Source organism: Roseovarius roseus (genome assembly GCF_043355935.2).
Taxonomy (GTDB): domain Bacteria; phylum Pseudomonadota; class Alphaproteobacteria; order Rhodobacterales; family Rhodobacteraceae; genus Roseovarius; species Roseovarius roseus.
The window spans coordinates 275041-331601 of the sequence record NZ_JBHFPE020000003.1; the positions used below are offsets into that span (position 1 = coordinate 275041).

53 protein-coding genes and 1 pseudogene (2 of these 54 only partly in view) are annotated in these 56561 nt (G+C 62.2%); 14 read left to right on the forward strand and 40 right to left on the reverse strand.

Annotation, left to right across the window (positions count from 1 at the left end; genetic code table 11):
* The 4 genes in view from leuC to ACEWPL_RS07670 are tightly spaced (at most 56 nt apart) and all read right to left on the reverse strand, a layout consistent with a single transcriptional unit that may run on beyond the window.
* Nucleotides 1-844: the 5' portion of a 3-isopropylmalate dehydratase large subunit gene (gene leuC, locus ACEWPL_RS07655; protein WP_393933107.1), read on the reverse strand. Its footprint begins 560 nt before the window's first position; only the first 844 of its 1404 coding nucleotides appear in the window; its start codon is at nucleotides 842-844; the stop codon falls past the left edge of the window.
* Nucleotides 845-900: 56 nt separating this feature from the next.
* The gene (locus ACEWPL_RS07660) at nucleotides 901-1146 is read right to left on the reverse strand and encodes a hypothetical protein (protein ID WP_393933109.1); all 246 of its coding nucleotides are present in this window, start codon (nucleotides 1144-1146) and stop codon (nucleotides 901-903) included.
* Nucleotides 1147-1156: 10 nt separating this feature from the next.
* Nucleotides 1157-1858 carry a response regulator gene (locus ACEWPL_RS07665; RefSeq protein ID WP_393933111.1) on the reverse strand — a complete coding sequence of 234 codons (702 nt, stop codon included), beginning with the start codon at nucleotides 1856-1858 and terminating at the stop codon, nucleotides 1157-1159.
* On the reverse strand, nucleotides 1855-2352 hold the full coding sequence (locus ACEWPL_RS07670; protein ID WP_393933113.1) for a MarR family winged helix-turn-helix transcriptional regulator: 498 nt from the start codon (nucleotides 2350-2352) through the stop codon (nucleotides 1855-1857). The genes ACEWPL_RS07665 and ACEWPL_RS07670 overlap by 4 nt, the downstream gene beginning before the upstream one ends.
* Nucleotides 2353-2510: 158 nt before the next feature.
* On the opposite strand from ACEWPL_RS07670, the gene ACEWPL_RS07675 reads away from it, so the two are divergent.
* Nucleotides 2511-3377 (forward strand): branched-chain amino acid aminotransferase, encoded by an 867-nt coding sequence (locus ACEWPL_RS07675; RefSeq protein ID WP_393933115.1) that lies wholly within the window; start codon nucleotides 2511-2513, stop codon nucleotides 3375-3377.
* A gap of 52 nt (nucleotides 3378-3429) precedes the next feature.
* On the opposite strand, the pseudogene ACEWPL_RS07680 reads toward ACEWPL_RS07675, so the two are convergent.
* From ACEWPL_RS07680 to ACEWPL_RS07710, 7 genes and pseudogenes are all read right to left on the reverse strand, one after another.
* Nucleotides 3430-4308, reverse strand: a pseudogene (locus tag ACEWPL_RS07680) (ABC transporter permease); the annotation flags it as partial.
* 12 nt (nucleotides 4309-4320) lie between these two features.
* Complete coding sequence (locus tag ACEWPL_RS07685; protein WP_393933117.1) at nucleotides 4321-6060, reverse strand: ABC transporter permease; 1740 nt, start codon at nucleotides 6058-6060, stop codon at nucleotides 4321-4323.
* Nucleotide 6061: 1 nt separating this feature from the next.
* Entirely contained in the window at nucleotides 6062-6349 is a 288-nt protein-coding gene (locus tag ACEWPL_RS07690; protein ID WP_393933119.1) for a DUF1330 domain-containing protein, read from the reverse strand.
* Nucleotides 6350-6445: 96 nt separating this feature from the next.
* On the reverse strand, nucleotides 6446-7543 hold the full coding sequence (locus tag ACEWPL_RS07695) for an extracellular solute-binding protein (RefSeq protein ID WP_393933121.1): 1098 nt from the start codon (nucleotides 7541-7543) through the stop codon (nucleotides 6446-6448).
* A gap of 109 nt (nucleotides 7544-7652) precedes the next feature.
* On the reverse strand, nucleotides 7653-8753 hold the full coding sequence (locus ACEWPL_RS07700) for an ABC transporter ATP-binding protein (protein ID WP_393933123.1): 1101 nt from the start codon (nucleotides 8751-8753) through the stop codon (nucleotides 7653-7655).
* 228 nt (nucleotides 8754-8981) lie between these two features.
* Entirely contained in the window at nucleotides 8982-10352 is a 1371-nt protein-coding gene (locus ACEWPL_RS07705; protein ID WP_393933125.1) for an aspartate aminotransferase family protein, read from the reverse strand.
* Nucleotides 10353-10473: 121 nt separating this feature from the next.
* A complete protein-coding gene (locus tag ACEWPL_RS07710) occupies nucleotides 10474-10947 on the reverse strand; it encodes an Lrp/AsnC family transcriptional regulator (protein WP_393933361.1) in 474 nt (157 codons plus the stop codon).
* Between the two features lie 136 nt (nucleotides 10948-11083).
* On the opposite strand from ACEWPL_RS07710, the gene ACEWPL_RS07715 reads away from it, so the two are divergent.
* A complete protein-coding gene (locus ACEWPL_RS07715; RefSeq protein ID WP_393933127.1) occupies nucleotides 11084-12268 on the forward strand; it encodes a M24 family metallopeptidase in 1185 nt (394 codons plus the stop codon).
* 3 nt (nucleotides 12269-12271) lie between these two features.
* Here ACEWPL_RS07715 and ACEWPL_RS07720 read toward each other — a convergent pair whose 3' ends face one another.
* The 4 genes from ACEWPL_RS07720 to ACEWPL_RS07735 all read right to left on the reverse strand — a co-directional run bounded on the left by ACEWPL_RS07720 (nucleotide 12272) and on the right by ACEWPL_RS07735 (nucleotide 16617).
* A complete protein-coding gene (locus ACEWPL_RS07720) occupies nucleotides 12272-13618 on the reverse strand; it encodes a TrkH family potassium uptake protein (RefSeq protein WP_393933129.1) in 1347 nt (448 codons plus the stop codon).
* Nucleotides 13618-14295 carry a potassium channel family protein gene (locus ACEWPL_RS07725; protein WP_393933131.1) on the reverse strand — a complete coding sequence of 226 codons (678 nt, stop codon included), beginning with the start codon at nucleotides 14293-14295 and terminating at the stop codon, nucleotides 13618-13620. The genes ACEWPL_RS07720 and ACEWPL_RS07725 overlap by 1 nt, the downstream gene beginning before the upstream one ends.
* Before the next feature lie 133 nt (nucleotides 14296-14428).
* On the reverse strand, nucleotides 14429-15823 hold the full coding sequence (locus tag ACEWPL_RS07730) for an aspartate aminotransferase family protein (RefSeq protein WP_393933133.1): 1395 nt from the start codon (nucleotides 15821-15823) through the stop codon (nucleotides 14429-14431).
* Between the two features lie 92 nt (nucleotides 15824-15915).
* Nucleotides 15916-16617: a GntR family transcriptional regulator gene (locus tag ACEWPL_RS07735; protein WP_393933135.1), complete on the reverse strand. Its 702-nt coding sequence runs from the start codon at nucleotides 16615-16617 to the stop codon at nucleotides 15916-15918.
* 145 nt (nucleotides 16618-16762) lie between these two features.
* Here ACEWPL_RS07735 and ACEWPL_RS07740 point away from each other — a divergent pair, with 145 nt between their 5' ends.
* From ACEWPL_RS07740 to ACEWPL_RS07760, 5 genes are all read left to right on the forward strand, one after another.
* Nucleotides 16763-17848, forward strand: a complete 1086-nt coding sequence (locus ACEWPL_RS07740; protein ID WP_393933137.1) for a polyamine ABC transporter substrate-binding protein — start codon at nucleotides 16763-16765, stop codon at nucleotides 17846-17848.
* Nucleotides 17849-17914: 66 nt separating this feature from the next.
* The gene (locus tag ACEWPL_RS07745; RefSeq protein ID WP_393933139.1) at nucleotides 17915-19036 is read left to right on the forward strand and encodes an ABC transporter ATP-binding protein; all 1122 of its coding nucleotides are present in this window, start codon (nucleotides 17915-17917) and stop codon (nucleotides 19034-19036) included.
* Between the two features lie 3 nt (nucleotides 19037-19039).
* Nucleotides 19040-19930, forward strand: coding sequence for an ABC transporter permease subunit (locus tag ACEWPL_RS07750; RefSeq protein ID WP_393933141.1), 891 nt, complete (start codon nucleotides 19040-19042; stop codon nucleotides 19928-19930).
* Nucleotides 19927-20739, forward strand: coding sequence for an ABC transporter permease (locus ACEWPL_RS07755; RefSeq protein WP_393933143.1), 813 nt, complete (start codon nucleotides 19927-19929; stop codon nucleotides 20737-20739). The genes ACEWPL_RS07750 and ACEWPL_RS07755 overlap by 4 nt, the downstream gene beginning before the upstream one ends.
* A complete protein-coding gene (locus ACEWPL_RS07760) occupies nucleotides 20736-22061 on the forward strand; it encodes an NAD(P)/FAD-dependent oxidoreductase (RefSeq protein WP_393933145.1) in 1326 nt (441 codons plus the stop codon). Before ACEWPL_RS07755 ends, ACEWPL_RS07760 begins: the two co-directional genes overlap by 4 nt.
* Nucleotides 22062-22065: 4 nt before the next feature.
* Here the strand turns inward: ACEWPL_RS07760 and ACEWPL_RS07765 are convergent, their stop codons facing one another.
* The 16 genes from ACEWPL_RS07765 to ACEWPL_RS07840 all read right to left on the reverse strand — a co-directional run bounded on the left by ACEWPL_RS07765 (nucleotide 22066) and on the right by ACEWPL_RS07840 (nucleotide 38058).
* On the reverse strand, nucleotides 22066-23445 hold the full coding sequence (locus ACEWPL_RS07765; protein WP_393933147.1) for an NAD-dependent succinate-semialdehyde dehydrogenase: 1380 nt from the start codon (nucleotides 23443-23445) through the stop codon (nucleotides 22066-22068).
* Between the two features lie 60 nt (nucleotides 23446-23505).
* A complete protein-coding gene (locus ACEWPL_RS07770) occupies nucleotides 23506-24429 on the reverse strand; it encodes a DMT family transporter (protein WP_393933149.1) in 924 nt (307 codons plus the stop codon).
* 82 nt (nucleotides 24430-24511) lie between these two features.
* Entirely contained in the window at nucleotides 24512-25009 is a 498-nt protein-coding gene (gene msrA, locus ACEWPL_RS07775) for a peptide-methionine (S)-S-oxide reductase MsrA (RefSeq protein WP_393933151.1), read from the reverse strand.
* On the reverse strand, nucleotides 25006-25455 hold the full coding sequence (gene msrB, locus ACEWPL_RS07780) for a peptide-methionine (R)-S-oxide reductase MsrB (protein WP_393933153.1): 450 nt from the start codon (nucleotides 25453-25455) through the stop codon (nucleotides 25006-25008). Before msrB ends, msrA begins: the two co-directional genes overlap by 4 nt.
* A 175-nt stretch (nucleotides 25456-25630) precedes the next feature.
* Entirely contained in the window at nucleotides 25631-26440 is an 810-nt protein-coding gene (locus tag ACEWPL_RS07785) for an isocitrate lyase/PEP mutase family protein (RefSeq protein ID WP_393933155.1), read from the reverse strand.
* A complete protein-coding gene (gene tdh / locus ACEWPL_RS07790) occupies nucleotides 26437-27468 on the reverse strand; it encodes an L-threonine 3-dehydrogenase (RefSeq protein WP_393933363.1) in 1032 nt (343 codons plus the stop codon). The genes ACEWPL_RS07785 and tdh overlap by 4 nt, the downstream gene beginning before the upstream one ends.
* 12 nt (nucleotides 27469-27480) lie before the next feature.
* Nucleotides 27481-28674: a glycine C-acetyltransferase gene (locus ACEWPL_RS07795; RefSeq protein WP_393933157.1), complete on the reverse strand. Its 1194-nt coding sequence runs from the start codon at nucleotides 28672-28674 to the stop codon at nucleotides 27481-27483.
* Between the two features lie 72 nt (nucleotides 28675-28746).
* Complete coding sequence (locus tag ACEWPL_RS07800) at nucleotides 28747-30750, reverse strand: hydantoinase/oxoprolinase N-terminal domain-containing protein (RefSeq protein WP_393933159.1); 2004 nt, start codon at nucleotides 30748-30750, stop codon at nucleotides 28747-28749.
* Nucleotides 30751-30799: 49 nt separating this feature from the next.
* On the reverse strand, nucleotides 30800-31855 hold the full coding sequence (gene queG / locus ACEWPL_RS07805; protein ID WP_393933161.1) for a tRNA epoxyqueuosine(34) reductase QueG: 1056 nt from the start codon (nucleotides 31853-31855) through the stop codon (nucleotides 30800-30802).
* Nucleotides 31856-31893: 38 nt separating this feature from the next.
* Nucleotides 31894-32559, reverse strand: a complete 666-nt coding sequence (fzlA, locus tag ACEWPL_RS07810) for an FtsZ-binding protein FzlA (protein ID WP_393933162.1) — start codon at nucleotides 32557-32559, stop codon at nucleotides 31894-31896.
* Nucleotides 32560-32617: 58 nt separating this feature from the next.
* Complete coding sequence (mtgA, locus tag ACEWPL_RS07815) at nucleotides 32618-33328, reverse strand: monofunctional biosynthetic peptidoglycan transglycosylase (RefSeq protein WP_393933163.1); 711 nt, start codon at nucleotides 33326-33328, stop codon at nucleotides 32618-32620.
* 122 nt (nucleotides 33329-33450) lie between these two features.
* On the reverse strand, nucleotides 33451-34500 hold the full coding sequence (locus ACEWPL_RS07820) for a saccharopine dehydrogenase (RefSeq protein ID WP_393933165.1): 1050 nt from the start codon (nucleotides 34498-34500) through the stop codon (nucleotides 33451-33453).
* Nucleotides 34501-34512: 12 nt separating this feature from the next.
* Nucleotides 34513-35127 carry a glutathione S-transferase family protein gene (locus ACEWPL_RS07825; RefSeq protein ID WP_393933167.1) on the reverse strand — a complete coding sequence of 205 codons (615 nt, stop codon included), beginning with the start codon at nucleotides 35125-35127 and terminating at the stop codon, nucleotides 34513-34515.
* Between the two features lie 18 nt (nucleotides 35128-35145).
* Nucleotides 35146-35796, reverse strand: coding sequence for a histidine phosphatase family protein (locus ACEWPL_RS07830; RefSeq protein WP_393933169.1), 651 nt, complete (start codon nucleotides 35794-35796; stop codon nucleotides 35146-35148).
* A gap of 16 nt (nucleotides 35797-35812) precedes the next feature.
* Nucleotides 35813-37105, reverse strand: coding sequence for a nicotinate phosphoribosyltransferase (gene pncB, locus ACEWPL_RS07835; RefSeq protein ID WP_393933171.1), 1293 nt, complete (start codon nucleotides 37103-37105; stop codon nucleotides 35813-35815).
* 95 nt (nucleotides 37106-37200) lie between these two features.
* Nucleotides 37201-38058 (reverse strand): SDR family oxidoreductase, encoded by an 858-nt coding sequence (locus ACEWPL_RS07840; protein WP_393933173.1) that lies wholly within the window; start codon nucleotides 38056-38058, stop codon nucleotides 37201-37203.
* Nucleotides 38059-38167: 109 nt separating this feature from the next.
* Here ACEWPL_RS07840 and ACEWPL_RS07845 point away from each other — a divergent pair, with 109 nt between their 5' ends.
* From ACEWPL_RS07845 to ACEWPL_RS07855, 3 genes are all read left to right on the forward strand, one after another.
* Nucleotides 38168-39646, forward strand: a complete 1479-nt coding sequence (locus ACEWPL_RS07845) for an AMP nucleosidase (protein ID WP_393933175.1) — start codon at nucleotides 38168-38170, stop codon at nucleotides 39644-39646.
* A 120-nt stretch (nucleotides 39647-39766) separates the two neighbouring features.
* Nucleotides 39767-40054, forward strand: coding sequence for an HU family DNA-binding protein (locus ACEWPL_RS07850; protein ID WP_393933177.1), 288 nt, complete (start codon nucleotides 39767-39769; stop codon nucleotides 40052-40054).
* 87 nt (nucleotides 40055-40141) lie between these two features.
* The gene (locus ACEWPL_RS07855) at nucleotides 40142-41011 is read left to right on the forward strand and encodes a DMT family transporter (protein WP_393933179.1); all 870 of its coding nucleotides are present in this window, start codon (nucleotides 40142-40144) and stop codon (nucleotides 41009-41011) included.
* A 59-nt stretch (nucleotides 41012-41070) separates the two neighbouring features.
* Here ACEWPL_RS07855 and ACEWPL_RS07860 read toward each other — a convergent pair whose 3' ends face one another.
* The gene (locus ACEWPL_RS07860; RefSeq protein ID WP_393933181.1) at nucleotides 41071-43326 is read right to left on the reverse strand and encodes an NADP-dependent malic enzyme; all 2256 of its coding nucleotides are present in this window, start codon (nucleotides 43324-43326) and stop codon (nucleotides 41071-41073) included.
* Nucleotides 43327-43482: 156 nt separating this feature from the next.
* Between ACEWPL_RS07860 and mutS the strand changes: the two genes are divergently transcribed.
* A complete protein-coding gene (mutS, locus tag ACEWPL_RS07865; protein ID WP_393933365.1) occupies nucleotides 43483-46110 on the forward strand; it encodes a DNA mismatch repair protein MutS in 2628 nt (875 codons plus the stop codon).
* 57 nt (nucleotides 46111-46167) lie between these two features.
* Here the strand turns inward: mutS and ACEWPL_RS07870 are convergent, their stop codons facing one another.
* Nucleotides 46168-46728 carry a nucleotide exchange factor GrpE gene (locus ACEWPL_RS07870; RefSeq protein ID WP_393933183.1) on the reverse strand — a complete coding sequence of 187 codons (561 nt, stop codon included), beginning with the start codon at nucleotides 46726-46728 and terminating at the stop codon, nucleotides 46168-46170.
* A 12-nt stretch (nucleotides 46729-46740) separates the two neighbouring features.
* Entirely contained in the window at nucleotides 46741-47805 is a 1065-nt protein-coding gene (gene hrcA / locus ACEWPL_RS07875) for a heat-inducible transcriptional repressor HrcA (protein WP_393933185.1), read from the reverse strand.
* Nucleotides 47806-47923: 118 nt separating this feature from the next.
* On the opposite strand from hrcA, the gene rph reads away from it, so the two are divergent.
* Genes rph through hemW form a run of 3 tightly spaced genes read left to right on the forward strand, consistent with a single transcriptional unit; the run spans nucleotide 47924 to nucleotide 50391 of the window.
* On the forward strand, nucleotides 47924-48640 hold the full coding sequence (gene rph / locus ACEWPL_RS07880; RefSeq protein ID WP_393933187.1) for a ribonuclease PH: 717 nt from the start codon (nucleotides 47924-47926) through the stop codon (nucleotides 48638-48640).
* Nucleotides 48633-49241 (forward strand): non-canonical purine NTP pyrophosphatase, encoded by a 609-nt coding sequence (locus tag ACEWPL_RS07885; protein ID WP_393933189.1) that lies wholly within the window; start codon nucleotides 48633-48635, stop codon nucleotides 49239-49241. The genes rph and ACEWPL_RS07885 overlap by 8 nt, the downstream gene beginning before the upstream one ends.
* On the forward strand, nucleotides 49234-50391 hold the full coding sequence (hemW, locus tag ACEWPL_RS07890) for a radical SAM family heme chaperone HemW (RefSeq protein ID WP_393933191.1): 1158 nt from the start codon (nucleotides 49234-49236) through the stop codon (nucleotides 50389-50391). Before ACEWPL_RS07885 ends, hemW begins: the two co-directional genes overlap by 8 nt.
* Nucleotides 50392-50394: 3 nt before the next feature.
* Here hemW and ACEWPL_RS07895 read toward each other — a convergent pair whose 3' ends face one another.
* The 6 genes in view from ACEWPL_RS07895 to rho are tightly spaced (at most 34 nt apart) and all read right to left on the reverse strand, a layout consistent with a single transcriptional unit that may run on beyond the window.
* Nucleotides 50395-51297 (reverse strand): ParB/RepB/Spo0J family partition protein, encoded by a 903-nt coding sequence (locus ACEWPL_RS07895; protein WP_393933193.1) that lies wholly within the window; start codon nucleotides 51295-51297, stop codon nucleotides 50395-50397.
* Between the two features lie 14 nt (nucleotides 51298-51311).
* On the reverse strand, nucleotides 51312-52121 hold the full coding sequence (locus ACEWPL_RS07900; RefSeq protein WP_393933195.1) for a ParA family protein: 810 nt from the start codon (nucleotides 52119-52121) through the stop codon (nucleotides 51312-51314).
* A complete protein-coding gene (gene rsmG, locus ACEWPL_RS07905; RefSeq protein WP_393933197.1) occupies nucleotides 52114-52722 on the reverse strand; it encodes a 16S rRNA (guanine(527)-N(7))-methyltransferase RsmG in 609 nt (202 codons plus the stop codon). The genes ACEWPL_RS07900 and rsmG overlap by 8 nt, the downstream gene beginning before the upstream one ends.
* A complete protein-coding gene (gene mnmG / locus ACEWPL_RS07910) occupies nucleotides 52719-54587 on the reverse strand; it encodes a tRNA uridine-5-carboxymethylaminomethyl(34) synthesis enzyme MnmG (protein ID WP_393933199.1) in 1869 nt (622 codons plus the stop codon). The genes rsmG and mnmG overlap by 4 nt, the downstream gene beginning before the upstream one ends.
* Nucleotides 54588-54599: 12 nt before the next feature.
* Nucleotides 54600-55886 (reverse strand): tRNA uridine-5-carboxymethylaminomethyl(34) synthesis GTPase MnmE, encoded by a 1287-nt coding sequence (gene mnmE, locus ACEWPL_RS07915; RefSeq protein ID WP_393933201.1) that lies wholly within the window; start codon nucleotides 55884-55886, stop codon nucleotides 54600-54602.
* A gap of 34 nt (nucleotides 55887-55920) precedes the next feature.
* Nucleotides 55921-56561: the 3' portion of a transcription termination factor Rho gene (rho, locus tag ACEWPL_RS07920; RefSeq protein WP_393933203.1), read on the reverse strand. 631 nt of this gene lie beyond the right edge of the window; the window shows 641 of its 1272 coding nt (coding positions 632-1272); its start codon lies off the right edge, out of view — the gene reads right to left on this strand; the stop codon is at nucleotides 55921-55923.

Below are 56561 nucleotides of genomic sequence, written 5' to 3' on the forward strand. Positions count from 1 at the left end.
TGAGCGTCACGACCTTGTCCCAATGCGCGTCGTCATCGGAATAAAGCGTCTTCCACCAAGCCAGCGCGGCCTCCCACTCGGCGCCCTTGGGCGCATGGGGGCGGCCCATGCAATACTGATACGTCTTTTCGTCCGGCGCGATCAGACCGGCGCGCGCGCCGCCCTCGATGGCCATGTTGCAGACGGTCATGCGGCCTTCCATCGACAGATCACGGATCGCCTCGCCGCAATACTCGATCACATAGCCGGTGCCGCCTGCCGTGCCCGTCTCGCCGATCACGCTGAGGGTGATGTCCTTGGCCGTAACGCCCGGACTCAGCTTGCCGGTGATCTCGACCTTCATGTTCTTGGCCCGGCGCTGGATCAGCGTCTGCGTGGCCAGAACATGCTCGACCTCGGACGTTCCGATGCCATGTGCCAGCGCGCCGAAGGCGCCATGCGTCGCAGTGTGGCTGTCGCCGCAGACGACGGTCATGCCGGGCAGCGTCCAGCCCTGCTCGGGGCCGACGATATGCACGATGCCTTGGCGCACATCAGAGACGGGATAGTAATGAATACCAAAATCGGCGGCGTTCTTGTCCAGCGCCTCGACCTGGATCTTGCTCTCGGGATTTTCGATCCCCTTGGCTCGATCGAGTGTCGTCGGCACATTGTGATCCGGCACGGCGATCGTCTTGTCCGGCGCACGCACGGTGCGGTTCGTCATGCGCAGACCTTCGAAGGCTTGCGGGCTTGTCACCTCGTGAACGAGGTGGCGGTCGATATAGATCAGCGATGTGCCATCCTCGGCCTCGTGCACGAGGTGCGCATCCCAGATCTTGTCATAGAGCGTCTTGGGGGACATGGGTCCTCTCCCGTAATATATCAGATTGTATCAGGTCGTGAGCAGGCAACAGCCCGTCATAGGTGCGCGAGCACGGACAAGGACGCGCCAAAGAACCGCCAGGGCAGGCGCGAGCGATCGTCCATGTCGATAATCTTTTTCATGGCCTCGGGAATACTACCTGCGCCCTCATCCCGCAAGTGCGCCGATGGCGCGAAGGTGATGCCGGGCACCAAAAGAGATTTTGGGTCTTCGGCGAGGATATTTTGAGCAAGAAGAATAAGAGGAGCGGCGCCCAGGTTTTTGTTGGGAAAAATACCCAAATCCGCAGACTCAGTCAGGCGCCAGCATATAGCCTTCGCCGCGCACCGTCTGCAGGTAGCGGGGCTGTTTCGGATCTGCTTCAATCTTGCGCCGCAGCCGGGTGATCTGGACATCGATGGCGCGCTCTTGCGCTTGTCCTCGATCGCGGCCCAGATCCTCGACCAGCTTGGCACGGGTCACGGGCTGTCGCAGGCTTTGGGAAAAGATGCGCATGAGTTGGGATTCCGTCGCCGTCAGGCGGATCAGATCTCCACTTTTGGTCAGTTCCGCGCGCTCAATGTCATAGCGAACGGGGCCCAGTGTCAGGATCTTTGGCTGGGTGCCGTCGGCCTCCGGTTCGGGCATGCGGCGCAAGATGGCATTGATGCGCAGGAGCAGTTCCTTGGGCTCGAACGGCTTGGCGAGGTAGTCATCGGCGCCGGCCTCGAGCCCGCTGATCCGGTCATTCGTCTCGCCGCGCGCGGTCAGGAGAAGGATGGGCGTTGACAGCGTCTCGCGCAGGGCGCGGGTCAGTGCCACGCCGTCTTCGCCCGGCATCATCACGTCCATCACGATCAGGTCGAACTCCAGCCCGCTGAGAACCCGGCGGGCATGGGCCGCGTCGCGTGCGACCGAGACGAGGAAGCCGTGCCGTGCGAGGAACTTGCGCAGAAGGCCGCGAATACGCTCGTCATCGTCGACGATCAGCAGATGGGGGGCAGGATCGCTCATGATTGCGCCTCTCTGAGGGTTTGGTAGCGGCGGCGCATGTCAGGGTCCATCATCGCCTCCAGCACCTGCCTGAATCCTGCCACTGCGCCCGGCCCCGCCGCGCGGTAGGCGGCGCGCATCCGGGCACGTTGCGCATCGCTCAGCTGGCGCTCCAGCGCGGCGCCCTCGGGGGTAAGGTGCAGGTTGCGCTCGCGCTTGTCCACCTTGCCGACGCGGCTCGCGACCAGCCCGTCATCGACCAACGTGCGCAGGACGCGGTTCAGCGACTGCTTGGTCACGCCAAGGATGTTCAGGAGGTTCGTCACTGTCGTGCCCGGTTTGCGCGCGATGAAGTGGATGGCGCGGTGGTGCGCGCGGCCATAGGCCATGGTGCCGAGGATCCTGTCGGGATCGGCCGTGAAGCCCTGGTAGGCAAAGAACATTGCCTCGATGCCCTGTTGCAACTGCTCGTCCGTGAGAAAGAGCAGCGCCTCGCCGCCTTGCGCCTCTGCCAATGGTCCACCCTCCCTTTGGGTCCGCGATTAACTTACGTCAGCTTTGTTGACTTTCCAAGTTTCAACTGGTAGCGAATCGCAGTTTCTGCGCAATTTTACGTCCGCTCCGGTCATATATCGCGCAACAAATGGAAAAGTAACACCTTGGAGGGCATGTGATGACTGGCTATGACGACCGCGACGGCACGATCTGGATGGATGGCAAAATGGTCGAGTGGCGCGATGCCAAAGTCCATATCCTGACCCATGCGCTGCACTATGCCAGCTCGGTCTTCGAGGGGGAGCGCGCGTATAACGGCAAGATCTTCAAGAGCCGCCAGCATTCTGAGCGGCTGCATTTCTCGGCCGGCGAGCTGGATTTCGAGATCCCCTATTCCGTGGACGAGATCGAAGCGGCCAAGGCGCAGGTTCTGAAGGAAGCTGGGCTGACGGATGCCTATGTGCGCGCTATCGCATGGCGCGGCGCGGGCCCGGACATGGGCGTCGCCAGCGCGCGCAACCCCGTGCATCTGGCCATCGCGGCCTGGGAATGGGGTGCCTATTACGGCGACGCCAAAATGAAGGGTGCGAAGCTGGACATCTCAAAATGGAAGCGCCCCAGCCCCGAGACGATCCCGGTCCACGCCAAGGCCGCGGGCCTTTACATGATCTGCACCATGTCCAAGCACACGGCAGAGGCCAAGGGATGCTCGGACGCGCTCTTCATGGATTATCGCGGCTATGTGGCCGAGGCGACGGGCGCGAATATCTTCTTCGTCAAGGATGGCGAAGTGCACACGCCGCTGGCCGACTGCTTTCTCAACGGGCTGACGCGCCAGACGGTGATCGGCCTGCTCAAGGAAAAGGGCATCGCGGTGCATGAGCGCCATATCATGCCGGACGAAATGGAGGGCTTCGAGCAGTGCTGGCTGACTGGGACTGCCGCCGAGGTGACGCCGGTGGGGCAGATCGGCGACTACCATTTCGAAGTGGGCGCCCTGACGCGGGATATCGCGGAGACCTATGAGAAATTCGTGCGGAGCTAAGTTTCGCCACCGCGAATGATAAAGGGCGCCTCGGTGAGGCGCCCTTTTCCAGTTATCCGGGCGACATGCCGCGCAATCGTTCGGACCGTCGCCTGAGCAGCTCGACCGTCGTCAGAAGCGCGATGGAGATACAGACGAGGATCGTCGCCACCGCAAGGATGGTGGGCGAAATCTGCTCGCGCAGGCCGGTGAACATTTGCCACGGCAGGGTTTTCTGCGAGGCAGAGCCGACGAAAAGCACGACCACCACCTCGTCGAATGACGTAATGAAGGCAAAAAGGCCGCCCGAGATGACGCCCGGCAGGATCAGCGGCATCTGCACGCGGAAGAAGGTTGTCACCGGGTTCGCGCCCATATTGGCAGCGGCTCGGGTCAGCGAGCGGTCAAAGCCGACCAGCGTTGCCGTCACCGTGATGATGACAAAGGGGATGCCCAGCACAGCATGGGCGAGGATCACCTTGATGTAGCCAACGAGGTTCTTGTCGAGACCGATCGAGTTCTCCATGAAATTGCCGATCTTCGAATAGAAGAAGAACATGCCGGTCGCCGAGATGATGAGCGGCACGATCATCGGCGAGATCAGGATGGCCATGATCGCCCGGCGGAAGGGCACGTGGGATTGGCTGAGGCCGATGGCCGCCAGCGTGCCGAGGCTGACCGAGATGATCGTGGCGATGGGCGCGATGATCAGCGAATTCTTGAAGCTGCGCTGCCACTCGTTGTTGGTAAAGAAATCTCGGTAATGCTTGAGCGAATATCCCTCGGGATCGAAGCTGAGCATTTCGGGCGTGAAGGTGAAGAAGTTCTCGGCGTTGAACGACAGCGGGATGACCACCAGGATCGGCGTGATCAGAAAGATGAAGATCAGCGCACAAATCACCCGGAAAGCGTAGTACCAGACGCGTTGGCCGAACGTGGCGTAGATAGGAAGGCTCATATCGCGTTACCCCAGTTTCACGTTATCGATGCCGACGATCTTGTCATAGCACCAGTATAGCAGCAGTACGACGGCCAGCAGGATGGTGCCCAGCGCGGCCGCGAGGCCCCAGTTGAGGCTGGACGAAATATGGTAGGCGATCCGGTTGGAGATGAAGACACCCTTGGTGCCGCCGACGATCTCGGGTGTGATGTAATAGCCGATCGACAGGATGAAAACGAGGATCGAGCCCGCGCCGATGCCCGGAATGGATTGCGGGAAATAGACCCGCCAGAAGGCGGTCCAGTTGGTCGCACCCAGTGATTTTGCGGCGCGCAGGTAGCTGGGATTGATCGTCTGCATGACCGAATACATCGGCAGGATCATGAACGGCAGCAGGATATGCGTCATCGCGATGATCGTGCCGAACTGGTTGTTGATCATGATCAGCCGGTTCTCATCCGCGACAAGGCCGGCCCAGACCAGCACGTCGTTGATGACGCCCTGTTGCTGAAGCATCACTTTCCAGGCGGAGGTACGCACCAGAAGCGACGTCCAGAAGGGCAGAAGCACAAGGATCATCAGCACGTTCGCCTGCCGCATCGGCAGGTTGGCCAGCAACCAGGCCACTGGATAGCCCAGAAGGATGCAAGCGCCCATGATGGTCAGCGACATGAAGAGCGTGCGGATAAAGAGCTGTATCAGGACGCGCGTGTTCTCAGGCTGAACCGCGATGCCCTCGGGCGTTTTCTGCATGTCGATGGCATTGAGGAAATAGCCCGCGGTATAGGGCGCGCTATGCGTCTGGATCACGCGCCATGTTTCCAGGAGCACCCAATCCTCGTCGATATCCTCGAAAATGGCGCGGTAATCGGGCGCGGGCAGGCCAGCATTGGCCAGCGCGCTCAACGCCTCTTTTTGAGGGCCTTTGTAAGCAGAGGCGGCCAGACGCTCTGGAAATTCGGGGGCGGTGACATCGTCCAGCAGGGCAAGGTACACTGTCTCGACCGGCGCGGTGGACGCGACCTCCTTGTTCTCGACCATGCCGGTGATCACGGCGAAGGCGGTATAGGCGCGCGTAGCAGTGGGCAGCAGGTTCGAGACCGCGGCAGACGGGGCAAAATCGATCTCACCCGTAGGCTTTTCGTCGGCCATAAGGCGGATCCGCTTTCTCTGCGAAGCCAGCAGGTCGTCATCAACCGAGGCCCCCTCGGCGGCGTTGAAGAGGCCATAATACGTCTCTCGCTCGCCCCACCGAGGGTCGACGCCCTCCAGCAGGTCAAGCGCATCGTCGCCCGGATCATCCATCTTGCGGCCCGCCTGGCGGAAGAGCGAGGACATCCCGCTCGCCTCGTAATTCAGGCGCGAGCCGAGGCGGGTGTGACGCTTCATCTCATCCGCAAGGAAGAGGTCGTAATACATCGCGCGGAACACAGGCTCACCGGGCAGCGCGTCCCCGGTGCCATCCCATTCGTTCAGCTCTTCGACCGTGTAGGGCAGCGTATTCTCGACGATCTGGTTCTCGACCGAGCGGAACAGCATGTCGCCGATGGGAAAGATGAAGGAGATCAGGACAAAGATCAGCAGGGGCGCGATCAGGGCCAGTGCCCGCATCTTCTGCACCCGCAGCGCCCGCGACAGGCTCCGCTTGAGCGGGGTGCCGTCGGCAGCAAGGACCGGGCCGCTCTTTTCACTGTCGGCGATGCGCAGGCCGTCATCCGGGGTCGGGCCACGTTTTGCCGTGGTGGCATCTGTTACGTCGCTCATTTCAGGCCCCTTCGACCAAAACAATCACGCTGTCGGCGGTGCGCCTGCGAATGTCGGCCACCGCCTGGTAGGCGGGGTCTTCATAGGCGTTCCGGGCGGCGGCGTAGCTGGGAAATTCGATGACCACATGGCGCTGATACGTCTCGCCCTCTGGCACTTCGGACTGGCCGCCACGAACCAGGAAACGTCCGCCGTGCCGCTCGAGGATTGGCGTGTCCCGCTCGACGTATTCGCGATACGCCTGCGGATCGTTCACCGTGATATGTCCGATCAGATAGCCCTTGGGCATTCTTGTGTGGTCCCTGTCTGGTGCGTGCGGCCCGTTCAATGCGGGCCGCACTTTATGAGGTGGTGAGAGGCTGGCAAACCAGCCTCGCCCCTTGGCTTATTGTGCCAGCCACGCCTGGAATTTGGCGTCGATGTCGTCGCGGTAGTCGGCCCAGAACTCGTAGTTGTAGAGGAAAGTGTTCTTGGCGTTCTCGGGATCGGTCGGCATATGGGGTGCCATCTCAATGCCCAGCTCGGCATGCTTGCCGACCAGCGGGGCCGACGACTTGCGTGCCGGGCCGTAGCTGATATAGGCGGCCTGATCGGCCAGACGCTGCGTGTCGGTCGCGAACTTGAGGTAATCAAGCGCCGCCGCCTGACGCTCTTCGCTGAGGCCGGTGGGGATGATGAAGCCATCGATGTCGAACACCTGGGCGTCCCACAGCATGGCGACCGGCTGGTCCTGCTCTTCGATCAGGCTGAAAAGACGGCCATTGTAGGTCGAGCCCATGACAACCTCGCCATCGGCGAGAAGCTGGGGCGTATCCGCACCGGCCGACCACCAGACCACGCTGTCACGGATCGTGTCCAGCTTGTCCAGCGCCTGCTGCTGACCTTCATCGGTCTCCAGCACGTCATAGACGTCTTCCTTGGCAACGCCGTCGCAAAGGAGGGCCCATTCCATGTTGTTGATCGGGCGCTTTTCCAGCGAACGCTTGCCGGGATAGGCTTCGAGGTCGAAGACGTCGCAGACATCATCCGGGGGCGTATCGCCGACCAGATCGGTGCGGTAGCCGAAGGTGGTCGAATAGACGATCGTCGGGACATAGCAGTCCGACACTAGCAGATCGCCAAAATCGTCTTCTGCGGTAGAGCCGTCATCGCCGGGGGCCAGCATCTCGTTAAAGTCGATCTCCATCGCCAGGCCTTCGTCGCACAGGCGGATGGCATCCGCCGCGACGACGTCGACCACATCCCAGGTGATGTTGTCGGCTTCGTTCATCGCACGCAGCTTGGCCACGGCCTCGTTCGAGCTGTCATCGTTGATGATCTGGACGCCGGTCTTCTCGGTATAGGGCTCGTGATAGGCCTTGACCTGCGAGTTGGTGTAAGCGCCGCCCCAGCTGACGATCGTCAGCTCTTTGACTTCGGCGGTTGCCATGCCTGCGACGGCTGTCAGCGCGGTCGAGGCCAGAAGTGTTTTCGTCAGTTTCATTGTTGTTTCTCCCTAGTGAGGCCCGCTTTGCTTTCGCTGAGGGGGTGGCGCGGGCCTGACCACCGATCCCCCTGATCATCGGGCCGCTATGGCCGCGATATTCGTGAAATCATGCATCCAGCGCGCGGCAATCTTGCGGCAGCCAGCCGATCTCCAGCTGTTCGCCCGGCTGCAGGCGCTTCTGATCCGGGGCGTTGCGGGTCTTGACGATGAAATCGTCGCTGCCCGCAACCCGCAGGCGCGTGCGGAAAATGTCGCCCATATAGACGAATTCCAACACTTCTGCTTTCAGCGTGTGGACACCCTTTTGCAGGCGCTTTTTGTCGAATTCCACCCGCTCGGGGCGGATCGAGACCTGCGTGCGCTCACCAACCTTGGTCACGTTGACCGGGTGGCAATCGATCAGCTCGCCATCATCCAACTCGACCAGCGCGGTGTCGCCCTTGATCTCCTTGACGACGCCCTGCAGCGTGTTGTTCTCACCGATGAACTGCGCGACAAAGCTGTTCTCGGGCTGCTCATACAGCACATCGGGCGCGGCAATCTGCTGAATGCGGCCATCATCGAACACGGCAACGCGGTCCGACATCGTCAGCGCCTCGGTCTGGTCATGGGTGACGTAGACCGTGGTGATCCCGAGGTTGTGCGCCAGATCGGTGATCTCGAACTGCATCTTTTCGCGCAACTGCTTGTCCAAAGCGCCGAGGGGCTCGTCCATCAGGACCAGCTCGGGCTCGAACACCAGTGCGCGGGCCAGCGCGACGCGCTGCTGCTGACCGCCCGAAAGCTGGGCGGGACGGCGGCCGCCGAATTTGCCCATCTCGACCATGTCGAGGGCGCGCTTCACCTTCTTCTCGCGCTCATCCTTGCCGATCTTGCGCACTTCTAGCGGGAAGGACAGGTTCTCGGCAATCGTCATATGCGGAAAAAGGGCGTAGTTCTGAAACACCATGCCGATACCGCGCTTATGCGGCGGGATGTTGTTGATCGAGGTACCGGCAAGGCGAATATCGCCGTGGGTCGCCGTTTCGAACCCAGCCAGCATCATCAGGCAGGTCGTCTTTCCCGAGCCCGAGGGCCCCAGCATCGTCAGAAATTCGCCTTTGGGTATCGACAGGTTCAGGTCCTTGACGACCAGCGTTTCCCCATCATAGCTCTTTTGCACGCGTTCAAATTCAACGAACGCGTCGCTGGTCTGCGACTCGGCCAAGTGAGTCTCCCCATTGTTTATCGTTATTCGCGATCACTGCCGCGTTGAAGGCAGACTAAACCGCCAATCGTCCACCATTGCAACCGTGATGCGTCACTTTTTCCGCGATTTGCGGCACGCGTCCTGTCATGGTCAGAAATTGGGCAACCCGCAACGCGCTGCTCAGAAAAAAGGGGCGCCGCCATCCGGTGCGCCCCTTAGCCCATTCTGATCCAGCTATGCGCAGCGTCAGCCCAGCACTTCCTTCACGGACTGCGCCGTCTTGCTGACCACCTCATCCGCCTCGGCGCGGCTGAGGCAGAAAGGCGGTGCAAAGCCCAGGATATCGCCCTGTGGCATGGCGCGTCCAATGACACCGCGCGAGGCCAGTGCGCCCGTGACAGTCGCGCCCACCTTCTCACTGGCGTCAAAGAATGTGCGCGTGCCGCGATCCTTGACGAACTCGACCGCGCACATCATGCCTTCGCCGCGAATATCGCCCACATGGGGATGCTCGCCCAGCGCGTCCTTCATCGCGGCATTCAGATAGGCGCCCGTCTCGCGGTTGTTCTCGATGAGGCCAAGCTCATCCAGCAGCTTGAGGTTGGCCACGCCAGCCGCCGCCCCGATGGGGTGGGCCGAATAGGTCCAGCCATGACCGATTGGGCCGTTCTCGTCCGTCCCCTGCTCCAGCACTTTCCACATGCGGTCCGACACGATGCTGCCCGAAAGGGGCGCATAGGCACTGGTCAGGCCCTTGGCGATGGTCATCAGATCGGGCTTCATGCCGTAGTGGTCCGACCCCATCATGCTCCCCGTGCGGCCAAAGCCGGTGACGACCTCGTCGGCGATCAGCAGGATATCGTGCTTGTCCAGAACGGTCTGGATCGCCTCCCAGTAGCCTGCGGGCGGCGGCACAAGTCCACCGGTGCCCAGAACAGGCTCACCGATGAAGCCGGCGATGGTGTCGGCGCCATGCTGGGCGATCAGCTCTTCCAGCTTGTCGACGCAATGCTGCACGAACTGCGCCTCGGTCTGGTTCTGATCCTCGCGGCGGAAGTAATAGGGCGCTTCGGTATGGATCACCTGCTCCAGCGGCAGATCGAACTTCTTGTGAAACAGCTCCAGCCCCGTCAGCGAGCCTGTCATAAGCCCCGAGCCGTGATAGCCGCGCCAGCGCGAGATGATCTTCTTCTTCTGCGGGCGACCGAGGATATTGTTGTAATACCACAGCAGCTTGATGTTGGTCTCGTTCGCGTCACTGCCCGAGAGGCCAAAATAGACCTTGGACATGTGATCCGGCGACCGGTCCAGCACCATCTTGGCCAAAGTGATGCTGGCCTCGGTGCCGTGGCCGACATAGGCATGGTAATAGGCCAGTTCATGCGCCTGTTTCGCAATCGCCTCGGCAATCTCGGTGCGGCCATAGCCGACGTTCACACAATAAAGGCCAGCAAAGGCATCAAGGTGCTTGTTCCCCTCGCGGTCCTCGATATGGCAGCCCTTAGCGCCGGTGATGATGCGGCTCTGCATCTCGCCGCGCGCGAATTGCGCCAGATGCGTCGAGGGGTGAAAGAAATTCTCGCGGTCCCATTCGGCCAGCTGATCGTTTCTGAGCATTCGGGGTCTCCTGATGAAATGAACGCGCGGACTCGCATCCGCGTCTTGCGGCGCAAAATGCCTGAAAGGATGCAGGTTGTGTAACCGAAATCCTCGGCTCCCACAGAAGATTCTTCTGCTGTTAACTCAGCAACGCTCCAAATGGCGGCACCGGACTATCCTTGACCGTCTTGGTGACGACATAGGTGAAATACCGCGCCAGCCCGATCCCGGCCTCCAGCATATCGTCCAGAAGCGCCTGATATCCTTCGATATCGCGGGCCACGATATGCAGCAGATAATCATACCCGCCGCCCAGCGCCCAGCAGCCCGTCACTTGTTCATATCCCGCCATCGCCGCCTCGAAGCGGCGGAAATCGGCGGCGGTGTGGCCTGTCAGTTCGGCCGTGACAAAGACCGAGACATGCGGGCCCAGCTTCTTGAGGGCGATGCGCGCATGGATTCCCTCGATCACGCCGGCCTCCTGCAGTTTGCGCACCCGCTCCCAACACGGACTGGCCGAGAGGCCGACAGCGGCGGCCAGATCGGCGTTGGTCATGCGGCCATTGCCCGCCAATGCGCGCAGGATGTCCAGATCGCGGGCGTCGAGGCGGATCATGAGGGGGCTCGCAGAGGAAAGGTCATGGGTCAGCTTTGGGCGCAGCAGACGGCGCCGTCAACGCACCCCTTGCGCAATCGCGCAAAAGCGCATGAGATGCGCGGCGCAAGCGATCACATGAAAGGCCCGGCACATGATCGAAAAGGACATCCCCTTCAGCACCGCGGAATATCAGCGGCGACTGACCAAGACACGCCATGCGATGGAGGCGGCGAATATCGACGTGATGTTCTGCACCGATCCATCCAACCAGAACTGGCTGACCGCCTATGACGGCTGGTCCTTCTACGTGCATCAGGGCGTTCTGGTCTTTCCCGATGCCGATCCCGCGTGGTGGGGCCGCAGCATGGATGCCAATGGCGGCGTGCGCACCGTCTGGATGGAGGACGCCCGCGTCTGGGGCTACGACGACAAGTACATCCAGTCGACCGAACGGCATCCGATGGAGGATCTGGCGCACCGCCTCAAGGATCTGGGCCTCGGCAGCGCCCGCATCGGCGTCGAGATGGACAACTACTATTTCTCTGCCAAGGCCTATGAGGTGCTGAAGGCCGAGCTGCCCGACGTCACCTTCGTCGACGCGACCGCGCTGGTGAACTGGCAGCGGGCGGTGAAGTCGGAGGAAGAGATCGCCGTCATGCGCAAGGCGGCGGGCATCACCGACAAGATCATTAATGGGCTGCGCGAGCGGGTCGAGCCGGGCATCCCCAAGAACGAGATCGTGGCCGAGATCCTGCGCGACGCCGTGCGCGGCATTCCCGGCGCATGGGGCGATTACCCGGCGATCATGCCGCTGTTGCCTTCGGGCAGCGAGGCGGGCGCGCCGCATCTGACATGGAATGGCCGCCCCTTCACCTCGGGCGAGGCGACCTTCTTTGAGGTCTCGGGCGTTTACCGCCGCTATCACGCGCCCTGCTGCCGCACGATGGTTCTGGGCAAGCCCACGGATGAGATGCGCCATGCCGAGGGCGCGCTGGTCGAAGGCCTGGGCGCTGGCATTGAGGCGGCGCGCGCAGGTGCTCGCGCCTGCGACATCGCCAATGCGCTCAACGGCGCGCTGGAAAAGGCCGGGATCGAGCGCGGCGCGCGCTGCGGTTATCCCATCGGTCTCAGCTATCCGCCCGACTGGGGCGAGCGCACGGTCAGCCTGCGGGCCAGCGATCAGACGGTGCTGGAGCCAGGGATGACCTTCCATTTCATGCCGGGTCTCTGGATGGACACATGGGGGATGGAAATCACCGAGACGATCCTCATCACCGAGGATGGCTCCGCAGAGCCGCTCTGCAATCAGCCGCGTGAGCTGTTCGTCAAGGATTAGGCTCTAACCCAGATAAATCTGACCCTTGGGATAGCGCACGCGCGGCACGCTGCGCGTCGCCAGAAAGAACCCGAGGGTCAGAGGGCCGACGCGCCCGAGGAACATGATCAGCATGATGGCGACACGGCCCATCGTGTCCAGCTCGCCCGTCGCGCCGCGGGACATGCCGACCGTACCGAAGGCCGATGTCACCTCGAACGCCATATCCAGAAAATCGCCGTCATGCGAAATCGACGTGACGAAAATGCCGGTCAGCACAAGGATCAGGCTGACCGTGGTCAGCGCCAGCACCTTCAGCACCTCCTGCGGCCCAAGGCTGCGCCCGAAAACATGCAGCTCTGTCTGGCGGCGAAAGAACGCGATCGTGGCGATGACCAGCACGATCAGCGTCGTCACCTTGATCCCTCCCGCCGTCGAGGTGCTGCCGCCGCCGATCAGCATCAGGGCCATTGTCATCAAGGTGGTGCTGTCATGCATCGCCGCCGTATCGACCGAGTTGAACCCCGCGGTGCGCGTCGTCACCGCCTGAAACCAGCTGGCCCAGACGCGCGAGGCGGTATCCGGCAGGCCGCCCAGCGTGCCGGGATTGGTCCATTCCAGCGCCGCGAACATCGGCCAGGAAAACCCGATCAGCGCCAGCGTGCCGACAATCATCAGCTTGCTGTGCAGCGTCAGACGGCGCCACTTGCGCACCTCGTAAAGATCGGCCAGCACGATGAAGCCCAGCCCTCCCAGAATGAAGAGCGCGGGGATGACGATGTTGATCACCGGATTACCGACCCAGCCCATCAGGCTGTCGGGATAGAGCGCGAACCCCGCATTGTTGAAGGCTGAAACCGAATGGAACAGGGCGTGGCCGATCCCCTTGGCCCAGCCGAATTCAGGCACGAACACAAGGCCGAGCAGCGCCGCGCCAATCAACTCGCACAGCAGCGAGACGATGATGATCACGCGGGCGATATCGGTCAGGTTATGGAGCGCCTTCTGATTGACCTCCTCGCGCAGGATCACGCGGTACGGCAGGCCAATGGGAATACCCAGAAGGCTGAGCAGCATGACCGCGAACACCATCAGGCCAAGACCGCCCAGCTGGATCAGAAGCGCAATCACCACATGCCCGAAGGGGGTAAAGGCGCTGCCCGTATCGACCACGATCAGACCCGTGACCGTCACCGCCGAGGTCGAGGTGAAAAGCGCATCCCATGCGGAGACGGCGCCGTAGTTGGCAATGGGCAGCCACAGGATGACCGCCCCCAGAACGATGAAGACCAGATAGATCAGCGCCAGCGTCGCCGGCGGCGCCAGCCGCCAGCCGGACCCCGATATGGCGCGCATGGGGTGGCGTGGCATCAGAGGCTGGCCGCGAACGCGCGCAGGTTCGACCGCTGCCCCAAAAGCAGTAGAAGATCGTCTTTCTGCAACGTGCAGTCATCGCCATCACAGCCCAGCCATTCCGTGCCGCGCATCGCGCCGACGCATCGCAGGCTGTATTCACTGGCATATGGGATGTCGGTCAGCCGCTTGCCCTCAAGCGATTCGGGAATGCGGAAATTCACCACGTTGAACCCGTTGCCGAGGCTGACATAGTCCCGCACCATCGGGTTGTGCAGCACTTGCGCGATATGCTGGCCCACCTCCACCTCGGGATGGATGATGCGATCGACTTTCATCTTGCTGAGGATGCGGTGATGCGTCTTGCTCATCGCCTTTGCCCAGACCGTCTCGACGCCGATGGTCTTTAGGTTGATGGCGGCAAGGATGCTGGATTCCAGATCATCCCCGATGGCGACCACAGCGACATCGCAATCGCCCACGCCCGCCTCGCGCAGGGCGGATTCGTCGCGGGCATCCACGATCAGCGCCTGACTCAGAACCTCGGCCTGTCCATTCACCGCGCGTTCGTCATGATCCAGGCCGATCACATAATTGCCAAACCGCATCAATTCGCTCGCGACCGTGGCGCCGAAATTGCCAAGGCCGACCACTGCGAAGGCTGCCTGCCGGTCCGTCTTCTTGCGTCTGTTCATGCCGTTCCCGCCCCTGAGCAACAGAATAAAACGTAGCTGGCAATGCCTGCGCTCCGCAACCGTGCCGTGCCCTCGACCAAAAACGGGCGCGGCCCATCGGCCACGCCCACTTTATTTCAGTCTCTGAACAGGCTCATGCGGCCTTCATCTTGCCTTCGGCCTTCAGCTGCTTGTGCGCGAGGTCCAGCGCGATCCACGCCCGCTCGACCAGCGTGTCGATCTCGGCGTCAGTGATGACCAAGGGAGGCGAGATGATCATGCGGTCGCCCACATGCCGCATCACCAGACCGTTCTGGAAGCAATGCTCGCGCGTGATCAGGCCCGCATCGCCCTCGTTCCCGGCGAATTTGGCGCGGCGCTCGGCATCGGGGGTCAGCACGATGGAGCCCATCATGCCGATGCTGGACGCCTCGCCCACCAGCGGATGATCGGCCAGAGTGCCCCATTTCTTGGCCAGATAGTCGGCGGAATGGTCGGCCACGCGGTCGACGATGCCTTCCTCTTCGAGAATGCGCAGGTTTTCCAGCGCGACGGCGCAGGTCATCGGATGGCCCGAATAAGTGTAGCCATGCGCGAATTCGCAGTTGTTGATGACCTCGGCCACCTCGTCGCAGACGATCGAGCCGCCGATGGGCGCATAGCCGCTGCTGAGGCCCTTGGCGACGGTCATGATATGCGGGCGGATGCCCAGCGTCTCGCTGCCGAACCACGCGCCGGTGCGACCAAAGCCACAAATTACCTCGTCGGCAATCAGCAGGATCTCGTGCTCGTCGCAGATGCGCTGGATTTCGGGCCAGTAGGTGCTGGGCGGGATGATGACACCGCCGGCGCCCTGGATCGGCTCGGCGATGAAGGCCGCGACGCGGTCCTCGCCCAGTTCCTCGATCTTTTTCTCCAGCTGGCGCGCGCGCTCCAGCCCGAACTCCTCGGGGGACATGTCGCCGCCCTCGGCCCACCAATGCGGCTGGTCGATATGGCAGATGTCGGGGATCGGCAGACCGCCTTGCTCGTGCATGAAGGACATGCCGCCCAGACTGCCGCTGCCCATGCTTGATCCGTGATAGGCGTTCTTGCGGCTGATGATGACCTTCTTCTCGGGCTTGCCCTTTTGCGCCCAGTAGGTGCGCACCATGCGGATATTCGTGTCATTCGCCTCGGAACCCGAGCCAGCGTAGAACACGTGATTCAGATCGCCCGGCGCCAGCTGGGCCAGCTTGTTTGCCAGCGCAATGGCCGGGACATGCGATGTCTGGAAGAACGTGTTGTAGTAAGGCAGCTCGCGCATCTGGCGGGCGGCGGCGTCGGCCATCTCGTCCCGGCCATAGCCGATGTTCACGCACCAAAGGCCCGCCATCGCGTCCAGATAATCATTGCCATCCGTATCGGTCAGCGTCACGCCATTGGCCCGTGCGATAATGCGTGCGCCCTTTTCCTTCAGCTCGCCCGCATGGGTGAAAGGATGCATGTGATGAGCGGCGTCCAGCGCCTGAAGTTCCGACGTGGGCGGGTGGTTGGCGATCATGTTCATGTGCTGGCCTTTCACAGTTTGAAAAGGGGTGGAGACGGGCGCTTGGCGCTATGACGTCCAAAATATGATCAAATTATCCTTTGTCAATCGAATCACTTAACACCTGCGCCTTCCCGCCGGGCGGCCTCGTCCAGCGATGCGCGCAGCTGATCCATGCCCTGACGCACATCCGCCTCGATCGCGCGCGCGGCCGCCTGCGCGTCATTCGCGGTCATCGCGGTCAGCAGATCCTTGTGATTGTCGGGCAGGTTCTGTGTGCCCAACCGCCCGCACAGCACCCGCATGGCCGGCCCGAAACGCAGCCACAGCCCCTCGGCCAGATCGGCCAGGATGGGCGAGTCGGCCAGATTGTAGAGATAGAGATGGAACTGGTGATTGAGATGCAGATAGGCCCGCAGATCCCCCTGACGGATCGCGCCATCCAGCGCTCCGTCGATATTGGCCATCGCGGCTATGTCGGACGCATCCGCACGCGCCACCGCACGGCGCGTCAGATAAGGGTCCAGCCACTCGCGCGCGACGATGATCTCGCTGATATCATTCGCGCTCAGTTGCGGCACGCTGACCCGGCGATTGCCCTGAAATTCCAGCGCGCCTTGTGAAATCAGGCGGCGAATTGCCTCGCGCACGGGGGTCATCCCGGCATTGAGCCGCGTCGTCAGACCCTGAATCGTAACCGCCTGACCCGGCGTCAGGTCACCGTAAAGAACCATCTCGCGCAGGCGCAGATAGACCTGCGCATGAGCCGGCAAGCCCGCGTCATCGCTGCTGAATTTCTGGGCAAAGTGGTGCATCGCGCGCCAAGCTCCGATCGATTGCAATGTCCGAGGTTGCGAGTTTAGCGGCCCCGTGGAAACATTACCATATTGCCATAAGCGGAAAAACTTGATCAAATTCGCGGCAGCGGTGGCATGATCACCGAACCAACGGGAGAAGAACATGAAGAAGACCATTCTGACCACGACAGCCGCAATTGCGCTGACGGCCACGACCGCGATGGCCCAGGAGGTGCGCGTCTACAACTGGTCCGACTATATTGACGAGGCTTTGCTGGACAAGTTCGAGCAGGAGACCGGCCTCGACCTGATCTATGACGTCTTCGACAGCAACGAGGTTCTGGAAACCAAGATGCTGGCAGGCGGATCGGGCTATGACGTCGTCGTGCCGTCGGGCACCTTCCTGCAGCGCCAGATCAGCGCCGGCGCATTCCAGAAGCTGGACCCGTCCAAGCTGCCCAATCTGGACAACATGTGGGACGTGATCGACGAGCGGACCGAGCAATATGACCCGAACAACGAATATTCGATCAACTACATGTGGGGCACGACCGGCCTTGGCGTGAATGTCGGCGAAGTGACCGAAATCCTGGGCGAAGATGCCCCGATCGGATCGCTGGACCTGATCTTCAAGCCCGAGAACATGGAAAAGCTGGCCGAGTGCGGCGTGCACTTCCTGGACGCCCCGACCGAGCTGATTCCCGCGGCCCTGCAATATATCGGCGAAGATCCCGACAGCCACGATCCCGAAGTCATCGCCAAGGTCGAGCCTCTGCTGCTGGCCGTGCGGCCCTATATCCAGAAATTCCACAGCTCGGAATATATCAACGCGCTGGCCAACGGCGACATCTGCGTCGCCTTCGGCTGGTCCGGCGATATCCTGCAGGCCCGTGACCGCGCGGCCGAAGCGGATAACGGCGTGGAAATCGCCTATAACGCGCCCAGCGAAGGCGCGCTGATGTGGTTCGACCAGATGGCCATTCCGGTGGATGCGCCCAATCCCGATGGCGCGCACACGTTCCTGAATTTCATCATGGACGCCGAGAACATGGCCGCCGCATCGAACTACGTCTATTACGCCAACGGCAACAAGGCGAGCCAGGAGTATCTGGTCGAAGACGTAGTCGGCGATCCGGCCATCTACCCGGATGAGGCGACGCTGGAAAATCTCTACACGACGACGCCCTACCCGGCAAAGGTGCAGCGTGACGTCACGCGCCTCTGGACCCGGATCAAGTCGGGCACCTGATCGCCTAGAGCAGCCCGCGCAGCACCTGTTGCGCGGGCTTTTTCAACACCCCGACCGGGAGCCACGATGAGCCAGACCGTTTTCGAGCCGTGGAACGATCCACAGGCCAAACCGCTGATTCAGTTCAAGAACGTCACCAAGCGTTTCGGTGAATTCACCGCCATCGACAATCAGACATTCGACATCTACGAGCGCGAATTCTTTGCGCTGCTGGGTCCCTCGGGCTGTGGCAAGACCACGCTGATGCGGATGCTCGCCGGGTTCGAGAAGGTGACCGAGGGCAAGATCCTGCTGGACGGTGTCGATCTGGCCCCGATCCCGCCGAACAAACGCGCGGTGAACATGATGTTCCAATCCTACGCGCTGTTCCCCCACCTGTCCGTCTGGGACAATATCGCCTTCGGCCTCAAGCGCGACAAGAAGCCCAAGGACGAGATCGCCGAGCGCGTCGCCCAGATGCTGAAGCTGACCCGGCTGGAAAAATTTGCCAAGCGCAAGCCGCACCAGATTTCAGGCGGCCAGCGTCAGCGCGTCGCCCTCGCCCGCAGCCTCGCCAAGGCGCCGAAACTGCTTCTGCTGGACGAGCCTTTGGGCGCGCTGGATGCCAAGCTGCGGCAGGACACCCAGTTCGAGCTGGTGGATATTCAGGAAAAGACCGGCACGACATTTGTCATCGTGACCCACGACCAGGAAGAGGCGATGACCGTCGCCAGCCGCGTCGCCGTCATGGACGACGGCAAGATCATGCAGGCCGACACGCCCGCCAAAATCTACGAGGCGCCCAACTCGGTCTATGTGGCCGATTTCATCGGGGACGTGACCATCATCGAGGGCCGCGCCACGAAGAATGGCAATGGCTATGACATTGCCTTCGCCGAGGGCCATCCGACGCTGCACGCCGAATCGGACAAGCAGTTTCAGAACGGGCAGACCTGCCATCTGGCCATCCGCCCCGAAAAGGTAGCCATCACCGCCGAAAAGCCTGACACGCGCAATGCCCTCAAGGGCGAGATCATGGATATTGCCTATCTGGGCAACCTGTCGACCTATCATGTCAGGCTGGAGAACGGCCAGATCGTCAAGGCGCAGACGGCCAACACCCGCCGCCTGTCGCGCCGCAGCTTCACCTGGGAGGATACCGTGTGGCTCAGCTGGACCGACACTGCCGGTGTCCTGTTGGAGGGCTGAGCGATGCGCCGCACCCTTCTGATCATCATCCCCTATCTATGGCTCGTCGCGCTCTTTCTCGTGCCGTTCCTGATCGTGCTGAAAATCAGCCTCAGCGACATTGCGCTGGCCATTCCGCCCTATACCCCGACACTGGATTTCAGCGAGGGATGGGCCGGGATCAGGGACTTCTTCGCGGGGCTGGATTTCGAGAATTTCGAATTCCTGACCACTGACGATCTCTACTGGAAGGCCTACCTGTCCTCGCTTCAGATCGCCTTCATCGCCACCCTTCTGACGCTGCTCGTCGCCTATCCCATCGCCTATGGCATGGCCAGCGCGCCCGATCACTGGCGCCCGACGCTGATGATGTTGGTGATCCTGCCATTCTGGACCAGCTTCCTCATCCGGGTCTATTCCTGGGTCGGCATCCTGTCGACCGAGGGGTATCTGAACCAGCTTCTGCTCAGCCTCGGCATAATCTCTACGCCGTTGACGATCCTCAACACCAATATCGCGGTCTATATCGGCATCGTCTACACCTACCTGCCCTTCATGATCCTGCCCATCTACGCCGCGCTCGAGCGAATGGATGGCTCGCTGCTGGAAGCCGCCGAGGATCTGGGGTGCAGCCGCATCACAGCCTTCTGGCTGGTCACCTTTCCGCTGTCCAAGAACGGCATCATCGCGGGCTGCTTCCTTGTTTTCATCCCGACGATCGGTGAGTTCGTGATCCCGTCCCTGCTGGGCGGCTCTAAAACCCTGATGATCGGCAAGGTCCTGTGGGAAGAGTTTTTCAACAACCGCGATTGGCCGGTGGCGAGCGCGGTGGCGGTGATCCTGCTGATCATCCTGATCATCCCGATCATCCTCTTCCAGCGGAACGAGCAAAAGCAGCGGGAGGCCGAAGGATGAGACGCGTTACATGGTTCAACGCCACGTCCCTGAGCCTCGGCTTTGCCTTCCTATATCTGCCGATGCTGATCCTGATCATCTACAGCTTCAATGAAAGCAAGCTGGTCACGGTCTGGAGCGGCTTTTCGACCCAGTGGTATGGCGAGCTGATGCGCAACGAGGCGTTTCTGGACGCGGCATGGGTCACGATCAAGGTCGCGGTCATATCGTCGTCGATCGCCACGGTGCTGGGCACCATGGCCGCCATCGTCTTGGTTAGGGCAGGCCGGTTTTCGGGGCGCACGCTCTTTTCCGGCATGATCTACGCGCCCCTCGTCATGCCCGAGGTCATCACCGGCCTGTCGCTCCTGCTACTCTTCATCGGGCTGAATATCGACCGGGGCGTAATGACCATCGTGCTGGCGCATACGACCTTCTCGATGTGCTACGTGTCGGTCGTCGTCTCGTCCCGCCTCGTCAGTTTCGATCAATCGCTGGAGGAGGCGGCGCTGGACCTCGGCTGCTCGCAAATGCAGGCGTTCTTCCTCGTCACCCTGCCCATCATCGCGCCCGCGGTCATCTCGGGCTGGCTTTTGGCCTTTACGCTCAGCCTAGATGATCTGGTCATCGCCAGCTTTACCGCCGGCCCCTCGTCCACGACCCTGCCGATCAAGATCTGGTCGTCGATCCGCCTCGGCCTCAGCCCCGAGATCAACGCGCTCTCGACCCTGATGATCGCCGTTGTCGCGGTGGGCGTCATCACCGCCTCGCTGGTCAGCAAGCGCAGCAGCCTGAAACGCCAGGCGGACGAGCGCGCGGCGGGCACATGAGGCGCATCTATCCCGCCCACGCCTATGGCGAGGCACCCCGCGCCGCGTGCTATTGGCCCGTCACCACCGAGGGCGAGGCGAACCCGCCCGCGCGCGGCACGCTAACGGCGGATGTCGCCATCATCGGCGCCGGTTTCACCGGGCTCTCGGCGGCGCTGCATCTGGCCGAGGCCGGCGCGGACGTGATCGTGCTGGAGGCGCAGGATGTCGGCTGGGGCGCATCGGGGCGCAACGGCGGCTTTTGCTGCCTCGGCGGCTCGGCGGCCAGCGACAAGGCACTGACGCGCCAATTCGGCGAAGAGGCCCGCCGCGAATTCCGCATGACCGAGCGCCACGCGGTCGAACTGGCAGCAAACCTGATGGATCGCCACGGTATGCAGGTTGATCGCCACTCGCAGGGCGAGACGGTGATGGCCCATACCCCCGCCGCCTATGACAGCTTCGAAGCCCGCGCCGAGGAAGTTGAGTGGGATTACGGCGTCACGCCCACCATCATCCCGCCACATGAACAGGCACAAAACGGCATGTCAGGGCCGTTTCACGGGGCCATGACCACGCCCATCGGCTTTGCCCTCAACCCGATGAAATACATCCAGGGGCTGGCCAGCGCCGCCCGCGCCGCCGGGGTACGCATCCGTGCCCACAGCCCCGTTCGCCAGATCGAGCAAGGGGCCAGTTTCAGCCTGCAGACGCCCGAGGCCCGTATCCAGTCGCGCCGCCTGATCGTCGCGACCAACGGCTACAGCTCGGACGATCTGCCGGACTGGATGAAAGGCCGCTATCTGCCGACGCAGTCCAACGTGCTGGTCACCCGCCCAATGACCGAGGACGAGCTGACTGCCCAAGGCTGGACCACGCGGCAGGCCTGCTACGATGACAGGTTTTTTCTGCATTATTTCCGCCTGATGCCGAACAACCGGATGCTGTTCGGCATGCGCGGCGGCCTTTTCAGCGCCCCTTGGGCCGACAAGCGGATGCACGGCAATATCCGCCAGCATTTCGAGACGATGTTCCCCGCATGGACCCATGTCGAAACACCTCATAGCTGGCACGGCCTGCTCAGCATCGCCCGCGACCTCACGCCTTATGTCGGCCCCATCGACACCATGCCGGGAGCCTTCACCGCGATGTCCTATCACGGCAATGGCGTGGCCATGGCCACCTATGCCGGCGCGCTGCTGGCGGATCTGGCACAGGATCGCGCGCCACAGAACCCCTATCCCGAGATCATGAAAAGCCCGCCCAAACGCTGGCCCTTGGGCCGGTTCAGACGGGCTTGGTTCTGGCCGGTTTACGGCGCGATGTGGGCGACCGGAGCCTGAAGCTTTAGCTCATCACCATGATCGCCTTGGCATTGGTGAACTCCTTCATGCCAAAACCGCCATGCTCGCGCCCATATCCGGCGTCCTTTACGCCGCCGAAGGGCATATTGGGCGTCGCCATGCCGAACCCGTTGATAAAGACCATGCCGGTGTCGAATTCCTCGGCTGCCAGCTTGATTGCCGCTTCGGTGTTCTGGGACAGGATGCCGCCGCCAAGGCCGTAGCGGCTGTCATTGGCGATGCGCATGGCGTCCTTGTCATCCCTGGCGCGGATCAAGGACGCGACCGGGCCAAAAAGCTCGTCATCATAGGCGGGTTGGCCCGGCTTGACGTCGGCCAGAACGGTGGCGGGGTAGAAATAGCCTTTGCCCTCAGGCTTTTGCCCTCCGCAAAGAACGGTCGCACCATTCGCAACGCTTTTCTCCACCTGCTCATGCAGATCGTCGCGCAGATCCTCGCGCGCCATCGGGCCGATATCGCTGGCGTCATCCGTCGGGTCTCCCGACTTCAGCGCCTTCATCCGATCGACAAAGGCATCGCGGAATGCCTCATACCGGGAGTCCACGACGACGAACCGCTTGGCCGCCACGCAAGTCTCGCCGTTATTGTAGATACGGCCAGTGACGCATGTCTCGACGGCCGTTTGCAGATCGGCATCGGACAACACGAGATAGGCATCGTTCGAACCAAGCTCGAGCACGGATTTCTTGAGCGCCTTGCCCGCCTTCTCGCCCACATGGCTGCCGGCGCCGGGGCTGCCCGTCAGGGTCACGCCGCATACCTTTTCATGCGCGATGACCTCATCCGACTGATCGTGGCTGATGACGAGCGCGGTAAAAAGGTTCTCCGGCAGGCCCGCATCACGATAAATTTCCTCTAGCATCAGGCCGGATCCGGTCACATTCGCCGCATGCTTTAGCAGCACACCATTGCCGGCCATCAGGTTGGCAATCGAATAACGGACAACCTGGTACGCCGGGAAATTCCAAGGCTGGATGCCATAGATCACACCCAAGGGTGAATGAACCACCTTGCCACGCTTGCCATTGGCAATCTCGCGGTCCTCATCGGCCAGCTCCTTGGGCCCGTTCTCGGCGGTATAGTCACAGATGGCAGCGCAAAGATCCACTTCCTGCCGCGAATGCTCCAGAAGCTTGCCCATCTCTTGGGTCATCAGCTTGGCCAGCTCTTCCTTGCGGTCGCGCAGGCCTTGGCCAACGGCCTTGAGGACCTCGCCGCGCTCGGCATGGCTCTTCTTGCGCCAGCCAAGGAATGCCTCGTGGCATGCCTCGATTTTGGCGGTCATCGCGTCATTGCTGATATGGCTGTAGGACTGGATCGGGTCGCCAGTCGTCGGGTTTATGGTTTGAAACGTGTTGGTCATGTCGGCCTCGCATTGATGTGCATTTGCACCCAAAACGCACCGCTGCCCGCCGATGTTCCATCACCCTTGCGGCGTGCGCAGCGCGCGGGCGCGTCCCCGCTTGAGACCCAGGTGATGCTCGCGGAGGATGATGGCGATGCCCGCGGCCGCGATCACCGCGGCACCTATCAGCATCGGACCAGTCGGCACCTCGTCAAAGATGACATAACCGATAATCAGCGCGAACAGCATCGAGGCATAGTCGAAGGGCGCCACGACGCTGGCATCGGCATAGCGGTAGGAGAGCGTCAGGAAAATCTGTGCCGCGCCGCCGATCAGACCCGCCAATACCAGCTGCCCGGCCAGCCAGCCTGAGGGCATCACCCAGCCGAACGGCAGGGTCAGTGCCGAAAGGGCCGTGGCGGTGACCGAGAAATAAAAGGCAATGGCCGCAGGATGTTCAGTCTGCACCAGCTTGCGAATGGTGATCTGCGCAATCGCGGCGAAGGTCGCTCCGACCAGAACGACAATCGCACCGATCACTTCGCGCGCGGCCACGGGTGCACCGCCAAAGACACTCAGCTTGGGCGCAAGGATGATCAGCACGCCGATCAAGCCCATGCACACCGCGCTGATGCGAAAGACGCCGACCTTCTCGCCCAGAAACAGAGCCGCAAAGATCACGATCAGAAGGGACGAGGTATAGCTCAGCGCCGTGACCTCGGGCAGCGGCAGAAGGGCCAGCCCGGCAAACATCATCGCCATGGCCATTGTCCCGGCCACGCCCCGCCGCACATGCCCCCAGACAGAGGTCACCCGCAGTCCGGTTGACAACTGTCCCAGCATCAGCAGCCAGATCGCCGTCACCGGCATCGCAAAGAATGAGCGAAAGAATACCGCCTCCCCGGGAGGCACAGTTTCGGACGCGGCCTTGATCAGCGCGGACATGATGATGAAGAGAACGACCGCGCATAGCTTCAGCGTGATCGCCTTGACCGGCTGCATGGGCATGGCTCCTTTGACGGGCCATGAATGCGCCCGGCCCAAGGCGAGGTCAAGGGCCGGGCGCGGCATATAGTCCGCGCCTTTAGCTGCGGGGCAAAACCCAGTCCGCGCGCGGGAAGTGGCACGTATAGCCGTGCGGGACGCGCTGCAGGTAATCCTGATGCTCGGGCTCGGCCTCCCAGAAATCCCCGACAGGCTCGACTTCGGTCACGACCTTGCCGGGCCATTTGCCACTGGCCTCGACATCCTTGATCGTGCGCTCGGCTTCCTGCTTCTGCGCCTCATCGACGTAGTAGATTGCCGAGCGGTAACTGATGCCGATGTCGTTGCCTTGGCGGTTCAGCGTCGTCGGGTCATGGATCTGGAAGAACAGCTCCAGGATCTCGCGGTAGCTGATCTTGGCAGGGTCGAAGATGATCTCGATACCCTCGGCATGGGTGCCATGGTCGCGATAGGTGGCGTTGGGCACATCACCGCCCGTATACCCCACCCGCGTCGACACCACGCCATCGCGCTTGCGGATCAACTCCTCCATGCCCCAGAAACATCCACCGGCCAGAACTGCGCGCTCTTCGCTCATCGCGTATCCTCCACTTGATCCACATACTCGCCATAGCCTTCTGCCTCCATCTCGTCCTTGGGGACAAAGCGCAGCGAGGCCGAATTGATGCAATAGCGCAGCCCGCCCCGGTCCTGCGGCCCATCGGGAAAGACATGCCCAAGGTGACTGTCGCCATGGGCGCTGCGCACCTCGACCCGGCGCATGCCAAGGCTGTCATCCTGCAATTCGGCCACATGCGCAGGCTCGATCGGCTTGGTAAAGCTGGGCCAGCCGCAGCCGCTTTCAAACTTGTCGGATGAGGCAAAGAGCGGCTCGCCCGAGACGATGTCGACATAAATTCCGGGGGCCTTGTTGCCCAGATGCTTGCCCGTGCCGGGCCGCTCGGTGCCGCTTTGCTGCGTCACATGATATTCTTCCGGTGTCAGGCGCGCGATGGCGTCCGGATCCTTGGTATAGCGGGTCATGAAATGCTCCCTCTCATTAAGCCTCTTGGCTTCATAAATGGCTGGCGCGCGCGAATTTCCAACCGATGTTTCACATGCCTCACCCCGGATTGATGAGACGCCCGTGCTTTTTCTTGGGCCAAATACCCAATTTCCGCAGGTGAATGATATCGCGGTCCTCCGCCAATGGGAGCACTCATTGCTGCAACAGGTCGTCGATATCCTTTTCGGCGGCAGCGCGCGCCAGCCCCGAGAAATCCCCGTTCAGCATGTTTCGCGCGGTCGAGACAGCGGCGCCATAGGCAACACGGGCCAAAGCGCCGCCTACCGTGATGCGGCCGGCGCCCATGGCCGCGAACTCGCCCTGCGTGACGTGCGCGAACCCGCCGGATGCCAGCACATTCACCGGCACCGATACAGCATCGATGATCCGTCGCAGTGACGCACTATCCGGCGGTGCAGGCACGTAAACGCTATCCGCGCCCGCCGCTTCAAAGGCGCGGATCCGGCGGATCGCCTCATCGCAATCGTAGCTTTTCAGCATGACACCATCGGCGCGCGCGACCAGCACAAAGTCGCGAGGCAATGCCCGCGCGGCGCTGGCTGCGGCGCGGATCCGTTCGACCGCTAGGTCGAAATCATAGGGCGTGAAATCAGGCAGCGCCGTATCCTCGATCGAGCAGCCGGCCAGCCCGGCCTCCTGCGCGAGGCGGATGGTCTCGGCTACCGTCTCGGGCGCCTCGCCGAACCCGTTCTCGAAATCGCCCGAAACCGGCACTGATACGGCGGAAACGATGTCCTGCGCATGGGCCAGCGCCTCGTCCCGGCTGAGCGTGCCGCCATCGACACGCCCCATGCTGAACGCATGCCCTGCCGAGGTCGTGGCAATCGCGCGCGCACCGAGTGACTGCATCATCCGCGCCGATCCGCGATCCCACGCGTTGACGATCAAAACGGGATCGCCCCTGCGGTGAAGCGCGCGGAATGTGCTGCCGATATCGCTCATGACGTGCTCCAATCCATGACGACCTTGCCGGAGTTACCGGAAATCATCGCGGCGAACCCCGCTTCGAAATCGTCGATCCCGATGCGATGCGTGATCAAACCCGAGACGTCGAGGCCGGACTGCACCAGCGCAATCATCTTGTACCAGGTCTCGAACATCTCGCGGCCATAGATGCCTTTGACGTGCAGCATCTTGAAGATGATCTTGTTCCAGTCCACCGCGAACTCCGTCGGCGCAATACCCAGAAGGGCAATCTTGCCGCCATTGTTCATGCGGCTGATCATCTGCTGCATCGCCGCCGCCGCGCCCGACATCTCGAGGCCGACGTCAAAGCCCTCGGTCATGCCGATGCGGTCCATCACGTCGCTCAGCTGCTCTTTCGACACATCGACGACATGCTGAACACCCATCTCGCGGGCCAGATCGAGGCGATAGGGATTGATGTCGGTGATCACCACCTTTCGCGCGCCCACCTTCTGCGCCACCAAAGCGCCCATGATGCCGATGGGCCCGGCGCCGGTCACCAGCACATCCTCACCCACCAGATCGAAACTGAGCGCGGTGTGCACGGCATTGCCGAAGGGATCGAAAATCGCCGCGATCTCGTCGCTGACATCCTCGGGGATGGGCACCACGTTCATCTCGGGGATGCAGACATATTCGGCAAAACTGCCCGGCCGATTGACGCCCACGCCCTTGGTGTTGCGGCACAGCTGCCCGCGCCCGGCGCGGCAATTGCGGCAGGTGCCGCAGACGATATGCCCCTCGCCGCTGACCCGCTGCCCGATCTTGTAGCGTGTCGCCGCCGCGCCGGTATCGGCGATTTCGCCCACGAATTCATGGCCCACGACCATCGGCACGGGCACCGTCTTGGCGCTGAATTCGTCCCATTTCCAGATATGCACGTCAGTGCCGCAAATCGCGGACTTCCTGACCTTGATCAGCACATCCGTCGGGCCCGGTTCGGGCACCGGGACATACTCCATCCAAAGGCCCGGCTCGGGCCGCGCCTTGACCAACGCCTTCATGCGGTTTTCCATTCAGATCACTCCCAATTCGCGGCCAACCTTGGCAAAGGCGTCGATCGCTTCGTCCAGCATTTCGCGCGTCAACGCCGCGCTCATCTGCGTGCGGATCCGGTCCTGCTCCTTCGGCACCACCGGAAAGCTGAAAGCGGTGACATAGACCCCATGCTCGCCCAGCTTGGCCGCCATCTGCTGCGCCAGCTTGGGATCGCGCAACATCACCGGGATGATCGCATGCTCACCGGGCAGCAGCTCAAACCCCATATCGGTCATGCAGGTACGGAAATGCGCGGCATTGTCCCAAAGCTGCGCACGCAGATCATCGCCGTCCTCGATCAGGTCAAACATTTTCAGCGAGGCCGCAGCAATGACCGGCGCCAGCGTGTTGGAGAAAAGATAGGGCCGCGAGCGTTGACGCAGCCAGTCGACCACCTTGGCCGAGGCGGCGGTATAGCCCCCCGACGCGCCGCCCAGCGCCTTGCCCAGCGTGCCGGTCAGGATGTCGACCCGGCCCATCACGCCGCAATGCTCAATGCTGCCGCGTCCGGTGGCACCGACAAAGCCGGTCGCATGGCAATCATCGACCATGACCAGCGCGTCGTATTTCTCGGCCAGATCACAGATTTGATCCAGCTTGGCGTAATAGCCATCCATCGAGAAAACGCCGTCCGTCGCAATCAGACGGTGCCGCGCGCCTTGCGCCTCTTTCAGGCAGCGCTCCAGATCGTCCATGTCGGAATTGGCGTAACGGTAGCGCTGCGCCTTGCACAGGCGCACGCCGTCGATGATGCTGGCATGGTTCAGCGCATCGCTGATGATCGCATCTTCTGGGCCAAGGATCGTCTCGAAAAGCCCTGCATTAGCGTCGAAACAGCTGGGATAAAGGATGCTGTCCTCCGTTCCCAGAAACGCGGCGATACGCGCTTCCAGCGCCTTGTGCTCTTCCTGCGTCCCGCAGATGAACCGCACGGACGCCATGCCAAAGCCGTAGCGATCCAGCGCTTCATGCGCCGCCGCGATGATCTGAGGGTTGTCGGCAAGGCCCAGGTAGTTGTTGGCGCAGAGGTTGATCACCTCGGCCCCGCTGGCCAGCGACACACGGCCCGATTGGGGCGAGGTGATGACGCGCTCGACCTTGTAGAGCCCTTCGTCCTTGAGGCCCTCGAGTCTGCTTCCAATATCTGCGTCAAAATCCTTGGCGGCGCTCATCTGATGCTCCTTTCACTGACTCGGATTGATCGCAGGCTAACGCATCTGCGGCCCGCGCAACATGGGGTGCGCTCAGACGGCAATGCGCGGGCGGCCGGATGCCTCGACCGTGATCTCACCCTCAAGAAACACCTGCCGCGCCTCGGCTTGGGCGGTGCGCAGATCGCGCGTGGCGGTGAGGCGGATATCCTCCGCCCCTGCCGCGACGGCATCGGCGCGGGCGGCCTCCTCCAGCGCGGCCTGCAGCGCATCCAGCGCGGTGTCCGCAGCCCGGTAATCCTCGAGTCCGGTCTCCAGATGCACCCGAAAGAGCCCTTCGGACGGTGAGGTAACCGTGCCGCTGCGCCGGATCGTGACCCGGCCAACGATCGCGCCGATGGCATTGGCCACGCCAGCATGCTGCGGCAGGATCATCTCGCAGCCCAGCCGCGCGCCGACCGCCGGATAATAGGTGGCAGCCGACGCACCAAGCCCCACGACAGGCACATTCAGGCCCGTATTCAGCCGGATCAGACCCTGATGTTGGTCCATACCACGCTGCATCAGTACATGCCGGGCAAGCTGATCTGGCGGCAGCCCAAAGGAATCGGCCTCTTCGGCAAACCCGGTCTCGAGGATCACCAAAACGGTTTGAAGCGTCAACTGATCGACGATCATCTGCGCCATATCCTCGGCGCTGGCCGCGACGAGGTTGCCTGACCCGGTCCGCTTGCGCGCCATGAGCGTCAGCGCCTTCTGCGCCGCTTCCGTATCCCAGGCCGTGGCCTGGCCCAGAACATGGCTCGCATCCGAAGGTGTGACGCCTGACACCTGGATCAACCCGCGCGCGACCAGACGGCGCAGGGCCTGACTTTCAATCCGCGTGCGCAGAACAGCGCCCACAGGCTGCACGCCGCCCTCGACGATGCGCGCAAGCAGGGCGTCATCCCGCTCTGCCAACCCACCTGCCTCGATGCCCGGAACCGCGCGCACGAAGGCGGCGTCATGCTCGCCCGGCACGGTGGCGCGTAGTTGGGCATCCAGCGTGCGGTGCACGATCTCGGGCGCCTCATGCGCGATAAGACTGACAGGAAGCACCCGGCGCGGACCCAGCAGGATGCCTCCGGTCAGGCCGTCACCCTGCACATGCACTTCGCTATCGCCGCCAAGACCGGTCGTGCGCATTCCCACAGCCTCGACCATCGTGCGCCACGGCCCCACCTGCGCGCCGGCCGGATCGATCATCGGCTTGCCGCCGCGCAGCACGGCGACATCCGTGGTGGTCCCTCCGATATCCGACACCAGCGCGGTATCGACACCCGTCAGCCAGCGTGCGCCGACGATGGAGGCGGCCGGGCCGCTCAGAATCGTCTCTATCGGGCGCTCTCGTGCCTGATTTGCGCTGATCAGGGCGCCATCGCCGCGCACCACCATCAACGGCGCGTCAATGCCCAGTTCCGCCAGCTTGCCCTCGGCCTTCTCGATCAGCCGCGCGATCATCCCGATCAGGCGCGCGTTCAACAGCGCAGTCAGCGCCCTCTTGGGCCCGTTCAGCTTGGCCGACAAGTGGTGCGAGCAGGATACGGGCCGCCCCGTCATGTCCTGCACCATGCGCTGGACCGCCAATTCATGCTCGGGATTGCGCGTGGCGAACTGCGCGGCAACCGCGTAGGCCGAGATGCCACGATCCTCGCTCAGCCAAGCTTCCAACGCGCCCAGATCCAGAGGCCGCGCCTCATAGCCCGCGTGATTATGCCCGCCGCTGAGGATAAGCGCCGGATCCGTGCCCAGCGCCGCGCGCAGGCCATGCCCGTCCAGATCCTGCTCGCGGAACCCGATATAGATCAGGCCCGCGCGCCCACCCTGCCCTTCAACCAGCGCATTTGTCGCCAAGGTGGTCGAAAGAGAGGCCAACGCGATATCCTTTGGCGCCGTGCCGCTATCGGCCAGCACATTCGCGACCGCTGCACCAATACCAATGGCCAGATCCTGCCGGGTCGTCAGCGCCTTGGCGCTGGCGATCACCTCCGTCTCGTCGCGGATCAGCACCGCGTCGGTATAGGTGCCGCCCGTATCCACCCCCAACAAGATCGCCATACTTTTACCCCTGCCTGACGCGCCCCTCGCTCTATGCCGGATATCGCAGCTATTCCATCTCTTTCGCGTCACCGCATAGTCGCTTTAACGCCCAGTCCGCCGCATCGGCGACAGTGGGATCAGGATCCCTCAGATGAGGCCGCGCGGCCTCCGCCAGTTCGGGCTGCGCAGAGTTGCCGATGGCATAAAGCACGTTGCGCAGAAACCTGTTCCGCCCGATCCGCTTGATCGGGCTGCCCGAGAATTTTGCGCGGAACGTGGCATCATCCAGCTCAGCCAGCTCGGCCAGATCCGGGGCTGTGAGGTCAGGCCGGGCGCGATACCGCATCTCGCGGGCCTCCTGGGCAAACTTGTTCCACGGGCAGACGGCAAGGCAATCGTCACAGCCATAGATGCGGTTGCCCATCAGCGCGCGCAACTCAGGGTCGACCGGGCCGTGATGCTCGATCGTGAGGTAGGAAATGCAGCGCCGCGCATCAAGCTGATAGGGCGCCGGAAAGGCTCCCGTAGGACAGACGTCGAGGCAGGCACGGCACGAGCCGCAGTGATCGCTCTCGGGCTGGTCGGGGGCCAGATCGAGCGTGGTAAAGATCGATCCGATGAAGAACCAACTGCCCAGATCGCGGCTAACCAGATTGGTGTGCTTTCCCTGCCACCCCAGCCCGGCCGCCTCGCCCAGCGGCTTTTCCGGAACCGGCGCGGTATCGACGAAGACCTTCACTTCGGTCTCATCCGATGTCTCGGAAATCAGCCAGCGGGCAAGCCGTTTCAGCCGTTTCTTGACCAGATCGTGGTAATCCTTGTTCTGCGCGTAGACACTGATTGCCGCCTTGTCGGGACGCGTCAGGATCTCCAGCGGATCATGCTCGGGCGTATAACTCTCGCCCAACATGATGACCGAGCGCGCTTCGGGCCAGAGCGCTTCGGGATTGCCACGCCAGTGACTGCGCTCGGCCAGCCAGCCCATCTGTCCGTGCCGCCCCTCGGACAGGAAGGCGGCTAGACGGTCCGGCACCTGCGGCACATCGCCGGGGCGGCAGATCCGCGTCAGGTCAAACCCCTCGGCATGCGCCTGCGCCACGAGCCTGTCTTTCAAACCGTCCATGCTTTTTCTTGGGCCAAATACCCCATCAACATCTGCATTCAGAAATCAAGGTTGGAATAGTGTTTCGGCGGGGGAAATCCGGGCACCTGATCAGCCAGGATGTTGCGGAACGCCGGGCGCGATTTGATCTTGGCATACCAGTCCTTGACCACGTCGCTGCGGTTCCAATCCACGTCCGAGATATAGTCCAGCGCGCTCAAATGCGCCGCTGCCGCGAAATCCGCCAACGTCATCACGTCGCCCGCCAGCCAGCGGCGATGATCAAGCAGGTAGGCCATGTAGTCCAAGTGATACTTGATCGCCTTGGCACCCGATTTGACGTTGCCGCTATCGGGAAAACCGGCGCCCATCATCTTCTTGTTCACCCGCTCGTATAGCAGCTTCGACGTGACCTCGTGATGGAACTTGTCATCGAACCACGCCACCAGACGGCGCACCTCATAGCGCCCCTCGGCGCTGCGCGGCATGAGGGGCGGCTCGGGATATTTCTCTTCGAGATATTCGCAGATCGCCGCGCTTTCCGGCAGGGTGCGCCCGTCGATACGCAAGACCGGCACTTTGCGGGCTGGATTGCGGCGGTGAAAATCGGGGTGCTCTTCCCAGTATCGCTCCTCCACCAGTTCGCATTCGATCTTTTTCTCGGCAAGGCTCAACCGGACCTTGCGACAGAACGGCGACAGGGGAACGTGATAGAGCTTGGCCATGACGTGGCGGACCTTTGTTGAGACGGGTGCCCTTCCATGCCCGTTAGCCGTGTGATTTTCAATCCTCGAAACACGCAGCGCGCCCGTCCCGGCGGATCGTGGCCGCGCCATCCATGATCGAGGCGCTGCGTTTGCGCACCCAATCCGACGGCTTGCTGGCCGAGCGATCCTTGGGGTCAGGAAGGATGGCGGCAAGGCGCGCGGCCTGCAGGGCCGACAGGTCCGCTGCATTCACACCGAAATAGTGACGTGCGGCGGCGCCCACACCAAAGATGCCTTCGTCGAACTCCGCGACGTTCAGATACACCTCTATGATCCGCCGTTTGGACCAGGCGGCCTCGATCGCCGGGGTCATGACCGCCTCCAGCGCCTTGCGGGGCCAGGAGCGGCCGTGCCAGAGGTAGACATTCTTGACCGTCTGCTGACTGATCGTCGAAGCGCCGCGCGATCCGCCGCGCTCCAGCACCTGCCGGATCGCGCGCATGTCAAAGCCCCAGTGGTTGCAGAAATCCGCGTCTTCCGCCGCGACCGCCGCGCGCGCCATGACGGGCGCGATGGCGTCGATGGGCGTCCAGACATAGGCGATCTGGCCCAGCCTGCGGGCCTCCTGCTTCATGTAGAATGTCGGCCCCGGCGGGAGGGCGCGGTGCCACAGCGTTGCCAGCCCGATGACCAACGCCCCGGTCACGAGTGACCACATCGCCCAGCGCCGCAGCCAGGTTAGCGGCGAGCGGGGGCGGGTCGGCTCTTTGCTGGCTTTGCTTGGCATGGCGCGCCTTGGATTGCTGCGGGCGGGCCCGTGGTGGGCCGCGTGAGATGAGTATTTCAAGAACGGTGAAGCATGGGGCGTCTCAGAATGAAAGCACCGCGCCGCGCCGATGGGCCGTCATGTCACAGGGCTTTCATCGCGGTCAAGAAGGTCTGGTGCGCCCGGCCCCAGACACCGCTTTCAAGATCGCCCAGACCGCACAGCGAGGGCAAAAGCAACGCGGCGAAGTCCTTTGAGGATTCGACGGGCAGAAGCGATGGCAGGTTATCGATTGCCATCACGTCCATCGGGGGCGCCTCATGCACGCGGCGCGCGGGGGCGGACCAGTCGGTCGCGGCCTCATATATTGGTACGGGATTGTAGTCGCTGTCGGGATCGCAGGCGACATCGCCGATGACGGTCAGATCGCGAGGCGCGTCCAGGGCCGACGGCGGCACGAAAACCGGCGTGCCGGGCCGCGCAAAAATGCAGTTGAGGAACATGTCATGCGCAAGGATCTGCGGAAACGGGCCGCCCTGCTGCGTCTCGGCCATGTCCCAGCGGGTCGGCTCGATGCCCATTGCGGTGCAGAGGTCCGCCGCGCCGGTGCCGACGCGGCCCAGCACGCCGATGATGATGGCGCTGGGCGTGCGCAACCCGTCCATGTCGCGCGTCAGATCGGCCAGCAGCGCATCCTTCCCGCCATAGGTGCCGATGGCCGGGCAAATCCCGCCGCCCTGCTGCGCCGCCCAGGATTTCAGCGTGACGGCCGCGCCAGCATAGCCAGCCCAATACCCAAAGGCGGCGACGCGGCGTCCGCCGCCGTCCACGAGGTATTCCAGGTCATAAAGCGTGCCGCCACCCGCGCGAAACCGGTCCAGCAGGATCTGGCCGGAATGCTGCCCCTTGAAGGCATGGCCAAACATGATGTGGCGGTGCCTAAGGGGCGTGCCATCCTCGGGCAACTCCTTGAGGCCAAAGATGATGGCATCCTCAGGCGCGTCTGGCCAGGTGGCGGCAGGGGCGATGGCGCAGCCAGCCTCGCGATAGTCATCCAAGGGAATGGCGCGCTGATCGCTCTCTTCGACCGTCACGGTCATGCCGGCGGCAATCAGATCGCGGGCCCCGTCCGGCGTCAGGCCGACGCGCTCTTCGTTCGGGCGCTGCTCGGCTCGGACCCAGAGATGTATCATATGCGGCGCCCCCTAAAGCATCCCGGCATAGCGCACGGCCTTGACCGACGCGCGGGCCTCCATTGCGTCCAGAAACGCGGTGATACGCGGGAATTTGGACACATCCACGCCGTCGCCCTTCAGCCATTGGCAGACAACGAAGAGATGCGGGTCGGCCACGGTCACAGTCTCGCCCATGACGAACGGACTTTTCAGGCAATGGTCTTCGACATAGGCGGCACTGGTGGTCATGGTTTTCGGCACCTGCGCGCGCATGTCGGCAAAGGACTCTTCCTTCTCGGCCCAGCGATAGCCGCGCGGCCCGTGGGCATGATTGGGCTGCATCGTGCTGGCCAAGTAGTGGATCACGGCGCGCACCCGCGCCGCCTCGATCGGGTCCTGCGGCATCAGATGCGCATCGGGCGCGATGGCAGCGATATAGTCTAGGATCGCGCCTGTCTCGGTGAGGACCGCGTCATCGACCTCAAGCGCAGGCACACGGCCCTTGGGGTTGATGCGGTGATACTCCGGCTTGGTCTGCTCGGCATCCTTGAAGCTGATCTTATGCGTGTCGAAGTCCAGCCCCGCCTCATGCAGTGCGATGGCGATCGTGACCGAGATGGTACCGGGCGCGTAGTAGAGTTTCATAAGGGCCTCCTGCCGGATCTAGATGAATGTGCGGGCATGTGCCCGGTCTGCCGCATCAAGGTGCGGTGTCGCGTTGAAGCTGTCCAGCACCAACTGGCCGTGGACATGCCGGATGCGATGGACCGAGCTGTTGTGTGTGCGCAGCATCATGCGTGTCATCGAATGGGTGTCGAGGCCGAGCACATGACGCATGACCATGCCGATCACCCCGCCCGAGGTCACCAGCATGCTGCGCCCGTGCTGGGCCGCGATCTCATCGACCAGCGAGATGATGCGGGTATGAAAGCTTCCGAAAGTCTCGGGCACCCCGGTCAGTCTGTCTTCGGCCCAATGGGCGATAACCTGCGGCATGTAGTGCGAAAACTCGCGCGCCGTGTCGGGCGCGGCGACGCCATGCTGCGCCTCCATCGCATGGGCCAGATCGAAATAGGTCAGCTCGTTCAGGCGCGGATCCTCGCCCGTGGAGGTGTATCCCATGGCCGCCGCCGTCTGGCGCTGGCGGGTCAGCGTGCCGGTGATGATCCGGTCGAAATGGGGGTCAGTGGCGTTCAGCCAGGCGCCCAGCCACTCGGCCTGGCGGCGGCCCAGATCCGAGAGGCGGTCATATCCCGCCTCGTCGGAGGCGCCGGAATTGGCCTGACCGTGGCGGATGAGGATGATTTCGGTCATGCGGCGGCCCCTGATGTCACACCTTGACCTCGACCGCCGTCTGATCGCCAACGCCAAAGACACGCTTGTAGCGGGCGATCTCGTCCGCCGGGCCCATCGCCTTGTTCGGGTTGTCCGACAGCTTGACCGTCGGGCGCCCATTGGCGGCCACCGGCTTGCAGACCAACGAAAAGGGCGCAAGCGCATCGTCGGGAACGAGGCCCCGGAAATCATTGGTCAGATACGTGCCCCAGCCAAAGGACACGCGCACCCGCCCCGAAAACTGGGCATGAAGCTCGGCGATCTTGGTCTCGTCCAGACCGTCGGAGAAGATGATCAGTTTCTGCGAGGGATCCTCGCCACGGGCGGTCCACCAGTCGATAGCCAGTTCCGCCGCCGTGGCCGGATCGCCGGAATCGACGCGGATGCCGGTCCAGCGGTTCAGCCAGTCGGGCGCGTTGTCCAGAAATCCCTTGGTGCCATAGGTGTCGGGCAGGATGATGCGCAGGTTTCCGTCATGCTCTTCGTGCCAGTCACTCAGCACATCATAGGGCGCGCGGGCCAATTCCTCGTCGCTTTCGGCAAGGGCGGCGTAGACCATGGGGAGCTCATGCGCGTTCGTGCCGATGGCCTCGAGGTCGCGGTTCTTGGCGATAAGGCAGTTCGACGTGCCGACGAATTTCTCGCCCAGCCCCTCATGCATCGCGCGCACGCACCAATCCTGCCACAGGAACGAGTGCCGGCGCCGCGTGCCGAAATCAGCGATGCGCAGGTCCGGCACATCGCGCAGCGTCTCGACCTTCTCCCACAGCTTGGTCATGGCGCGGGCATAAAGCACCTGAAGCTCGAACTTCTCCATCCGGTGCAGCACGGCCCGGCTGCGCAACTCCATCAGCACGGCGAGGGCGGGGATTTCCCACAGCATGACCTCGGGCCAGGGCCCCTCGAAGGTCAGCTCGTATTGATCGCCGACACGTTCAAGGTGGTAGGGCGGCAGGCGCAGGTTCTCGAACCAGTCCATGAACTCGGGATTGAACATCTGCCGCTTGCCGTAGAACATGTTACCGCGCATCCATGTGCTCTCGCCGCGGGCCAGTGACAGCGAGCGGATGTGATCCAGCTGTTCGCGCAGCTCGCCCTCGTCCACCAGATCGGCCAGCGGGATATGCTTGGCCCGGTTGATCAGACTGAACGTCACCTGCGTGTCACGGCGATTGCGAAAGACCGATTGGCACATCAGCAGCTTGTAGAAATCGGTGTCGATCAGGGACCGTACGATCGGGTCGATCTTCCATTTGTGATTGTGCACGCGCGCGGCGATGTCGACCATGTCAGGCTCCGGTATGAGTTCCCAAGGGTTAAAGCAGGGCCGGGACAGGATTGGCAAGGCTTGGCGCGGGGGCGTGCGGATGGCTCGCCTATGCGCTAGTCCGCGTCTTCCACCATCGCGCGCAAGCCCTCGCGGTAGGTGGGATAGCGCAGGGTGATGCCCAGATCCTCCTTGATCCGGTCATTTCTGACGCGCTTGGACTCGGCATAGAAGCTGCGCGCCATGTCGGACATCTCCGCCTCCTCGAAGGGAACTGCTTCGGGCAAGGGCAGGCCGAGCAGTTCGGCCGCATACCCGATCACGTCCTGCGGCGGCGCAGGGTCATCATCGCAGAGGTTGTAGATCGCGCCGGGATCAGGGGCATGCATCGAGGCGGCGACGATCTGCGCGATATCCTCGACATGGATGCGGCTGAACACCTGCCCCTCCTTGATGATGCGCCGCGCCTTGCCCGAACGGACCTTGGCAAAGGGGCCGCGTCCCGGCCCGTATATTCCGGCCAGCCGAAAGATATGCAAAGGCAGGCTCGGGATGCCCTGCCACGCCGCCTCGGCCTCCTGCCGCAGCTTGCCGCGCCCTGTGCCGGGATCGAGGGGGGTCTGTTCATCCACCCAGCCGCCGTCATGATCGCCGTAGACGCCCGTCGTCGACAGGTAGCCGGCCCAGTCCAGATGCGGCGCGGCGCGTTTGATCTGGGATTGTAGCTGGGCCAGGACAGGATCACCGTGCTCGCCCGGCCCGGCTGAGATCAGAAGATGTGTCGCCTCGGTCAATGCGGGCGCGACATCGCTGCCGGGCCAGATCAACGGCTCGATCCCCTCGGCCTCCAGCGCCCTGGCCTTTTCCGCGTCTCGCGTGGTGCCGATAATCCGCCAGCCGCCCTCGCGCCGCAGCAAGCTGGCAAGCGCACGCGCGGAATAGCCGTGCCCGAAAGTCAGAAGTGTCTTTGTCATCTGCCTGATATGCGTCCCACCTATCCTCAAGGCAAGGGTGGCCGCGCGCTTGCGCCCGGAGTGCAGCCGGTGCACCCTGCCGCGACAGAACCAGAGGCAAGAGGCCAAGATGCAAGGAAATGACCGGCTGATCGACACCCCGCCGACCGTGGCGGCGCGCGAATTCACCGATGCCACCGCCGCCGTCGATCATCTCTGTGCGCTCTATCAAGAGGCGGTGGAGTTCCTGCGCGCGAGCTTCATCAGCGCCCTTGCAGGGCCACAGCCCACGCACCGCATCCGCGCCTTTTACCCCGAGATTCGGTTGACCACGTCAAGCTTTGCGGGGATCGACACGCGCCTGTCCTTTGGCCATGTAGCGGTGCCCGGCACCCATGCCACCACGGTCACGCGGCCCGATCTCTTTCGGAATTACCTGATCCAGCAGATCGGCCTTCTGATCGAAAATCATGGCGTTCCCGTCAGTATCGGCGTCTCGGACACGCCCATGCCGGTGCATTTCGCCGTGGCGCAGGATGCGCGCATGGCGGTCCCGCATGAGGGCGCGGCCGGGTTCACCCTGCGCGACGTGTTCGACGTGCCCGATCTGGGCACGATGGACGATGACATCATCAATGGCTTGGCCGAGCCTGATGCCAGCGGCACTGCCCCGCTGGCCCCGTTCACCGCCCAGCGCATCGATTATTCGCTGGCACGGCTGGCGCATTACACGGCGACCTCGCCCGCGCATTTCCAGAACCATGTCCTTTTCACCAACTACCAGTTTTACGTCTCGGAATTCGAGGCCTATGCCCGCCGTGCCCTCGCCGATCCGGACAGCGGCTATACCAGCTTTGTCGCGACCAACGATGCCGAGATCACCGCGCCCGATGCCCCCTTGGACATTCCCGCCAAGATGCCGCAGATGCCCACCTACCACCTCAAGAAGGCTGACGGGTCGGGCATAACACTGGTCAATATCGGCGTCGGTCCGTCCAACGCCAAGACGGCGACAGATCATATCGCCGTGCTGCGCCCCCACGCCTGGATCATGGTCGGCCACTGCGCCGGCCTGCGCAATTCGCAGCGCCTTGGCGATTATGTGCTGGCCCACGCTTACCTGCGCGAGGATGGCGTGCTGGACGCGGACCTGCCCACATGGGTGCCGATCCCGGCGCTGGCCGAGATTCAGATCGCCCTCGAGGAGGCAGTCGAGGATGTGACCCAGCTGGAGGGGTACGAGCTGAAGCGCATCATGCGCACCGGCACGGTCGCCAGCGTCGACAATCGAAACTGGGAGCTGCGGGATCAGTCCGGTCCCGTTCGCCGCCTCAGCCAGAGCCGCGCGATCGCACTGGATATGGAGAGCGCGACGATCGCGGCCAACGGTTTCCGCTTTCGCGTGCCATACGGCACCTTGCTGTGTGTTTCCGACAAACCGCTGCATGGCGAGCTGAAACTGCCGGGCATGGCCAGCGACTTCTACACAGGCCAAGTCGCGCGCCATCTGATGATCGGGATCCGCGCGATGGAAACGCTGGCTCAAATGCCGCTTGACCGTCTTCACAGCCGGAAGTTGCGTGCCTTCGACGAAACAGCCTTCCTGTGACAAGCGCTTTTCTGCGCAAATTTCGCATAGGATGCGCCAGTATGCGTTGTAATACCCATTAAAATAGCGTTACACCTGTCCGCGAGGCCCATTTCCCGGGCAAGAAAAGGAGACCACTCGATGGCAAAACCGATGACCAAGACCCAGCTCGTGGCCGCACTGGCCGAAGAAATGGGTAGCGACAAGAAAACTGCGGGCACTGCCCTCGACAGCATTATCAGCGTCATCACGCGCGAAGTGTCGAACGGCGGCGCCGTCACCCTTCCCGGCGTTGGCAAGATCTATTGCCGCGAGCGCCCCGAGCGGATGGTTCGCAACCCCGCCACCGGTGAGCAGATCAAGAAAGACGCGGACAAGGTCGTCAAGATGACCATCGCCAAGGCTCTCAAGGACAGCGTCAACGGCTGATCTTGCATCTGGCATGAGATTTCTAAAGGGTCGCCCGAACAGGCGGCCCTTTTTCTATGGGCCGGAACGAAGGGACAAGGGCCAGGCATGGATGTGCGCAGTATCATTATGGGCGTCGGCTTTGCCATCATGTGGTCCAGCGCCTTCACCTCGGCCCGGATCATCGTTGAAGCCGCCCCGCCCCTCAGTGCGCTGGCGCTGCGCTTTCTCATCTCAGGCGGGCTAGGGGTGGCGATCGCGCTGGCGCTGGGCCAATCCTGGCGCCTAACCCGGGCGCAGTGGCGCGCTTGCATCATCCTCGGCATCTGCCAGAACGCGCTATATCTGGGCCTCAATTTCGTCGCGATGCAGACGGTCGAGGCCTCGCTCGCAGCGATCATCGCCTCCACCATGCCGCTTCTGGTAGCGCTCATCTCGTGGCTGTTCCTCGGCCAGCGCCTTCCCGGCCTTGCCTTCGCGGGCCTTATCGCTGGCTTTGCCGGCGTGGCGATCATCATGGGTACGCGCTTTTCCGGCGGGGTCGATCCCTATGGCCTGACGCTCTGCATCCTTGGTGCCATCGCGCTCTCGGTGGCGACGCTGAGCGTGCGCGGCGCCACCTCGGGCGGCAATTTCCTGATGGTCGTCGGCCTTCAGATGCTGGTCGGGGGCGCGGTGCTTGCGGTTGTCGCGTCCCTCACCGAAACGCTGATCGTCGACTGGAGCTGGAAGCTGGGCGCAGCCTTCGCCTGGACCACGCTCATCCCGGGCCTCGCCGCGACGCTGGTCTGGTTCAGGCTGGTGCAGCGCATCACCGCAACACGCGCCGCCACCTTCCACTTCCTGAATCCATTCCTTGGGGTCGCCATCGCCGCAATCGTTCTGAACGAGCAGCTGCACCCGACCGACCTCATCGGCGTCGCAATCATCATGGGCGGCATTCTGGCCGTGCAACTCTCACGCAGGCCCGCAAGATGAGCGTAACCCCAGCTTCACCTTGGTAAAAATACTCAAAACTCACCGAGCCCTGCGCGCGGTCAGCCCACCTTGCATGCCGCCAGCACCGCCATGTTGACGATATCCGTCGCGGTCGAGGTAGAGGAGCAGATCTGCACCGACTTATCCAGCCCCGACAGGATCGGGCCGATCACCGTGGCGCCCGCCATTTCCTGCATCAGCTTGACCGAGATTGAGGCCGAGTGCCGCGCGGGAACCACAAGGATATTGGCCGGGCCGGTCAGCCGCTGAAACGGATACGCCTCCTGCGCGGCGGTGTTCAGCGCCACATCCACCGTCATGTCACCCTCGAACTCGAAATCCACGCCGCGGCTCTCCAACACCTGCGGCGCGCGGCCCATTTTCTCGGCCCGCTCCGATTGCGGATAGCCGAAGGTCGAAAAACTGACGAAGGCAACGCGCGGCTCCAGCCCCAGATGACGCGCGACAGCTGCGGCGCGCTCGGCAATATCGGCCAGATCGTTCTCATCCGGCCATTCCTGCACCAGCGTATCGGCCACCAGCACGATACGGCCCTTGTGCATCACCGCCGTGACACCCGCGACGCCATGCTCGGCATCCGCATCGAAAACGTGATTGATCAGCTCCAGCACATGCGCGGATTTGCGCGTCGCGCCCGTGATCAGGCCATCGCCATGCCCATGCGCCAGCATGAGCGACGCAAATACATGCCGGTCCCGCGTGGCCAGCTTGTGAATGTCGTGACGATCAAACCCTTTGCGTTGCAGACGATTGTAGAGGAATGCACGATACTCCTCCAGATGGGGAGTATTCGCGGCGTTCACGATCTCCAGCTCGGACACCGCATCGGCCATGCCGGCAGCCTCCAGCTTGGCCTGAACATCCGCCTCGCGGCCTACGACGATGGCCTTGCCCATCCCGGCGCGCTGGTATTGCACCGCGGCGCGCAACACGCGGGGGTCATCCCCTTCGGCAAAGATCATGCGCGCTTGCGCTGCCCGCGCCCGCGCGTTGATCGAGCGCATGATGCTGGCCGTCGGATCCATCCGGCCCTTCAGCGAAACCTCGTATGCCTCCATGTCGACGATGGGGCGCCGCGCGGCGCCTGTATCCATGCATGCCTTGGCCACCGCAGGTGGAATCGTGTGGATCAGCCGCGGATCGAAGGGCGCGGGGATGATGTAGTCGCGCCCAAAGGCCAGCTTGCGCCCATAGGCCATACCCACCTCGTCCGGCACATCCTCTCGGGCGAGCCGCGCCAGGGCTTCGGCGCAGGCGATCTTCATCTCGTCATTGATGGCGCGGGCATGAACGTCCAGCGCGCCGCGAAAGAGGTAGGGAAAGCCGAGGACATTGTTCACCTGGTTCGGATAATCGCTGCGCCCAGTGGCGACGATCGCATCGGGGCGCACGGCATGCGCCTCCTCGGGGGTGATCTCGGGGTCGGGATTCGCCATGGCAAAAATAACCGGATCGGGCGCCATGCTGGCGACCATATCCTGCGTCACCGCCCCCTTCGCCGACACGCCAAGGAAGACATCGGCCCCCTCCATCGCCTCGGCCAGCGTGCGGCGATCCGTCTGAACCGCATGGGCGGACTTCCACTGGTTCATGCCCTCGGTGCGTCCCTGATAGATCACGCCCTTGGTGTCGCACATGAGGGTATTCTCATGCCGCGCACCCATGGTTTTCAGCAGCTCGAGGCAGGCGATGCCCGCCGCGCCCGCCCCGTTCAGCACGATGCGAACATCCTCGATCTTCTTGCCGCTCAGATGCAATGCGTTGATCAGGCCCGCCGCACAGATCACGGCGGTGCCGTGCTGATCGTCGTGGAAGACGGGGATATCCATCTCTTCCTTCAGGCGCTGCTCGATGATGAAGCATTCGGGCGCTTTGATATCCTCGAGGTTGATACCCCCAAAGGTCGGCCCCATCAGGCGCACGGCGTTGCAGAAGGCGTCCGCATCCTCGGTATCCAGCTCGATATCGATGCTGTTCACGTCGGCAAAGCGTTTGAAGAGTACCGCCTTGCCCTCCATCACCGGCTTGGAGGCCAGCGCCCCCAGATTGCCGAGGCCCAGAACCGCCGTCCCGTTGGAAATCACGGCCACGAGGTTGCCCTTGTTTGTATAGTCATAGGCCGTCTCGGGCCGTTCTTCGATGGCCAGGCACGGGATCGCGACGCCGGGGGAATAGGCAAGGCTGAGGTCCCGCTGCGTCGTCATGGGCACCGTGGCCGTGATCTCGAACTTGCCCGGGCTCGGCTCGAGATGAAAGGCCAGCGCCTCTTCGGGGGTGAACTTGGGGTTTGCCATTTGCGGATGCGTCCTGAAAATGCGTTTCCTTCTGCATAGCGGTCTATGCGCGCGCCCTCAACTGCCGTGCTGAATGGGGTTTCGCCGGGCGGCCATGGTTTGTAGGTTCTGCGCAGCGATGGGGGACGTTTCGTGACAACCGACACAGTCACGCCGATGATGGCGCAATATCTGGAAATCAAGGCCGAGCATGCGAATGCCCTGCTCTTCTATCGCATGGGCGATTTTTACGAACTGTTCTTCGACGATGCCGCCGCCGCCGCCGAGGCGCTGGACATCGCTCTGACCAAGCGTGGCAAGCATCTGGGCGAGGATATCGCGATGTGCGGCGTTCCGGTCCATTCGGCTGAGGGTTACCTGCTGACGCTGATCCGCAAGGGGTTTCGCGTTGCCGTCTGCGAACAGCTGGAAAACCCGGCCGAGGCGAAGAAACGCGGATCGAAATCCGTGGTGAAGCGCGGCGTGGTCCGGCTGGTAACGCCCGGCACCCTGACCGAGGAATCGCTGCTCGAGGCGCGCCGGCACAATTACTTGGCCGCGATTGCCGAGGTGCGCGGTGAACATGCGCTGGCCTGGGCGGATATCTCGACCGGGGCGCTGCATGTCCTGCCCCTGCCGCCCGCCCGGATCGGGCCCGAGCTTGCGCGCCTCATGCCCAGCGAGGTGTTGGTCGCGGATGGCGCTGACGGCGATATCGCCCATTTAGTGACTGATATGGGCGCATCTGTCACGCCCTTGGGTCGCTCTGCCTTCGACAGCACCGGGGCGGCCAAGCGGCTCTGCGCGCTCTTCGAGGTGCAGACGCTGGACGCGTTCGGCACGTTCGAGCGCGCCGAGATCGCCGCGATGGGCGCCGTGGTTGAGTATCTCGAAATCACGCAGAAGGGAAAACTTCCTCTGCTCCAGCCGCCCCAGCGTGAAAACCTGGCCGGAGTAATGCAGATCGACGCCGCCACACGCCGCAACCTCGAATTGACCCATGCGCTCTCGGGCGGGCGCGCCGGATCGCTTTTGGCTGTGATGGACCGCACCGTTACCGCTGGCGGTGCGCGCCTGCTTGAGCGGAGGCTGTCCAGCCCGTCACGCAATCTGGACATCATCCACGGCCGGCAGGGCATGGTATCCTTCGCCGTGGCACAGTCTCGATTCCGGGCGGATTTGCGCCAGCATCTCCGCAAGGTGCCGGATCTTGACCGCGCCCTCTCGCGCCTCGCGCTGGACCGGGGCGGCCCTCGTGACCTCGCTGCCGTGCGAAACGGGTTGGAAGGCGCCGAGCAGATTGCGCAGATGATACAGACGCTCGATCTACCGGAGATCCTGTCACGATTGACCGATGATCTGACTGGCCATGATGTGCTGCTGGATCTTCTGGATCAGGCCCTGATCGCCGAGCCGCCACTGCTGGCGCGCGATGGCGGTTTCATCGCCGAAGGGTATGAGGCAGAACTGGACGAGGCCCGCCAACTGCGGGATGAGGGGCGCGGCGTCATCGCCCGAATGCAGGCCGAGTATGCCGATCAAGCAGGTATCCCTTCACTCAAGATCAAGCACAACAACGTCCTTGGCTATTTCGTTGAGGTGACGGCCACACATGCCGAGAAAATGCTGTCCGCACCACTGAACGAGACCTTCAAGCACCGCCAGACCACGGCAAACCAGGTGCGCTTCACGACCGTTCCATTGTCGGAGATGGAGACGCGCATCCTCAATGCCGGGGGCCGCGCATTGGAGATCGAAAAGCGGCTCTATGATTGGCTGAAACGCGCTATTTTGGACCATGCCCCCGCACTCACCCAGGTTGCGCGTGCCTTGTCGGAGCTAGACTTGACCGCCGCGCTGGCGGATCTGGCCACCGAGGCCAACTGGTGTCGGCCCAAGGTGGATGATAGCCGCGCATTGAACATCGTCGGCGGGCGGCATCCGGTGGTGGAGCAGTCCCTTCGCGCGCAGGGCGCGGGTCCATTCGTGGCCAATGACTGCAATCTGGGGGACGCCAGCGACATCTGGCTGCTGACCGGCCCCAACATGGCGGGTAAATCCACCTTCCTGCGGCAGAACGCCCTGATCGCCCTTCTGGCTCAGATCGGCAGTTTTGTGCCTGCAACATCGGCGCATATCGGCATTGTCACCCAACTGTTTAGCCGCGTGGGCGCGTCCGACGATCTGGCGCGCGGGCGCTCGACCTTCATGGTCGAAATGGTAGAAACCGCGGCGATTCTCAATCAGGCGGACAATGGCGCGCTTGTCATTCTGGATGAGATCGGACGTGGAACGGCGACCTATGATGGCCTGTCCATCGCCTGGGCCACACTGGAGCACCTGCACGAGGTGAATGGCTGCCGCGCGCTTTTTGCCACGCACTATCACGAGCTGACAAACCTGACCGACAAACTGGCCCGCGTCGACAACGCGACGGTCGCCGTCAAGGAGCACGAGGGCGACGTGATCTTTCTGCACGAAGTGCGGCAAGGCGCGGCGGATCGGTCATATGGCGTGCAGGTAGCCAAGCTGGCGGGCCTGCCAAGCAGCGTCATCGAGCGCGCGCGGGTCGTGCTGGATGCGCTGGAGCGCGGTGAGCGCGAGGGCGGCAGCGCGCGGGATGCGCTGATCGACGATCTGCCGCTCTTTTCCAGCAGACCGCCCTCGACCCCTGTGAAACCCGCCGCCCCGTCCCAGGTGGAAGAAGCGTTGAAAGCCGTGTTGCCGGACGAGCTGAGCCCGCGTGACGCGCTGGCGCTGATCTATGATCTCAAGTCGAAAATGCCCGCAACAGACACTGATTGACGCAAAACGCCCCGGACGGATATCCGGGGCGCGTTTGGTAATATGAGTTCGGGCCGGTTAGCCCTGCATCGACGACACGCCGACCTTGGCCGGGCGCAGGATGCGGTCATGCAGCATGAAGCCCTCGGCAGAGACCTGAATGATCTCGCCCGCCTTCGTCCCCGGCAGCGGCGCCTCGAACATCGCCTCATGGTACTGCGGGTCAAATTTCTCGCCCACTTCGGGCGACACGATGCGGATCCCGTGCTTGGCAAAGACGCTGATCAATTCGCGCATAGTCAGCTCGATGCCCTCGATGAAGGCGGCTGACGCCTCGCGCTGCTCCTCGGGGATCGACTCAATGGCGCGTTTCATGTTGTCGTAGACGGGCAGCAGATCGCGCGACAGCTTGGAGCCGCCATAATTCTCGGCCTCGCGCCGGTCGCGATCCGCCCGCTTGCGCGCATTCTCGGCGTCGGCCAGCGCGCGCAGAAATTTGTCGTGATAGGCGTCGCGCTCGGCGCGGACCGTGTCCAGCTCGATTTCTTCATCCGACGCATCGTTTTCCTGCTCATGATACGCTTCGGCCTCGGCCTGTTCGATATCGTCGAGAAACTCGTCATTGTTGCGCTCTGCCATTCTTTCAGCCCTTCAACTTCTGTCAGCGATCAGCTTGCCGACCAGCTGCGCCGTGTAATCCACAATAGGAACGATGCGCCCGTAATTCAGCCGCGTGGGTCCGATGACCCCCACGGCACCGACGATCTTCCGGTCAGCGTTCATATATGGAGAGACAACCAAAGAGGAACCCGAAAGTGAGAAAAGTTTATTCTCGGAGCCGATAAAGATACGCACGCCCTCGCCCTCATCGGCCAGTTCGAGGAAGTTCGAGATGTCGCGCTTGCGCTCGAGATCGTCAAAAAGAATACGGATCCGCTCAAGGTCAGCCTCGTCGCCACCCGAGCTGAGCAGATGTGAGCGCCCTCGGACGATCAGGCGGTCTGGCCCCTCGCCCTCCTTCGCCCAAACGGCCAGACCGCTCTCGACCATCGCATGGGCAAGCTGGTCGATCTCCTGCCGCCGCTCGCTGATCTGGCGCGAAATAACGGTCTGAACATCGCTCAGCGTTTTGCCCTCGACCAGCGCATTCAGGAAATTCGCGGCCTCACGCATCGAGCTGGGCGTTTGCCCCGGCGGCGGCGTGAAGATGCGGTTTTCGACATGACCATCCCCAAAGACCAGCACGACCAGCGCCCGGTCATGGCCTAGGCTGACAAACTCGATATGCTTGATCGGCGCCTCATGCTTGGGCGCCAGCACCAGAGACGCGCCTTGCGTGACGCCCGACAGGGTCTGCCCGATACGGTCCAGCACCCCCGCGACATCATCGGAATTCGAGGACATGGTGCTGTCCATCAGCGCGCGATCCGCGCTTTGCAGATCCCCCACCTCCAGCAATCCGTCGACGAACATACGCAAGCCGGTTTGCGTGGGCACGCGCCCGGCGCTGACATGCGGGCTGTCGAGCAGGCCCATATATTCAAGGTCCTGCATCACGTTGCGCACGGTGGCAGCGCTGACCTTCTCGCTCAGCTCGCGGGTCAGGCTGCGCGATCCGACGGGCGCGCCGGTCGTGAGGTACCCCTCGACCACGCGGCGAAACACCTCACGCGAGCGGTCATTCATTTCCTCGAGCAGTTGGCGCGCATCAGTCATGCTGGTTTCCTTGCCTCACCCTGTTATCTAAGGCGGTGCCGGGCGCAGGGTCAATCGGGGTTGCCATTCCGGCCCGGCCCCCTGTATCCCCGCGGGAAAGCTGCAAAGAGGATGATCCATGCGCCCTTCCGGTAGAGAGTTAAGCGAGATGCGCGCCGTTTCAATCGAAACGGGCGTCACGAAACATGCCGAAGGGTCCTGCATGATTCGCATCGGCGACACGCATGTCCTGTGCACCGCCACCATCGAGGACCGCGTGCCGCCCTTCATCAAGGGCTCGGGCCTCGGCTGGGTCACTGCAGAGTATGGTATGTTGCCCCGCTCCACCACCTCACGCATGCGACGCGAGGCGACGGCTGGCAAGCAAGGCGGGCGCACCGTGGAAATCCAGCGCCTCATCGGGCGCAGCCTGCGCGCCGGTGTCGACCGCGTGGCACTGGGCGAGCGTCAGATCACCGTGGATTGCGACGTGATCCAAGCCGATGGCGGAACGCGCTGCGCCTCCATCACCGGCGGCTGGGTCGCGCTAAAGCTGGCGGTGAACAAGCTGATGAAGACCGGCGCTGTCGTGTCGGACCCACTGACCGATCCTGTCGCCGCCGTCTCTTGCGGTCTTTATGCCGGGCAGGCCGTTCTAGATCTGGACTATCCCGAGGACAGCGAAGCCGGCGTTGACGGGAATTTCATTATGACCCAATCAGGAAAACTGATCGAAGTGCAGATGTCAGCTGAGGGCGCCACCTATAATCGCGATCAGATGAACCAGTTAATGGACCTGGCCGAAAAGGGCGTGTCCGAACTGGCCGCCGCGCAGCTGGCGGCGGTCGATGCGTAAGCTGACCGGCGATACGCTACTGGTCGCAACCCATAACGCGGGCAAGCTCGCCGAGATCGCGGACCTCCTGGCGCCCTATGGCATCAAGGTCGCCGGCGCCGCCGAGCGGAACCTCCCCGAGCCGGACGAGACCGAGACGACATTCGTCGGCAACGCGCGGATCAAGGCGCATGCCGCCGCCCAGGCCACTGGCCTGCCGGCCCTGTCGGACGATTCCGGGATCGAGATTGACGCGCTGGACGGCGCGCCCGGTGTCTATACCGCCGATTGGGCCGAAACTCCGACCGGCCGCGATTTCACCATGGCGATGACCAAGGCGCATGACCGGCTGGTCGCCAGCGGCGCCCCTGCTCCGTGGACCGCGCGCTTTTGCTGTACACTGGTTGTTGCCTGGCCGGATGGCCATGACGAGGTGTTCCCCGGCACAGCTGAGGGCCAGGTGATCTGGCCGATGCGGGGTGCACAGGGCCACGGCTACGATCCGATTTTCCAGCCGAACGGCTTTGACGTCACCTTTGCCCAGATGGACCCGGCTCAGAAGAACCGCATCAGTCACCGCGCCGATGCGTTTCGACAGTTGGTAGAGGGCTGCCTTGGCTGAAGATTGGCGCCACGGCGGCTTCGGCCTCTACCTGCACTGGCCGTTCTGCGCGGCCAAATGTCCCTATTGCGACTTCAACAGCCATGTCAGCAATTCTGTCGATCAGGATTCATGGCGCGCGGCATTTCTGCGTGAATTAGACCGATATGCCGAGGTGACTCAGGGCCGTGTGGTCAACTCCGTCTTCTTCGGTGGCGGCACGCCCAGCTTGATGCCGCCTGATACGGTCCACGCCATTCTGGACCGCGTGCGGCAGCACTGGACCTTTGCCAATGACATCGAGATTACGCTGGAGGCCAATCCCGGCTCGGTGGAAGCTACCCGGTTTGCGGGCTATGCCGAAGCAGGCGTTAATCGCGTCTCTATGGGCATTCAGGCCCTGAACGACCCGGATCTGCGACGCTTGGGCCGGATCCACTCGGTGTCCGAGGCGCGGGCCGCGTTTGACATTGCGCGCGCCCAGTTCCAGCGGGTCAGCTTTGATCTGATCTATGCGCGGCAGGATCAGACGCTCAAGGCGTGGAAGGATGAATTGTCGATCGCGCTCGGTATGGCAGTGGATCATCTCTCGCTTTACCAGCTGACCATTGAGCCCGGCACCGCCTTCGGCGCGCGGTTAAATGCGGGTGGGCTCAAGGGGCTGCCGACCGATGATCTGGCCGTTGACATGTATGAGGCGACGCAAGAGCTATGCGATGCCGCCGGAATGGCGGCCTATGAGGTCTCAAATCACGCGCGTCCCGGTGCGGAATCCCGCCACAATCTGATTTACTGGCAGGGCGGCGACTATATCGGAATCGGCCCGGGTGCCCATGGCAGGCTCACTCTGGACGGAATGCGCTGGGCGACAGAGGCCTATCCCCACCCGGACGTCTGGCTACCGCGCGCCGACACCGGACAGACCGAAAAGCCACGACAGGCAATCGCGGCTAAGGATCAGGCAGGCGAATACCTGATGATGGGCCTGCGGATCGCCGAAGGCATCGACCTGCTGCGCTACGCCCAGCTTGCAGGCGCGCCCTTGAATCAAGGGAAGATTGACTACCTCACCCAACTTGGAATGGTGCGGCAATCAGGTGACCGTCTGGCCACCACACCTCGGGGCCGCGTCGTGCTGAACGCGGTGATCACCGAACTTTTGCCAGATTAGATCCTATTTTCCGGTAGAAAGGATGCGGCACAGCTCATCCAACTCGTCCAGTGTCTTGTAACTGATCAAGATGGCGCCGCTCTCGGATCCGGCTTTGTGATCTACCGACACTTTCATACCCAGATTTGCCGAAAGATCATCCTCAAGCGCGCGGGTATCCGCATCCTTGGCGCCTCCAACGCGCGACTTGCGCGCCGGCGCCTCCGCCGTATCGCCCGCGGGCGCCGCGGCCTTGCGCACCAGCTTCTCGGTATCGCGCACCGACAAATCGCCGGAAATCACCTTCTTTGCCAAGGCGACCGGGTCCTTCGCAGTGATAAGCGTACGCGCATGACCAGCCGAGAGTTTGCCCTCTGTCACGAATTCCTGAACAATCTCAGGAAGTTGCATAAGACGAATGGTGTTCGCGATATGGCTCCGGCTTTTGCCGAGCGCCTCCGCAAGCTTCTCCTGAGTGTGACCGAACTTGTTCATCAACTGGACATATCCGGCCGCCTCCTCAACGGGGTTAAGGTCAGCCCGCTGAATGTTCTCAATGATCGCGATCTCAAGAACTTCGGTATCGTCAAAATCCCGAACGATGACCGGAATCTGATGCAGCCCCGCCTTTTGCGCCGCGCGCCAGCGCCGCTCACCGGCAACGATTTCGAATCCGCCATCCTTGCGCCGAACGATCAACGGCTGAATGATGCCCTTTTCCTTGATCGAGTTGGACAGATCATCCAGCAGCTCGGCGTCAAAACGCCGTCGCGGCTGATCAGGGTTCGCGGCGACCTGCTCGATCGGCACCATCATGTCAGGCTGACGCGGAGCTGCGCGGTCCGCTTCGTCCCGGTCATTCACATCAGCCATCAAGGCGGACAATCCCCGCCCCAGCCCGCGCTGCCTTTGAACCTTGTCAGCCATCTTTTATCCTTCCATCAGGCCGCGACGAGCGCTTGGTTTTGCATCAATTCCTTGGCAAGTGCCCGGTAAGCATCGGCACCGCGCGACTGCGGATCGTAGTCCAGGACCGACATCGAATAGGACGGCGCCTCACTCAGTCGAACATTACGCGGGATCAGCGTTTTAAAGACCAGATCTCCCAGATTGTCCCGCGCGTCCTTTTCCACTTGGCCGGAAAGATTATTACGCGCATCGAACATCGTCAGGACAACTCCCTCGATCCGCAGCTTCGGGTTAGCCGATTGGCGAACCTCGCGGATGGTCAACATCAGCTGTGACAGACCTTCTAAAGCAAAGAACTCACTTTGCAGCGGGACGAGAACGGAATGTGCCGCCACCATCGCATTGACCGTCAGAAGGTTGAGCGACGGCGGGCAGTCAATGAGGACATAATCCAGATCATAACGATCCATCGCGGTTTGCCGCAGCGCGTCATGCAGCAAGAAGCTGCGCTTTTCGTTTGAAATCAGCTCGATGTCAGCCGAGCTCAGGTCAACCGTTGCTGGGATGATCGTCAGATTCTCCGACCGCGTCGGCTGAACCACCTGCCCGAGATCGATATCCTCCAGCAACAACTCGTAGGTCGTGAATTCGCGATCCTCGATATCAATCCCAAGACCTGTCGACGCGTTCCCCTGCGGATCAAGGTCGACGATCAACACTTTCTTCCCTTGCTCAGCCAGAGCCGCTCCGAGGTTGATCGTTGTCGTGGTCTTGCCAACGCCGCCTTTCTGGTTGGCGACGGCGATAATACGCGGCCCATGCGGACGGGTGGGATCAGACACGGGACACTCCTTTGATTTTCAGGATCACGGCATCGGCCGCAAGATTGCTTTTAACCGCTTCGAAATCGAATTTCCACTGACTTCTCGCGGCTTCCACCTCTCGGCGCCAACGCGCTCCCTTGGCAAAAATCGCGGTTCCGTCCGGGTGCAGATGTCGCTCGGCGTGCCCCAGTAAGATCTTCAGGTCCGCTAATGCGCGCGCGGAAACGACATCCGCGTTCTGCGGGACAACGTCCTCGATCCGCTGGGTCAATACTTCCGCGCGGGCGCCTGTCTCGCGGAGAGCCGCGCGGAGAAAAGCGCATTTGCGTGCGTCACTTTCAACCATAGTTACCTTAGGCAAGTCCGCGCGTTGATCTGCAAGAATTGCCACGACGATTCCAGGGAAGCCACCGCCCGAGCCCAGATCAAGCCAGTGCCGCCAATCATTCGGCGCAGCATTGTAAGCCTGGACGGAGTCCAGGATATGGCGCTCCCAAAGATTTTCAGCGCTTTCCCTTGAAACCAGATTGATCTTTGCGGTCCATTTCAGGGCGAGACGTTCGAAAACGCGCAGCCTCTCGATTGTTTCACGTGAAACATCTGCGATCTCTGACGTCATCCGGTGCGAACCTTCGATCCCGACCGCAGTCGCGTCAACAGCAACGTCAAGGCTGCTGGCGTCATTCCATCGATCCGCGCTGCATGGGCAAGGTTCGACGGGCGGACCTGCGCAAGCTTCGCCTTCAGTTCATTCGATAATCCGCCAAGGTCGCTGTAGTCGAAATCTGTTGGAATGACATGCGCCTCATCACGCTGGACCAAAGCAATGTCGCGCTCCTGCCGCGCGATATAGTTCGCATAGAGGGCGTCCTTCGAGATTTGCTCTGAAATCTCCGCAGGAATTTCGGAGAGGGAATCATCCAATTCAATTAGATGCCCGAATTCAACGTCCGGAAAAGCCAGAATTTGAAAACCAGTACGCTTCGTCCCGTCCTGGTTCACTTTAAGGCCGATATCGGCCAGCTGCCTGGGAGTAAATTGACGGCTTTCAAGCTGGGCGCGTGCATATCCCATTTCCTCCGCCTTCTTTTCAAACGCGCTCTGACGGTCACTCCTGATGCATCCCAGCTCGATACCCCGCGGAGTCAGCCGCTGATCCGCATTGTCTGCACGCAGGGACAGCCTGAATTCTGCGCGAGACGTGAACATACGGTACGGCTCGCTCACCCCTCGGGTGATCAGGTCGTCCACCATCACGCCAATGTAGGAACTGGCTCGGCTGAAGATTTCTGCCGGTCGATCCTGGCACGCCAAAGCCGCGTTGATACCTGCGACAAGCCCTTGCGCCGCTGCCTCCTCGTACCCAGTGGTCCCATTAATCTGGCCAGCAAGATATAGGCCCGGGACATCCCGAAGGGCTAGAGATCCGTCAAGCGCGCGAGGGTCGATGTAGTCGTATTCAATGGCATATCCAGGCTGTATGATTTCGGCAGCCTCAAGCCCCTTGATCGACCGCACATACTCAAGCTGAACGTCTTGCGGTAGGGAAGTGGAAATTCCGTTAGGGTAAATCGTATCGCTCGTAAGACTTTCCGGTTCAAGAAAGATCTGGTGTGACGCCTTGTCTGCAAATCTGACGACCTTGTCCTCGATCGAGGGGCAATACCGCGGACCAACGCCGTCGATATGACCTCCATACATCGCGGACCGGGTCAAATTTCTCCTGATAATATCATGAGTCTGTTCATTCGTGTGGGTAATACCACAGGAGATCTGACGGGCTTGCGAGGATTTGGACAGAAAAGAAAACAGGACCGGGTCGGAATCGCCCGGCTGTGCTTCGAGGTCATCCCAAGCAATAGTTTTGGCATTGAGCCGGGGCGGCGTTCCCGTTTTAAGGCGACCCATCTGTAACCCGAAACCGTCGATCCGCTCAGCCAGTTTGATCGAGGGCTTGCCCCCCATCCGGCCACCAGGCCGCGACATATCGCCGATGTGGATAACGCCCCTTAGAAAGGTGCCTGTCGTAAGAAGGACAGTCTTCGCTGAAATCTCTGAACCATCGGCAAGCACAATACCACCCACAGCGCCGCCGCGCATCAGGAAGTCCGCAGCCTCACCCTCGACAATTGTCAGGTTCGGCTGATTTTCGAGGGCGGCCCGCATCTCCGACCGGTAAATATTGCGATCGGCCTGCGCACGAGGGCCCTGAACTGCCGGGCCCTTGCGCCGGTTTAGCAGGCGAAATTGAATTCCGGCTGCGTCCGCGACGCGTCCCATCACCCCATCCAGCGCATCGATTTCTCGAACCAGATGTCCCTTGCCCAATCCACCAATGGCTGGATTGCAAGACATCACGCCAAGATCATTCCGCGAAAGTGTGACGAGTGCCGTGCGCGCACCCATTCTGGCCGCAGCATGCGCCGCGTCGGCACCGGCATGGCCGCCGCCGATAACCAGAACGTCAAAATCGCAATGTTTCACGTGAAACACTCCTTACTTGCCCAAGCAAAAGCTGGCGAAGATCTCATCCAGAACGCTTTCGATATCGACACGTCCTACCAGAGAATCAAGCGCACGAACAGCACTGCGCAACTCTTCTGCCGCTAGGTCGGCGGTATCCTCTCCCCCATGCAAAAACGTCAGAGCGGCTTGAAGGCTTGCGGTTCCGCGTTGCATCGCTGCCCGGTGGCGCGCGCGGGTTGCGATTCCAGCGCCGGTGGCGCGCTGGCTTAACGTTTGTCCGATCTTGAGAACCAGTTCATCGACGCCGTATCCGGTTTTTCCGGATACCCCAGAATGGGCTCCCTTCTGAACATCCCCTTTGGCGATCAGAGTAATGTCTCCTTCAACGAATCCCTCTGGCTCAGCCTGACCTGGCTCGATCAGAAATACTCTGAGATCCGCAGCGGACGCCCGACGACGCGCCAAATCTACACCGAGCGCCTCGATCTTGTCGTCTGTCTCGCGAATTCCTGCGGTGTCCAGAAGAGTTACGGGCAGGCCAGCAAGATCCATGCGCACTTCGATCACATCGCGCGTGGTTCCAGCGATATCTGATGTGATCGCGGCATCGCGCCCGGCCAGGGCATTCAGCAAGGTGGATTTGCCGACATTCGGCGCCCCCACAATCGCCACCTCAAAACCGCTTCGAATGCGCTCACTTACATGCGTGCCGGAAATCTCGCGCTCTAGGTCGGCAATTACGCCAGAGATGAGTAGTTCAACCTCGGGTGAGACATCAACGGGCACCTCCTCATCAGCAAAATCGATGGTTGCTTCGATCAGCGCCGCGGCCCGGATCAAGTCCCGTCGCCATCTATCGGCCCGTGCACCCAGATCACCAGACAGGACCCGCAGCGCCTGTTTGCGTTGCGCTTCTGTTTCGGCGTCAATCAGGTCCGCTAGCCCCTCGATCTGCGCGACGTCGAGGCATCCGTTATCCAACGCGCGGCGGGTAAATTCCCCGGGATCCGCCATTCGCACACCGCCCATTGCCCCGAGCGCGTCCATGACTGCGGAGACGACAGCGATACTTCCATGTACCTGGAATTCGACGGACTCCTCACCGGTGAAGCTCGCGCCAGCGGCGAAGGTCAGGACCAGCGCTTGGTCCAACGCTTGGCCATCGGCTCCCCGTAATGTCCGCAAGGATGCTTGGCGAGCGAGGGGAACATCGCCGCATAGCACCTTGCACGCCAAATGCGCTAGGGGACCAGAGACGCGGATGACAGACACCCCCGCCTTGCCCTGCGCCGAGGACATTGCGTAGATCGTATCCATGTCTGCCTCCTTTGGCAGCAACCCAGCCGGATTATCAGGTGTTCATCGAATCGAAAAATTCGGCGTTGTTCTTCGTCTGCTTCAACTTCGAGATCAGGAACTCGATCGCATCGGTGGTGCCCATCGGGTTCAAGATGCGGCGCAGAACGAATGTCTTTTGCAGGTCCAGCTTGTCGACCAGCAATTCCTCTTTCCGGGTTCCCGATTTAAGGATGTCGATTGCCGGGAACACTCGCTTGTCCGCGATCTTGCGATCAAGCACCAGCTCAGAGTTACCGGTGCCCTTGAATTCCTCGAAGATCACCTCGTCCATGCGGCTGCCGGTATCAATCAGCGCGGTCGAGATGATGGTGAGCGATCCACCCTCTTCGATATTCCGCGCAGCGCCGAAGAACCGCTTGGGCCGCTGCAGCGCGTTGGCGTCCACACCGCCGGTCAGAACCTTGCCTGAGGACGGCACAACGGTGTTGTATGCCCTACCAAGTCTTGTGATCGAATCCAAAAGGATCACCACATCTCGTTTATGCTCAACAAGACGCTTGGCCTTTTCAATGACCATTTCACTGACAGCCACATGGCGAGTCGCGGGCTCGTCGAAGGTCGAGCTGACCACCTCTCCCTTGACCGAGCGCTGCATGTCGGTGACTTCCTCGGGCCGCTCGTCGATGAGCAGAA

Coding starts and splice junctions, on each gene's coding strand:
- ACEWPL_RS07770 (WP_393933149.1), bottom strand. CDS start 24,429: ATGCAGCCGGTCAAGGCGATCACGCTGAAGCTATGCGCGGTCGTTCTC.
- ACEWPL_RS07840 (WP_393933173.1), bottom strand. CDS start 38,058: ATGACAAAGACACTTCTGACTTTCGGGCACGGCTATTCCGCGCGTGCG.
- ACEWPL_RS07825 (WP_393933167.1), bottom strand. CDS start 35,127: ATGAAACTCTACTACGCGCCCGGTACCATCTCGGTCACGATCGCCATC.
- ACEWPL_RS07720 (WP_393933129.1), bottom strand. CDS start 13,618: ATGCCACGCCACCCCATGCGCGCCATATCGGGGTCCGGCTGGCGGCTG.
- ACEWPL_RS07690 (WP_393933119.1), bottom strand. CDS start 6,349: ATGCCCAAGGGCTATCTGATCGGACATATCACGGTGAACGATCCGCAG.
- msrB (WP_393933153.1), bottom strand. CDS start 25,455: ATGACCCGCTATACCAAGGATCCGGACGCCATCGCGCGCCTGACACCG.
- ACEWPL_RS07765 (WP_393933147.1), bottom strand. CDS start 23,445: ATGACCAACACGTTTCAAACCATAAACCCGACGACTGGCGACCCGATC.
- rsmG (WP_393933197.1), bottom strand. CDS start 52,722: ATGACGTCAGAGATCGCAGATGTTTCACGTGAAACAATCGAGAGGCTG.
- msrA (WP_393933151.1), bottom strand. CDS start 25,009: ATGAGCGAAGAGCGCGCAGTTCTGGCCGGTGGATGTTTCTGGGGCATG.
- ACEWPL_RS07800 (WP_393933159.1), bottom strand. CDS start 30,750: ATGGCGATCTTGTTGGGGGTGGATACGGGCGGCACCTATACCGACGCG.
- ACEWPL_RS07730 (WP_393933133.1), bottom strand. CDS start 15,823: ATGAACATGATCGCCAACCACCCGCCCACGTCGGAACTTCAGGCGCTG.
- mutS (WP_393933365.1), top strand. CDS start 43,483: ATGATGGCGCAATATCTGGAAATCAAGGCCGAGCATGCGAATGCCCTG.
- pncB (WP_393933171.1), bottom strand. CDS start 37,105: ATGGTCGACATCGCCGCGCGCGTGCACAATCACAAATGGAAGATCGAC.
- ACEWPL_RS07760 (WP_393933145.1), top strand. CDS start 20,736: ATGAGGCGCATCTATCCCGCCCACGCCTATGGCGAGGCACCCCGCGCC.
- ACEWPL_RS07830 (WP_393933169.1), bottom strand. CDS start 35,796: ATGACCGAAATCATCCTCATCCGCCACGGTCAGGCCAATTCCGGCGCC.
- rph (WP_393933187.1), top strand. CDS start 47,924: ATGCGCCCTTCCGGTAGAGAGTTAAGCGAGATGCGCGCCGTTTCAATC.
- ACEWPL_RS07755 (WP_393933143.1), top strand. CDS start 19,927: ATGAGACGCGTTACATGGTTCAACGCCACGTCCCTGAGCCTCGGCTTT.
- fzlA (WP_393933162.1), bottom strand. CDS start 32,559: ATGGCCAAGCTCTATCACGTTCCCCTGTCGCCGTTCTGTCGCAAGGTC.
- ACEWPL_RS07795 (WP_393933157.1), bottom strand. CDS start 28,674: ATGAGCGCCGCCAAGGATTTTGACGCAGATATTGGAAGCAGACTCGAG.
- ACEWPL_RS07685 (WP_393933117.1), bottom strand. CDS start 6,060: ATGAGCGACGTAACAGATGCCACCACGGCAAAACGTGGCCCGACCCCG.
- ACEWPL_RS07665 (WP_393933111.1), bottom strand. CDS start 1,858: ATGAGCGATCCTGCCCCCCATCTGCTGATCGTCGACGATGACGAGCGT.
- ACEWPL_RS07675 (WP_393933115.1), top strand. CDS start 2,511: ATGACTGGCTATGACGACCGCGACGGCACGATCTGGATGGATGGCAAA.
- ACEWPL_RS07885 (WP_393933189.1), top strand. CDS start 48,633: ATGCGTAAGCTGACCGGCGATACGCTACTGGTCGCAACCCATAACGCG.
- ACEWPL_RS07735 (WP_393933135.1), bottom strand. CDS start 16,617: ATGCACCACTTTGCCCAGAAATTCAGCAGCGATGACGCGGGCTTGCCG.
- ACEWPL_RS07695 (WP_393933121.1), bottom strand. CDS start 7,543: ATGAAACTGACGAAAACACTTCTGGCCTCGACCGCGCTGACAGCCGTC.
- ACEWPL_RS07845 (WP_393933175.1), top strand. CDS start 38,168: ATGCAAGGAAATGACCGGCTGATCGACACCCCGCCGACCGTGGCGGCG.
- ACEWPL_RS07870 (WP_393933183.1), bottom strand. CDS start 46,728: ATGGCAGAGCGCAACAATGACGAGTTTCTCGACGATATCGAACAGGCC.
- ACEWPL_RS07895 (WP_393933193.1), bottom strand. CDS start 51,297: ATGGCTGACAAGGTTCAAAGGCAGCGCGGGCTGGGGCGGGGATTGTCC.
- queG (WP_393933161.1), bottom strand. CDS start 31,855: ATGGACGGTTTGAAAGACAGGCTCGTGGCGCAGGCGCATGCCGAGGGG.
- mnmE (WP_393933201.1), bottom strand. CDS start 55,886: ATGGATACGATCTACGCAATGTCCTCGGCGCAGGGCAAGGCGGGGGTG.
- ACEWPL_RS07850 (WP_393933177.1), top strand. CDS start 39,767: ATGGCAAAACCGATGACCAAGACCCAGCTCGTGGCCGCACTGGCCGAA.
- ACEWPL_RS07860 (WP_393933181.1), bottom strand. CDS start 43,326: ATGGCAAACCCCAAGTTCACCCCCGAAGAGGCGCTGGCCTTTCATCTC.
- mtgA (WP_393933163.1), bottom strand. CDS start 33,328: ATGCCAAGCAAAGCCAGCAAAGAGCCGACCCGCCCCCGCTCGCCGCTA.
- ACEWPL_RS07750 (WP_393933141.1), top strand. CDS start 19,040: ATGCGCCGCACCCTTCTGATCATCATCCCCTATCTATGGCTCGTCGCG.
- ACEWPL_RS07820 (WP_393933165.1), bottom strand. CDS start 34,500: ATGATACATCTCTGGGTCCGAGCCGAGCAGCGCCCGAACGAAGAGCGC.
- ACEWPL_RS07740 (WP_393933137.1), top strand. CDS start 16,763: ATGAAGAAGACCATTCTGACCACGACAGCCGCAATTGCGCTGACGGCC.
- ACEWPL_RS07855 (WP_393933179.1), top strand. CDS start 40,142: ATGGATGTGCGCAGTATCATTATGGGCGTCGGCTTTGCCATCATGTGG.
- ACEWPL_RS07745 (WP_393933139.1), top strand. CDS start 17,915: ATGAGCCAGACCGTTTTCGAGCCGTGGAACGATCCACAGGCCAAACCG.
- hrcA (WP_393933185.1), bottom strand. CDS start 47,805: ATGACTGATGCGCGCCAACTGCTCGAGGAAATGAATGACCGCTCGCGT.
- ACEWPL_RS07725 (WP_393933131.1), bottom strand. CDS start 14,295: ATGAACAGACGCAAGAAGACGGACCGGCAGGCAGCCTTCGCAGTGGTC.
- ACEWPL_RS07705 (WP_393933125.1), bottom strand. CDS start 10,352: ATGCTCAGAAACGATCAGCTGGCCGAATGGGACCGCGAGAATTTCTTT.
- ACEWPL_RS07715 (WP_393933127.1), top strand. CDS start 11,084: ATGATCGAAAAGGACATCCCCTTCAGCACCGCGGAATATCAGCGGCGA.
- ACEWPL_RS07785 (WP_393933155.1), bottom strand. CDS start 26,440: ATGAGCGATATCGGCAGCACATTCCGCGCGCTTCACCGCAGGGGCGAT.
- tdh (WP_393933363.1), bottom strand. CDS start 27,468: ATGAAGGCGTTGGTCAAGGCGCGGCCCGAGCCGGGCCTTTGGATGGAG.